The organism is Antarctobacter albus, assembly GCF_900101505.1.
Lineage (GTDB): Bacteria > Pseudomonadota > Alphaproteobacteria > Rhodobacterales > Rhodobacteraceae > Antarctobacter > Antarctobacter albus.
In genome coordinates, this window is record NZ_FMZI01000001.1 from 444,717 (window position 1) to 500,408 (window position 55,692).

General features: G+C 64.1%; 56 protein-coding genes and 1 tRNA gene (2 of these 57 running past the window's edge). 29 read left to right on the forward strand and 28 right to left on the reverse strand.

The window, feature by feature from the left end; genetic code table 11:
- The 5 genes from BLQ71_RS02125 to fabI all read right to left on the reverse strand — a co-directional run.
- On the reverse strand, positions 1–336 hold the 5' portion of the coding sequence (locus BLQ71_RS02125) for a peptidyl-prolyl cis-trans isomerase (RefSeq protein WP_074620542.1). It extends 1,509 nt beyond the left edge of the window; 336 of the gene's 1,845 nt are visible here — the first part of the coding sequence; it begins with the start codon at positions 334–336; its stop codon lies off the left edge, out of view.
- Positions 337–366: 30 nt separating this feature from the next.
- Positions 367–1,563, reverse strand: a complete 1,197-nt coding sequence (locus BLQ71_RS02130) for an aminotransferase (protein WP_074620543.1) — start codon at positions 1,561–1,563, stop codon at positions 367–369.
- Between the two features lie 135 nt (positions 1,564–1,698).
- Positions 1,699–2,217, reverse strand: a complete 519-nt coding sequence (gene gpt / locus BLQ71_RS02135) for a xanthine phosphoribosyltransferase (protein ID WP_043138997.1) — start codon at positions 2,215–2,217, stop codon at positions 1,699–1,701.
- Positions 2,218–2,286: 69 nt separating this feature from the next.
- Entirely contained in the window at positions 2,287–2,889 is a 603-nt protein-coding gene (locus tag BLQ71_RS02140) for a LysE family translocator (RefSeq protein WP_043138994.1), read from the reverse strand.
- 128 nt (positions 2,890–3,017) lie between these two features.
- Positions 3,018–3,824, reverse strand: coding sequence for an enoyl-ACP reductase FabI (gene fabI / locus BLQ71_RS02145; protein WP_074620544.1), 807 nt, complete (start codon positions 3,822–3,824; stop codon positions 3,018–3,020).
- A gap of 159 nt (positions 3,825–3,983) precedes the next feature.
- Between fabI and pdxH the strand changes: the two genes are divergently transcribed.
- The 8 genes from pdxH to BLQ71_RS26260 all read left to right on the forward strand — a co-directional run bounded on the left by pdxH (position 3,984) and on the right by BLQ71_RS26260 (position 13,616).
- A complete protein-coding gene (pdxH, locus tag BLQ71_RS02150; protein WP_069208383.1) occupies positions 3,984–4,589 on the forward strand; it encodes a pyridoxamine 5'-phosphate oxidase in 606 nt (201 codons plus the stop codon).
- Positions 4,590–4,731: 142 nt separating this feature from the next.
- Complete coding sequence (locus BLQ71_RS02155; RefSeq protein WP_074620545.1) at positions 4,732–5,280, forward strand: cold-shock protein; 549 nt, start codon at positions 4,732–4,734, stop codon at positions 5,278–5,280.
- Complete coding sequence (locus tag BLQ71_RS27025; protein ID WP_088702276.1) at positions 5,256–6,080, forward strand: DUF192 domain-containing protein; 825 nt, start codon at positions 5,256–5,258, stop codon at positions 6,078–6,080. Before BLQ71_RS02155 ends, BLQ71_RS27025 begins: the two co-directional genes overlap by 25 nt.
- A gap of 54 nt (positions 6,081–6,134) precedes the next feature.
- A tRNA-Pro gene (locus BLQ71_RS02165) sits at positions 6,135–6,211 on the forward strand.
- A 173-nt stretch (positions 6,212–6,384) separates the two neighbouring features.
- On the forward strand, positions 6,385–8,337 hold the full coding sequence (locus BLQ71_RS02170) for a DUF4214 domain-containing protein (RefSeq protein WP_074620546.1): 1,953 nt from the start codon (positions 6,385–6,387) through the stop codon (positions 8,335–8,337).
- A gap of 588 nt (positions 8,338–8,925) precedes the next feature.
- Positions 8,926–12,585: a vitamin B12-dependent ribonucleotide reductase gene (locus BLQ71_RS02175; protein WP_074620547.1), complete on the forward strand. Its 3,660-nt coding sequence runs from the start codon at positions 8,926–8,928 to the stop codon at positions 12,583–12,585.
- Positions 12,586–12,596: 11 nt separating this feature from the next.
- A complete protein-coding gene (locus BLQ71_RS02180; protein WP_074620548.1) occupies positions 12,597–12,887 on the forward strand; it encodes a hypothetical protein in 291 nt (96 codons plus the stop codon).
- 474 nt (positions 12,888–13,361) lie between these two features.
- A complete protein-coding gene (locus tag BLQ71_RS26260) occupies positions 13,362–13,616 on the forward strand; it encodes a hypothetical protein (protein WP_043138980.1) in 255 nt (84 codons plus the stop codon).
- A gap of 98 nt (positions 13,617–13,714) precedes the next feature.
- Here BLQ71_RS26260 and BLQ71_RS02190 read toward each other — a convergent pair whose 3' ends face one another.
- From BLQ71_RS02190 to BLQ71_RS02220, 7 genes are all read right to left on the reverse strand, one after another.
- Entirely contained in the window at positions 13,715–15,241 is a 1,527-nt protein-coding gene (locus tag BLQ71_RS02190) for a peptidoglycan-binding protein (protein ID WP_074620549.1), read from the reverse strand.
- A 227-nt stretch (positions 15,242–15,468) separates the two neighbouring features.
- The gene (locus tag BLQ71_RS02195; protein ID WP_074620550.1) at positions 15,469–16,089 is read right to left on the reverse strand and encodes a YitT family protein; all 621 of its coding nucleotides are present in this window, start codon (positions 16,087–16,089) and stop codon (positions 15,469–15,471) included.
- Between the two features lie 89 nt (positions 16,090–16,178).
- On the reverse strand, positions 16,179–17,393 hold the full coding sequence (locus BLQ71_RS02200; protein ID WP_074620551.1) for an NADP-dependent isocitrate dehydrogenase: 1,215 nt from the start codon (positions 17,391–17,393) through the stop codon (positions 16,179–16,181).
- A 162-nt stretch (positions 17,394–17,555) separates the two neighbouring features.
- Positions 17,556–18,770, reverse strand: coding sequence for a multidrug effflux MFS transporter (locus BLQ71_RS02205; protein ID WP_074620678.1), 1,215 nt, complete (start codon positions 18,768–18,770; stop codon positions 17,556–17,558).
- A gap of 142 nt (positions 18,771–18,912) precedes the next feature.
- On the reverse strand, positions 18,913–19,263 hold the full coding sequence (locus BLQ71_RS02210; RefSeq protein ID WP_254780687.1) for a potassium channel family protein: 351 nt from the start codon (positions 19,261–19,263) through the stop codon (positions 18,913–18,915).
- 14 nt (positions 19,264–19,277) lie between these two features.
- Positions 19,278–19,922, reverse strand: coding sequence for a DsbA family oxidoreductase (locus tag BLQ71_RS02215; protein ID WP_074620553.1), 645 nt, complete (start codon positions 19,920–19,922; stop codon positions 19,278–19,280).
- 54 nt (positions 19,923–19,976) lie between these two features.
- On the reverse strand, positions 19,977–21,500 hold the full coding sequence (locus BLQ71_RS02220) for a class I adenylate-forming enzyme family protein (protein WP_074620554.1): 1,524 nt from the start codon (positions 21,498–21,500) through the stop codon (positions 19,977–19,979).
- A gap of 82 nt (positions 21,501–21,582) precedes the next feature.
- Here BLQ71_RS02220 and BLQ71_RS02225 point away from each other — a divergent pair, with 82 nt between their 5' ends.
- Complete coding sequence (locus BLQ71_RS02225) at positions 21,583–22,203, forward strand: helix-turn-helix domain-containing protein (RefSeq protein WP_043138964.1); 621 nt, start codon at positions 21,583–21,585, stop codon at positions 22,201–22,203.
- A gap of 6 nt (positions 22,204–22,209) precedes the next feature.
- Here BLQ71_RS02225 and BLQ71_RS02230 read toward each other — a convergent pair whose 3' ends face one another.
- The 9 genes from BLQ71_RS02230 to BLQ71_RS02270 all read right to left on the reverse strand — a co-directional run bounded on the left by BLQ71_RS02230 (position 22,210) and on the right by BLQ71_RS02270 (position 28,992).
- Positions 22,210–22,443, reverse strand: a complete 234-nt coding sequence (locus BLQ71_RS02230) for a hypothetical protein (RefSeq protein ID WP_043138962.1) — start codon at positions 22,441–22,443, stop codon at positions 22,210–22,212.
- Between the two features lie 176 nt (positions 22,444–22,619).
- On the reverse strand, positions 22,620–23,912 hold the full coding sequence (locus tag BLQ71_RS02235; protein ID WP_069208334.1) for a branched-chain amino acid ABC transporter permease: 1,293 nt from the start codon (positions 23,910–23,912) through the stop codon (positions 22,620–22,622).
- Positions 23,909–24,919 (reverse strand): branched-chain amino acid ABC transporter permease, encoded by a 1,011-nt coding sequence (locus BLQ71_RS02240; protein WP_074620555.1) that lies wholly within the window; start codon positions 24,917–24,919, stop codon positions 23,909–23,911. Before BLQ71_RS02240 ends, BLQ71_RS02235 begins: the two co-directional genes overlap by 4 nt.
- Positions 24,920–24,995: 76 nt before the next feature.
- Positions 24,996–25,346: a hypothetical protein gene (locus BLQ71_RS02245; RefSeq protein WP_074620556.1), complete on the reverse strand. Its 351-nt coding sequence runs from the start codon at positions 25,344–25,346 to the stop codon at positions 24,996–24,998.
- Positions 25,343–25,726, reverse strand: a complete 384-nt coding sequence (locus tag BLQ71_RS02250) for a hypothetical protein (RefSeq protein ID WP_074620557.1) — start codon at positions 25,724–25,726, stop codon at positions 25,343–25,345. Before BLQ71_RS02250 ends, BLQ71_RS02245 begins: the two co-directional genes overlap by 4 nt.
- A complete protein-coding gene (locus BLQ71_RS02255) occupies positions 25,726–26,097 on the reverse strand; it encodes a hypothetical protein (RefSeq protein ID WP_074620558.1) in 372 nt (123 codons plus the stop codon). Before BLQ71_RS02255 ends, BLQ71_RS02250 begins: the two co-directional genes overlap by 1 nt.
- Before the next feature lie 4 nt (positions 26,098–26,101).
- A complete protein-coding gene (locus BLQ71_RS02260) occupies positions 26,102–26,929 on the reverse strand; it encodes an ABC transporter ATP-binding protein (protein ID WP_074620559.1) in 828 nt (275 codons plus the stop codon).
- The gene (locus BLQ71_RS02265; protein ID WP_043138946.1) at positions 26,926–27,711 is read right to left on the reverse strand and encodes an ABC transporter ATP-binding protein; all 786 of its coding nucleotides are present in this window, start codon (positions 27,709–27,711) and stop codon (positions 26,926–26,928) included. Before BLQ71_RS02265 ends, BLQ71_RS02260 begins: the two co-directional genes overlap by 4 nt.
- A gap of 96 nt (positions 27,712–27,807) precedes the next feature.
- On the reverse strand, positions 27,808–28,992 hold the full coding sequence (locus tag BLQ71_RS02270; RefSeq protein ID WP_043138944.1) for an ABC transporter substrate-binding protein: 1,185 nt from the start codon (positions 28,990–28,992) through the stop codon (positions 27,808–27,810).
- A 179-nt stretch (positions 28,993–29,171) separates the two neighbouring features.
- Between BLQ71_RS02270 and BLQ71_RS02275 the strand changes: the two genes are divergently transcribed.
- Both BLQ71_RS02275 and BLQ71_RS02280 read left to right on the forward strand, forming a co-directional pair.
- Complete coding sequence (locus BLQ71_RS02275; protein ID WP_074620560.1) at positions 29,172–30,284, forward strand: PQQ-dependent sugar dehydrogenase; 1,113 nt, start codon at positions 29,172–29,174, stop codon at positions 30,282–30,284.
- A 112-nt stretch (positions 30,285–30,396) separates the two neighbouring features.
- On the forward strand, positions 30,397–31,272 hold the full coding sequence (locus BLQ71_RS02280) for a bifunctional helix-turn-helix transcriptional regulator/GNAT family N-acetyltransferase (RefSeq protein ID WP_043139154.1): 876 nt from the start codon (positions 30,397–30,399) through the stop codon (positions 31,270–31,272).
- A gap of 6 nt (positions 31,273–31,278) precedes the next feature.
- On the opposite strand, the gene BLQ71_RS02285 is transcribed toward BLQ71_RS02280, so the two are convergent.
- Entirely contained in the window at positions 31,279–31,773 is a 495-nt protein-coding gene (locus BLQ71_RS02285; RefSeq protein ID WP_074620561.1) for a GNAT family N-acetyltransferase, read from the reverse strand.
- Positions 31,770–32,780 carry a GlxA family transcriptional regulator gene (locus tag BLQ71_RS02290; RefSeq protein WP_043138938.1) on the reverse strand — a complete coding sequence of 337 codons (1,011 nt, stop codon included), beginning with the start codon at positions 32,778–32,780 and terminating at the stop codon, positions 31,770–31,772. Before BLQ71_RS02290 ends, BLQ71_RS02285 begins: the two co-directional genes overlap by 4 nt.
- A 177-nt stretch (positions 32,781–32,957) precedes the next feature.
- Between BLQ71_RS02290 and BLQ71_RS02295 the strand changes: the two genes are divergently transcribed.
- Positions 32,958–34,328, forward strand: coding sequence for a class II 3-deoxy-7-phosphoheptulonate synthase (locus BLQ71_RS02295; RefSeq protein ID WP_069208327.1), 1,371 nt, complete (start codon positions 32,958–32,960; stop codon positions 34,326–34,328).
- A gap of 106 nt (positions 34,329–34,434) precedes the next feature.
- Here BLQ71_RS02295 and BLQ71_RS02300 read toward each other — a convergent pair whose 3' ends face one another.
- Complete coding sequence (locus tag BLQ71_RS02300; RefSeq protein ID WP_074620562.1) at positions 34,435–35,139, reverse strand: PAS domain-containing protein; 705 nt, start codon at positions 35,137–35,139, stop codon at positions 34,435–34,437.
- A 201-nt stretch (positions 35,140–35,340) separates the two neighbouring features.
- Between BLQ71_RS02300 and BLQ71_RS02305 the strand changes: the two genes are divergently transcribed.
- From BLQ71_RS02305 to BLQ71_RS02315, 3 genes are read left to right on the forward strand one after another with little or no spacing between them, the layout of a single operon-like run.
- The gene (locus BLQ71_RS02305) at positions 35,341–36,231 is read left to right on the forward strand and encodes a YicC/YloC family endoribonuclease (RefSeq protein WP_083342122.1); all 891 of its coding nucleotides are present in this window, start codon (positions 35,341–35,343) and stop codon (positions 36,229–36,231) included.
- An 8-nt stretch (positions 36,232–36,239) separates the two neighbouring features.
- Entirely contained in the window at positions 36,240–36,890 is a 651-nt protein-coding gene (gene gmk / locus BLQ71_RS02310) for a guanylate kinase (protein ID WP_373286049.1), read from the forward strand.
- The gene (locus tag BLQ71_RS02315; RefSeq protein WP_043138930.1) at positions 36,887–37,408 is read left to right on the forward strand and encodes a gamma carbonic anhydrase family protein; all 522 of its coding nucleotides are present in this window, start codon (positions 36,887–36,889) and stop codon (positions 37,406–37,408) included. The genes gmk and BLQ71_RS02315 overlap by 4 nt, the downstream gene beginning before the upstream one ends.
- A gap of 7 nt (positions 37,409–37,415) precedes the next feature.
- Here BLQ71_RS02315 and BLQ71_RS02320 read toward each other — a convergent pair whose 3' ends face one another.
- The gene (locus BLQ71_RS02320; RefSeq protein ID WP_069208325.1) at positions 37,416–37,907 is read right to left on the reverse strand and encodes a hypothetical protein; all 492 of its coding nucleotides are present in this window, start codon (positions 37,905–37,907) and stop codon (positions 37,416–37,418) included.
- Between the two features lie 217 nt (positions 37,908–38,124).
- On the opposite strand from BLQ71_RS02320, the gene BLQ71_RS02325 reads away from it, so the two are divergent.
- The 11 genes from BLQ71_RS02325 to tsf all read left to right on the forward strand — a co-directional run bounded on the left by BLQ71_RS02325 (position 38,125) and on the right by tsf (position 49,494).
- The gene (locus tag BLQ71_RS02325) at positions 38,125–39,303 is read left to right on the forward strand and encodes a trans-sulfuration enzyme family protein (RefSeq protein WP_074620563.1); all 1,179 of its coding nucleotides are present in this window, start codon (positions 38,125–38,127) and stop codon (positions 39,301–39,303) included.
- Entirely contained in the window at positions 39,303–40,343 is a 1,041-nt protein-coding gene (locus tag BLQ71_RS02330; protein WP_043138923.1) for an ATP-binding protein, read from the forward strand. Before BLQ71_RS02325 ends, BLQ71_RS02330 begins: the two co-directional genes overlap by 1 nt.
- Positions 40,344–40,645: 302 nt before the next feature.
- Complete coding sequence (locus BLQ71_RS02335) at positions 40,646–41,686, forward strand: substrate-binding domain-containing protein (RefSeq protein ID WP_074620564.1); 1,041 nt, start codon at positions 40,646–40,648, stop codon at positions 41,684–41,686.
- 106 nt (positions 41,687–41,792) lie between these two features.
- Entirely contained in the window at positions 41,793–43,256 is a 1,464-nt protein-coding gene (pstC, locus tag BLQ71_RS02340) for a phosphate ABC transporter permease subunit PstC (protein ID WP_043138919.1), read from the forward strand.
- Positions 43,256–44,587 (forward strand): phosphate ABC transporter permease PstA, encoded by a 1,332-nt coding sequence (gene pstA, locus BLQ71_RS02345; RefSeq protein ID WP_074620565.1) that lies wholly within the window; start codon positions 43,256–43,258, stop codon positions 44,585–44,587. The genes pstC and pstA overlap by 1 nt, the downstream gene beginning before the upstream one ends.
- A gap of 30 nt (positions 44,588–44,617) precedes the next feature.
- On the forward strand, positions 44,618–45,415 hold the full coding sequence (gene pstB, locus BLQ71_RS02350) for a phosphate ABC transporter ATP-binding protein PstB (RefSeq protein WP_043138914.1): 798 nt from the start codon (positions 44,618–44,620) through the stop codon (positions 45,413–45,415).
- Positions 45,415–46,155 (forward strand): phosphate signaling complex protein PhoU, encoded by a 741-nt coding sequence (phoU, locus tag BLQ71_RS02355; RefSeq protein WP_043138912.1) that lies wholly within the window; start codon positions 45,415–45,417, stop codon positions 46,153–46,155. The genes pstB and phoU overlap by 1 nt, the downstream gene beginning before the upstream one ends.
- Positions 46,156–46,159: 4 nt before the next feature.
- Entirely contained in the window at positions 46,160–46,849 is a 690-nt protein-coding gene (phoB, locus tag BLQ71_RS02360; RefSeq protein WP_043138909.1) for a phosphate regulon transcriptional regulator PhoB, read from the forward strand.
- 108 nt (positions 46,850–46,957) lie between these two features.
- A complete protein-coding gene (locus BLQ71_RS02365; RefSeq protein ID WP_074620566.1) occupies positions 46,958–47,530 on the forward strand; it encodes a hypothetical protein in 573 nt (190 codons plus the stop codon).
- A 184-nt stretch (positions 47,531–47,714) separates the two neighbouring features.
- Entirely contained in the window at positions 47,715–48,491 is a 777-nt protein-coding gene (rpsB, locus tag BLQ71_RS02370) for a 30S ribosomal protein S2 (RefSeq protein WP_043138907.1), read from the forward strand.
- A 127-nt stretch (positions 48,492–48,618) separates the two neighbouring features.
- Positions 48,619–49,494, forward strand: coding sequence for a translation elongation factor Ts (gene tsf / locus BLQ71_RS02375; RefSeq protein WP_043138904.1), 876 nt, complete (start codon positions 48,619–48,621; stop codon positions 49,492–49,494).
- Positions 49,495–50,017: 523 nt separating this feature from the next.
- On the opposite strand, the gene BLQ71_RS02380 is transcribed toward tsf, so the two are convergent.
- Together BLQ71_RS02380 and aroQ are read right to left on the reverse strand one after the other, a co-directional pair.
- Positions 50,018–50,782: a helix-turn-helix transcriptional regulator gene (locus tag BLQ71_RS02380; RefSeq protein ID WP_043138900.1), complete on the reverse strand. Its 765-nt coding sequence runs from the start codon at positions 50,780–50,782 to the stop codon at positions 50,018–50,020.
- Entirely contained in the window at positions 50,782–51,222 is a 441-nt protein-coding gene (gene aroQ, locus BLQ71_RS02385; RefSeq protein WP_069208320.1) for a type II 3-dehydroquinate dehydratase, read from the reverse strand. Before aroQ ends, BLQ71_RS02380 begins: the two co-directional genes overlap by 1 nt.
- A gap of 245 nt (positions 51,223–51,467) precedes the next feature.
- Here aroQ and BLQ71_RS02390 point away from each other — a divergent pair, with 245 nt between their 5' ends.
- Positions 51,468–52,820, forward strand: a complete 1,353-nt coding sequence (locus BLQ71_RS02390; RefSeq protein ID WP_069208319.1) for a hypothetical protein — start codon at positions 51,468–51,470, stop codon at positions 52,818–52,820.
- Positions 52,821–52,976: 156 nt separating this feature from the next.
- On the opposite strand, the gene BLQ71_RS02395 is transcribed toward BLQ71_RS02390, so the two are convergent.
- Entirely contained in the window at positions 52,977–54,203 is a 1,227-nt protein-coding gene (locus BLQ71_RS02395) for an acyl-CoA dehydrogenase (RefSeq protein WP_373286045.1), read from the reverse strand.
- Positions 54,204–54,293: 90 nt separating this feature from the next.
- Here BLQ71_RS02395 and BLQ71_RS02400 point away from each other — a divergent pair, with 90 nt between their 5' ends.
- Positions 54,294–55,184, forward strand: a complete 891-nt coding sequence (locus BLQ71_RS02400) for a LysR substrate-binding domain-containing protein (RefSeq protein ID WP_373286046.1) — start codon at positions 54,294–54,296, stop codon at positions 55,182–55,184.
- 50 nt (positions 55,185–55,234) lie between these two features.
- Positions 55,235–55,692: the 5' portion of a PfkB family carbohydrate kinase gene (locus tag BLQ71_RS02405; protein ID WP_074620568.1), read on the forward strand. It continues 433 nt past the right edge of the window; the window shows 458 of its 891 coding nt (coding positions 1–458); its start codon is at positions 55,235–55,237; its stop codon lies off the right edge, out of view.

A 55,692-nucleotide genomic window follows, 5' to 3' on the forward strand; every position in this document is an offset into this window, starting at 1 on the left:
GGCCAGGCGCGTGTCCCCGATGGACAGGCCCAGCGTGTCGGCCTCGTTCTCCAGCGCGGCGGTGACGACCAGCTGGCTCAGAACCTGCTGTGTCAGGCCCAGGCTTTGCGCCTGCTGGAAGGACAGCGCCTGTCCGCTCTGCTGCTGGATGTTGCGGATCTCGTTCTGCAGCGACCTGAAATAGTCATTGGTCGAGATCTCGGCCTCGCCAACCTTGCCGATCGACCGCACTGTGCCCGAGAAGTTGGTGGCGCCGAAACCGCCCAGGCCCAGCAGCAAGAGCCCCAGCAGACCCCAGACCAGGTACTTTGCCACGCCGCTCTTCTTGTCCGCCATCTCGACCTCCCGCTGTCGGTTTGCCCCTGTCTATGCGGCTCCCCCGGGGGCTGCAAGAGGCCCGTCGACCTGCGCCAGCCTGCGCGCGAACTCGGCGATCCCCGCGCGGTCGGTATTGGCAAAGGCAACCCGGAACTGCCGGTCGCCGCTGGGATCGCCCTCGGGGGTGAACATCGTCGCCGGCAGGATCAGAACGCCCACCTCGCGCACCAGCCGGGGTGCCAGCGTGGCAGAGCCTTCGGCAAAGGGATGTTCGATATAGGCAAAATACGCGCCGCAGCCCAGAAGCCGCCAGCCGCGCGCGGCCAGCGGTGCAAAATGTTCCTCGATCGCGGCGCGGCGGTCCAGGATCTCCTCGCGCTGTTCGGCCTTCCACTGGTCCAGGTTCTCCAGCCCCCAGAGCGCGGCACGCTGTCCAAGAGAGGGGGCGCAGATCGCCACCGTGTCCTGGAACTTCTCGATCTGGTGCAGCAACTCCGGCTGGCCGATGACCGCGCCGACGCGATGGCCGGTCAGCCGGTAGGCCTTGGAAAAACTGTAGAGCTGTACCAGTGTCCGGTCCCAGTCCGCGCGGGTCAGCAAGGCATGCGGGGCACCCCTGCGCGAGTCGAAATCGCGATAGGTCTCATCGACAATCAGGCGGATACCGGCCTCGGCGCAGAGGTCATGAAACCCTTCCAGCACCTCCGCCGGGTATTCCACGCCGCAGGGATTGTTGGGGCTGACAAGCACGATGGCCCGGGTATGCGGCGTGATCAGTGCGCGCGCGTCCTCCGGGTCGGGGACGAGGGTCGCACCACAGGTCAGGGGCACCGCGTGCACCCCGGTCATGTCCAGCCACATCTTGTGATTGAAGTACCACGGCACGGGCAGGATCACCTCGTCGCCCTCGCCGCAAGTGGCTGCGATGGTCGCCGCAAAGGCCTGGTTGCAGCCTGCCGTGATGCCGACCTGCGCCGACGCGACCGTGCCGCCATATCGCCGTGCCCAGTCCGCGGCCAGCGCCTCGCGCAGCGCGGGCAGGCCCAGAACCGGACCGTAGAGGTGGCTGGCCGGGTCTTCCAGCATCTCTGCCATCGCTGCGCGCATTGGCGCGGGCGGCGGATCTGCCGGCGCGGCCTGGCTGAGGTTGATCAGGGGCCGGTCCGCCGGAAAATCCACCCCTTTCAGCCAGCGCTGCGCCGCCGGGATGGGCGGAAAAAAGGTTGCCTCAGTGCGCGTGACCATCGGCTTGCTCCAACCAATCGTTTCTTTGGGTTTGAAAATACCTCGGGAGCGCGAGGGCAGCGCCCTCGCCGGGGGTTTGGGGGCCTGCCCCCAAGAGTGAGAGGGCGCCGTCAGGCGCGCCTTTGGATCACGCCGTCAATCGTCGCCGCGATAGGGTTTGACGTATTGCAGTGCCATGTCCCAGGGGAAGAAGATCCAGGTGTCCTGGCTGACCTCGGTGATGAAGGTATCGACCTGCGGGCGGCCCTGCGGCTTGGCATAGACCGTTGCCACATGCGCCTTGGGGTACAGGCTGCGCACCAGTTCCAGCGTCTTGCCGCTGTCGACCAGGTCGTCGATGATCAACACGCCTTCGCCTTCACCCACCAGCGCCGCATCCGGGGATTTCAGAACCTGCGCCTCGCGCCGCTGATCGGCCTTGCCGCCGCCCGAGTGATAGCTCTTGACGCTGATCGTATCGACGGTGCGGATGTCCAGCTCACGCGCCACGATCATCGCGGGCGCCATGCCGCCTCGGGTGATCGCCACAACCGCCTTCCAGTAACCATTGTCCGGCCCCTGTCCCTGGAGCCGCCAGGCCAGTGCCCGCGCATCCCGGTGCAGCTGGTCCCAGCTGACGTGGAAGCCTTTTTCGTGTGGCAGGCGGTCGGTCATGGCAATCTCCTCGGCAAGCGCTGTGGACAGAGCCTATACGTCAGCGGCACAGCACGGGGCAAGCGCTCGTTACCGCGACAGCAAGAGCCGCAGCCCCAGCGCCCCCAGCAGGGCCGCCGCGACCCTGTCGATCACCGGCTTGGCCCGCAGGTAGCCGGCGCGGGCAGGCGCGGTCGACAAGAGGGCGGCAAACAGCCCGTAGACCGTGACTTCGACAAGGAAATGGTTGGCCACGATCAGCGCCTTGACCCCGAGCCCCATGTCGGCGGGAAAGATCACCACCAGCACGGAGGCCGCGAAAAGCACTGATTTCGGGTTCAGCAGGTTCACCAGCAACCCGCCCAGAAAGGCATTGGCGCCGGGGCGTGCGCTGTCGGACACGGGCTTGCGCGCATCGCGCCAAAGGCCCCAGGCAATCCACATGAGATAAAGTGCGCCCGCCAATTTCATGGCGCCATAGGCAAAGGGAAAGAGCGAAAAGATCACCTCCAGCCCCAACAGCGCGGCCCCGGTCCAGCAAGCGGCCATCAGGCCAAGGCCAATGCCGGTGGCAAAGCCTGTGCGGAACCCGCCCGCAATCGACTGGCGCAACGCATAAAGCAGCGCAGGCCCCGGCGCGGCCATCGCGGCCAGAAGGGTCAGGTTGAAGGCAAGCAGATGTGTCCAGGTCATGGTGGCGGCTCCTTCGCGGCACGGGATCAGAACGTCAGAGCACGGTGCCGATGTCAAACGAAGAGGCCCCGGCGCGCAGGCCGGGGCCGGATTTCGTTGCGATCCTGTCCGTCAGACGGGCAGGGCGCTCAGCCCTTGGTGATGTCCGGCGCGTCGACCGCCTTCATGCCGACGACATGATAGCCCGCGTCGACGTGATGCGTCTCTCCGGTCACGCCCGCGCCCAGGTCGGACAGCAGGTAGAGCGCGGAATTGCCCACGTCCTGAATGGTTACGTTGCGGCGCAGGGGCGAGTTGTACTCGTTCCACTTCATGATGTAGCGGAAATCTCCGATGCCGCTGGCGGCCAGCGTCTTGATCGGCCCGGCGCTGATGGCGTTGACGCGGATGCCGTCCTTGCCCAGGTCCTCGGCCAGGTAGCGCACCGACGCCTCCAGCGCGGCCTTGGCCACGCCCATGACATTGTAATGCGGCATGATGCGTTCGGCGCCGTAATAGGTCAGCGTCACGGCGCTGCCGCCCTTGGTCATCATCTTCTCGGCCCGTTGCATCACGCTGGTGAAGCTGTAGACCGAGATGTCCATTGTCATGGTGAAGTTGTCTTTTGACGTGTCGACATACCGACCGCGCAGTTCCGACTTGTCCGAAAAGCCGATCGCGTGAACGATGAAATCGAGACCGCCCCAGCGCTCTTTCAACGCGTCGAACAGCCCGTCGATCGAGGCCTCGTCGCTGACGTCGCAGGGCAGAACGATGTCCGAGCCCAGTTGCCCGGCCAGCGGATCGACACGCTTCTTCAGCGCCTCACCCTGGTAGGAAAAGGCCAGATCTGCGCCGGCGTCGGCGCAGGCCTTGGCGATGCCCCAGGCAATGGATTTGTCATTGGCCAGGCCCATGATCAGACCGCGTTTTCCCGCCATCAACTGGTTTGACATGAGCGCCCTTTCCGCCAGATCGTCGATGGAGCGACCTTTAGGCGATCGGTCCGGGACCATCAAGCCTGCCGTGTGTCCAAAACAGGGCTTGCATCCGGCGCGACACAGGTCACATTCCCGGCGCGTCCGGCCCGAAACGGACAGAAGGAGACCATGACGATGAGCGACCGCAGCGGGATTTTCGCAGGCGACGACCCTTTTCAGATCGCCCGCAACTGGCTGGCAGAGGCCGAGGCCAAGGAGATCAACGATCCCAACGCCATCGCGCTGTCGACTGTCGATGCCGATGGTCTGCCCAATGCGCGCATGGTCCTGCTCAAGGAGATCGAGGCGGATGCCTTCGTCTTCTATACCAACTACGAAAGCGCCAAGGCCGGCGAGATCGACCAGGCGGGCAAAGCGGCCTTCGTCATGCACTGGAAATCCCTGCGCCGCCAGGTCCGTGTCCGTGGCCTTGTCGAAAAGGAAGAGGGGCCGCAGGCGGATGAGTATTATGCCTCGCGCTCGATCAAGAGCCGTCTTGGCGCCTGGGCCAGCCGTCAAAGCCGCCCGCTGGACAGTCGCACGGCGCTGATGGCCGAGGTGGCCCGCGTCACGGCCCGGCATGGCGCCAACCCGCCGCGCCCGCCGTTCTGGGGCGGTTACCGGATTCGGCCCGTGGAGATCGAATTCTGGGCAGATGGCGCATTTCGCCTCCACGACAGGTTTCGTTGGGCGCGAAAGGATATGTCCGCCCCTTGGACTGTTGACCGTCTCAACCCGTGAAGCATACTGAAAACAGGTAGAAAAACAGGCCTGTACACTAGGTTTTCAAGGGGCGCCGTTAGCCTATCTGACACAAAAAAGGTCATTTCCCCGGGCTTGCGCTGTCCGCGGGCTTTGTTTCAAGAGGTCGGATGGGGATAAGATGGTACAATCGGGAACGACGTTGACACGAGAGGACACGGAAAACGAAGCGGTCTCCGGACGGGTGAAATGGTTTGATCCCGTCAAAGGCTTCGGATTTGTCATTTCGGACTCGGGTGGTCCGGATATTTTGTTGCACGCGAATGTTCTGCGGAACTTCGGACAGAGTTCCGTCGCCGATGGTGCGCGCATAGAAATCACGGTCCAACGCACCGACAGGGGTGTTCAGGCGACGCAGGTGCTGAAGGTGGAACCGCCGGAGGCCCCGGAAAGCGCGCCGCTTGCGGATTTCGAACAACTCGCCCCCGAGGTCATGGCCCAGGCAACGCTGGAACCGGCGCGTGTCAAGTGGTTCGACAAGGCCAAGGGTTTCGGGTTTGCAAATGTCTTCGGAAAACCGGAAGATGTGTTCATTCATATCGAGGTCCTGCGCCGGTCGGGCCTCGCGGATCTGCAACCGGGCGAAGCCCTTGCGATCCGCGTGGTCGAGGGCAAGCGCGGACGCATGGCGATGGAAGTGAACGCATGGGAAAGCGCCTTGTCGCGTTGAGTTTGGTTGCCACGTTGGTTGCGTGGCCGGTCTGGAGCCAGGACGAAGGCTCTGTCATTCTGGAACAGGAAACGGCGCCTCCGCCACTGGCGGCCCAGGCACCCGTTGATGCGGCCCCGGACACCGCCCCGGTCGAGGACGGCCCGACCCCGGCAGATCCGGTGGCCGAGGTCCCCGTGCTGGATCCCGGTCCGGATGCTCCGGAGGAAAGCGAACCCGTGGCGCGGGTGACGCCCGATCCCGCGGACCCCGCCGAAGAGGCGCGCGAGCCCGAACCGGCGCAGGAACCGTCTGACGAAAAGCCGCCGTTGATCAATCCGATCCTGCCGATCGGCGACGAACCGCTGGCCGATGCCGCGCCCGAACCGACCAAGGTGAGCGACCCCGACAACCGCGTCGGAGAATGCCGCGAGGACACTCTTTATGTGCGCGGCGGTCATGCCCTGGCCCGTTTCAACGTGGACGTGGCGGACACGCCCGACAGCCGGGCGCAGGGGTTGATGAACGTCAAATCCATGCCGGCAAGCAAGGGCATGCTGTTCATCTACCCGGCGCCGCAGCCGGTGGCGTTCTGGATGAAGAACACTTTTATCCCGCTCGACATCATCTTTGCCGACAGCCAGGGCGTGGTGGTCCACGTCCATGCGAATGCCAAGCCGCATGACGAAACCTCCATCCCCGGAGGCGAGCAGGTTCAGTTCGTGCTCGAGATCAACGGCGGCTATGCCCGGATGCTGGGGATCAAGGAAGGGGCGCAAATGCGCCACCCGGCGATCCGCCGCGCCGCCTGGCCCTGCTGATCTGTCAAAAGGGCTTTTCAAGCCCGTCTCGTGCGGCTAGACCGCACGGACCGTCGGGGCGTAGCGCAGCCTGGTAGCGCGTCTGTTTTGGGTACAGAAGGTCGTGAGTTCGAATCTCGCCGCCCCGACCATTTTCCTGCAAGAGACTGTTTAGAAACACCTTCTTGAAGGTGTTTCGTAGCGCATACCGCCGCCCCTGAAGCGCATGCGGCATGGAGTGGCCTGATTTTTCGGGACCCTTTGAAACTTTCCGATTCCTGAGACGTGGCTACGAGCACGCGACAAGCGACAGGAGGAAGTTTTCATGGCCCATTTGGCCTCTAATTACGATTCATTCGAAACGTTTCTGGACCAGGCAGATGCCTTCTGGACCGTTGATCTGGGCGCGCTGAACAGTTCCGGTGTGCAGGGCACCGCAGTGCTGGCGATGGTCACCGACGACGATGGTTCGACCTATCTGAACGTCGCGATCTCGGCCACCGGGCTGACACCGTCGCAGACGCACGCACAGCACATCCACGGTCTGTTCGACGAGAACGGCACGCCGATTGATTCCGTGGCGCCGACCATTGCCGACGACTTGGACCGCGACGGCATGGTCGAGGTTCTGGAGGGGGTGAGCAAATACGGCGACGTGATCCTGCCGCTGTCGATGGACGGCATGATGCCGATGGCCGACGCCTCGGGGCGGATCTCGTTCGTCCAGAGCTATGACCTTGGCGACAACAGCAATTTCTTCAGCCCGGTCACGATGACCGACTACTTTGCATCCGACCTGATGCCGCTGGAACTGCGCGAGATCGTGCTGCACGGGGTCGAGATTCCCGATGGCATCGGCACGGGCACGGGCGGTGAGGTCGCAGGTGGTGAGAACGGCTATATCGGCATCCTGCCCGCTGCGGCCGGGAGTATCGAGGTTGCCACCCGCGAAGAGGCGTTTGCCGTCCTGGCAGAGCACCGCGAGACGGCAAGCGACACGGTCGTGCTGACCCCGAATCCCGACATGTTCGACGCGGGACCCGGGGATGACATGGTCGACGGGCTTGCGGGCGACGACACGATCACGGGCGGTGCGGACAATGACTCGCTGATGGGTGGCCTGGGGGCCGACATCCTCGAGGGCAACGGCGGCAACGACATGCTGGATTCGGGCCAGATGGACGTCAACGCCCCGAACGCCGCAGATGCGGGCGCCTCGGGTGGCCTGACGCTGGCCCAATATGACGGCGGCATCGCGGGGGGCGCCGGCAACGACATGATCATGGGCGGTGCCGGCGATGAGATCCTGACCGGCGACGACGACAGCCGCACCGCAGCGGCGACCGGCTCGACCTTTGACGCGATGGCCGACGGCATGGACACGATCCACGGTGGCGCGGGCAACGACGAGATCCACACCGGGTCCTGGTCAGACAGCGACCAGGGACTGCCCAATGCCCAGACCGGGATCATGGCCGACGTGGCCTATGGTGACGGCGGCGACGACATCCTGCGTGGGGCCGGGGGCGACGACATGTTGTTCGGCAACATGGGCGCGGACAACATCGGCGGCGGTGGCGGCGATGACATGATCTATGGCGATGGCATGTTCACCGGCGACATCGAGGGGATCACCGGCCAGATCTATCGCCTCTATGTCACCGCGTTCGATCGCGACCCGGACGGTCCGGGCTTTGAATCCTGGGCGACCGGGATCGGTACGGAATCGTTCAACCTGAGTGCAGCGGCAAACGGCTTCGCCAATTCGCCGGAGTTCAACGACGTCTTCGGTGGCGGCACAAACGAGGATTTCGTCCGCGCGATGTACCAGAACACGCTGGATCGCGGGGCCGATCCCGGTGGCCTGGCGCATTGGGTCGGCAAGCTGGATGCCGGTGCGTCCCGGGCCGAGGTCCTGCTGGGTTTCTCGGAAAGCCCCGAGATGCAGATGCGCAGTGCCTCGGACATGCAAGACTGGGTCGATGCCCAGGGCACCAACGACGTGATAGCCGGCAACGGGGGCACGAACACCCTGTCGGGTGGCTATCTGTCCGACACCTTCGTCTTTGGCACCGACACGGGCAGCAGCCATATCGTGACCGACCTTGAATCCTGGGACATGCTGGACTTCACGGCCTTCGGCTATGCCGATGCGGATGCGGCCATCGCGCAGATGATGCAGCAGGGGGACGACGTCGTCTTCATGGATCAGGACGTGACCGTCACGCTGGAAGATACGCAGCTGGGTCAGGTCTCGAGCGAGATGATCCTGGTCTGACCATCGCGCGATCCGATGATCACAAGCGTCCGGGCCCGCGGTCCGGGCGCTTTTTCATGCCCTCTGCCAAAGAATCGGTCACCACACTAGATGTGGTGGGGCAGGGGCGCTTTTCCCCGAATTGGAGGGTTGCGCGTGTTCGAGGTGCAACATCGGCAAGCCTCCGGCAAGTTAACAAAGATTAACCGTTCGGGCCGCCATTCCTGAAGTTATCCACAAGCATCTGTGCATAAACCGCCGTCTCTCTTTGTATTTCCAAGGTTTGCGAGAAAGCTGAAATTATTAACAGATCCGGGATGAATCGGGAGCCTCATACCGCTCCTAGTGGGGTGCCGTTTGGTCAACACAAAATATATGTAGATATCGTAAAAAAACGCGTTGACGACTCTGGTCCGTCGGGGCCATTTTGTGCAGGCCGGTCGGGACAACCACTAGATATAGTGGGCGGCGGCAAGGGACAGACAAGCACAACATACACTCACACGAGGCATGGACCTCGGCCCGCGTGGCAACCGCGGGAGGGTGCTTTTGTCCTTTGCCTTACCGACCGGCACGAAAATAACGGGACACTCTTTAAGGGCAGCTGGGATGAAAATCGAACGCAAATTCACCAAGGCCGGTCAGGACGCTTGCGCCGAAGTCGACTTTGTCACCACCAAGTCGGAAATCCGTAACCCTGACGGCACCACCGTCTTTGCGCTCGACCAGCTGGAAGTGCCCGCAGGGTGGAGCCAGGTGGCCAGCGACGTCATCGCCCAGAAGTACTTTCGCAAGGCCGGCGTGCCGACCGAGCTGAAGCGCGTCGCCGAAGAGGGCGTGCCCGAATTCCTGTGGCGCTCGGTCCCGGCGTCCAAGGACACGCCCCGCACCGGCGAAACCAGCGCACGCCAGGTCTTTGACCGCCTGGCCGGTGCCTGGACCTACTGGGGCTGGAAGGGTGGATACTTTACCACCGAGGAAGACGCCCAGGCCTATTTCGACGAGATGCGTTTCATGCTGGCCACCCAGATGGCCGCGCCGAACAGCCCGCAGTGGTTCAACACCGGCCTGCACTGGGCCTATGGCATCGACGGTCCCAGCCAGGGCCATTTCTACGTCGATTACAAAACCGGCAAGTTGGTGAAGTCGAAATCGGCTTATGAGCATCCGCAGCCGCACGCCTGCTTTATCCAGTCGGTTCAGGACGACCTGGTGAACGAAGGTGGTATCATGGATCTGTGGGTGCGCGAGGCGCGCCTGTTCAAGTACGGTTCTGGCACCGGCACGAACTTCTCCTCCCTGCGTGCCGAGGGCGAGGCGCTGTCAGGCGGAGGCAAGTCCTCCGGCCTGATGGGGTTCCTCAAGATCGGTGACCGCGCCGCGGGCTCGATCAAATCCGGCGGAACGACCCGTCGAGCAGCGAAGATGGTGATTTGCGACGCCGATCACCCCGACATCGAAGAGTTCATCAACTGGAAAGTGCGCGAAGAGCAGAAGGTGGCGAGCATCGTCGCCGGCTCGAAGATGCACGAAAAGATGCTGAACGGGATCTTCGACGCGATCCGCGCGTGGGACGGGGCAGAGGCCGACGCATATGATCCCAAGAGCAACGAGACCCTGAAGGCGGCCATACGCGCGGCCAAGGGCGCCATGATCCCCGAGACCTATATCAAGCGCGTGCTCGACTACGCACGCCAGGGCTATGCCTCGATCGAGTTCCCGACCTATGACACGGATTGGGACTCCGAAGCCTATGCCTCGGTCTCGGGCCAGAATTCCAACAATTCGATCCGCGTCACCGATGCTTTCCTGAAGGCGGTCAAGGATGACACCGACTGGGAACTGATCCGCCGCACCGACGGCAAGGTCGCCAAGACCGTCAAGGCGCGCGACCTCTGGGAACAGGTCGGCCACGCTGCCTGGGCCTGTGCCGATCCGGGCATCCAGTTCCACGACACCGTCAACGCCTGGCACACATGCCCCGAAGACGGCGCGATCCGTGGCTCGAATCCCTGTTCCGAGTACATGTTCCTTGACGACACGGCCTGCAACCTGGCCTCGATGAACCTGCTGACCTTCCTCAAGGACGGCCGTTTCGACGCCGAAAGCTATATCCACGCGACGCGCCTCTGGACGCTGACGCTGGAAATCTCCGTCCTGATGGCACAGTTCCCGTCCAAGGAAATCGCACAGCTGTCGTATGACTTCCGGACGCTGGGCCTGGGCTATGCCAACATCGGCGGTCTGCTGATGAACATGGGTTACGGCTACGACTCGGACGAGGGCCGCGCGCTCTGCGGGGCGCTGACAGCCATCATGACCGGCACGTCCTACGCAACCTCGGCGGAAATCGCCGGTGAGCTGGGGGCCTTCCCGGGCTATGCCCGCAACCGCGATCACATGCTGCGCGTCATCAAGAACCACCGCAACGCCGCCTACGGCGCCTCGGAAGGCTATGACAACCTGGCGGTGAAGCCGGTCCCGCTGGACCTGGTGAATTGCCCGGACGAGGCGCTGGTGCACCTGGCCATGTCGGCCTGGGACGAGGCCTTTAGCCTTGGCGAGAAGCACGGCTATCGGAACGCGCAGGTCTCGGTCATCGCGCCGACCGGCACCATCGGCCTGGTCATGGACTGCGACACCACCGGCATCGAACCCGACTTTGCCCTGGTGAAGTTCAAGAAGCTCGCCGGTGGCGGCTACTTCAAGATCATCAACCGCTCGGTGCCTGGTGCGCTGGACAACCTCGGCTATACTTCCAGCCAGATCGAAGAGATCATCTCTTACGCTGTGGGCCACCAGACGCTGGGCAATGCGCCCGGCATCAACCACACCGCGCTGGTCGGCCACGGGTTCGGCCCGGCACAGATCGAGAAGGTGGAAAGTGCGCTGGCCTCGGCCTTCGACATCCGCTTCGTTTTCAACCAGTGGACGCTGGGCGAGGAGTTCTGCCGCGACGTGCTGGGCATCCCGGCGGAAAAACTGGTCGATCCCAGCTTTGACCTGCTGCGGCACCTGGGCTTCTCCAAGGCCGACATCGACGCGGCGAACGACCACGTCTGCGGGACCATGACCCTGGAAGGGGCGCCGCACCTGAAAGAGGAACACCTCAAGGTCTTCGACTGCGCCAACCCCTGCGGCAAGAAGGGCAAGCGCTTCCTCTCGGTCGACAGCCACATCACCATGATGGCGGCGGCGCAGTCCTTCATCTCGGGCGCGATCTCGAAGACGATCAACATGCCCAACGATGCGACCATCGAGGACTGCCAGAAGGCCTATGAACTCAGCTGGTCGCTGGGGGTGAAGGCCAACGCGCTCTACCGTGACGGTTCGAAACTGTCGCAGCCGCTGGCGGCCGCGCTGGTCGAGGACGACGACGAGGCTGCCGAGATCCTGGAAAGCGGATCGCAGCACGAAAAGGCGCAGGTTCTGGCCGAGAAGATCGTCGAAAAGGTCGTGATCAAGGAAGTGGCCCGCGCCGGCCGCACCAAGATGCCGGAACGCCGCAAGGGTTATACCCAAAAGGCCATCGTCGGCGGGCACAAGGTCTACCTGCGCACCGGTGAATACGAGGACGGCAACCTTGGCGAGATCTTCATCGACATGCACAAGGAAGGCGCCGGCTTCCGTGCGATGATGAACAACTTCGCCATCGCCGTTTCGGTCGGCCTGCAATACGGTGTGCCGCTGGAGGAATTCGTCGATGCCTTCACCTTCACCAAGTTCGAACCGGCGGGCATGGTGCAGGGCAATGATTCGATCAAGAACGCGACCTCGATCCTCGATTACATCTTCCGCGAACTGGCCGTGTCCTACCTGGACCGCACCGACCTGGCCCATGTCAAACCCGAGGGCGCCAGCTTTGACGACCTTGGCCGGGGCGAGGAAGAAGGCGTGTCCAACGTCAAGGAACTGTCGGAAACCGCAGCCAGCCGCAGCCTGGAAGTGCTGAAGCAGATCAGCTCGACCGGCTACCTGCGCAAGCGTCTGCCGCAGGAACTGATTGTCCTGCAAGGCGGTCAGGCGACTGTGGCGCTGGAAGCGGGCACCGACCCCGACCAGGTGCTGCGCAGCCTTGTGCCCGCCACGGCGGCAGGGCCGAAGTCCGGCGGCTCTGCCTCCTCGGCGATGGCCATGACGGCGGTCACCAAGGCCAAGATGCAGGGCTACGAAGGCGAAGCCTGCGGCGAATGCGGCAACTACACGCTGGTGCGCAACGGCACCTGCATGAAGTGCAACACCTGCGGCGCGACGAGCGGGTGTAGCTGAGGAGCAGAACGATGGCGTCCTTCAGGATGGACTGCGTGCTCGAATGGGATGGCATTCTCAGCGATCCCATGACCCTCACGGTCAACGTGATCCCGGACGGTCCGGATCACCGCGGCGCCGGGTCCTTTGCGATGCCGACGCGGTTCATCGGGACGGCAATGCGCAGCGAGGCGCCCGTGAGGGCCATCGCGCATGACGGCAGCGGGTTCGACCTGACGGTCCACCGCTTCGACATGACCACGGGCATCGCCTATTTCCGGACGCTTGGCGCCCTGCCGGTCGAGGATCGGCGGAGCGCCTGAAGAGACACCCCTGGGGGGGTGATGCGGGGACACGTTGCCAGTGACCCCGCGTGGTTAGGGTGGTCAGGGAGTCCCGTCCCGCCATCCGTTCCAGGGGCCGGTGCGCTGGCCCCAGACGCTGACAAGGCCGCAGGCAGAAAAGACACGGGCGGTGAATCAGATGAGCCTTGTACGCGAAACTCGGGGCGTCCCTTCCCCAAAGGGACGCCCCCTTTCTTTTCCCTGAAATCGGCGCGGCAGGTTCCCGCCAATGGCCCCGAAACGTATCCCTCGGCGGTGTCACGCCAGAATGGGCATGCGCCGTTTGCGGGGTCCCGCCCGTGCTTTCGCACTGGCCTAGGTCCGCCTGTGCGAAGCACCGGTTCTGGCAGTTCGCCGCGCGTTTTTGGCGTCCTGACCGCAGGCCCTCGCAGCGACGAAAAATGCGCCCCATGTTTGGCTCACTTCCAACCAACCACTCATGGAGGAAAGACAATGAAAACGCAGATCCTGACCGGCGCCGTCCTGGCCCTGTTCACCCTTCCCGCCTTTGCGCAGGACATGGAGGGCGACATGGCGCTCGACACCGACGGTGACGGCATGGTGTCGCTGGAAGAGGTACAGGTCATGTACCCGGACGTCTCGCAGGACGACTATACCCAGGCAGATGCCGATGGCGATGGTCTGCTGAGCGCCGAAGAGCTGGACACGGCCCGCGCCGACGGGCTGATCCCGGCGGACGACGCCTGATCGGCGTGACACATGCCCCTGTCCCCGGGGCATGACATCGGCGCGCGGCGGCCCCTGGTCGCCGCGCGTTTTTCGTTGCAGGTCAGTGGGTCAGTGGGTCAGCGGAATTCGATCCGGCAGTTCACCAGTTCGCCAAAGACCGTCCGCTGGCAGACCCGCACGCGTTGGCCCTGTGGTTCCGGTGCGGGCGCCGCAGCCGAGGCCGGCGGGTTGAAGACCGGGGCAGGGGCGTTGCGCAGGCGCTCCTGCTCTTCTTCCTCGCGGCGCTGTTCTTCGGCGAAGACGGCATAGAGCGAGTCGCTCTGGCGGTTCAGCATGTCCAGCTGCGCACCATCGAGGAAACCGGTCGGCTCCAGCCCGTTGTTGCGCTGCCATTCGCGCAACGCGTCCCGGGTGCCGGGGCCAAAGATACCGTCCGCGCCACGGGTGTCGAACCCCAGCAGCGTCAGGCGGTTCTGAACTTCTTGCCGGTCGTCGAACAGCAGGCCAAGCGCGGCTTCGGTGCCCAGCGTGGTTGCCGGCAGGTTGCGCACGGGTGACACGATGATCGAGGAACTGGCGTCGGGGGCCGTCATCTTGCGCGCGTCGGCAAGGGTCTGGTTTTCGGGGATCAGTTTCCAGAAATCGCGGAAGGGTACGCCAGTCCAGTCCTGTGGCAGCAGCGCCTTGTGCACCTGGAACAGCGTCGGATTGCCGCCCGAAGTCCAGTCGGGGCTGGTGCGCAGGCGCAGGGCGGCGGCGGTTTGCCCTTCGGCGGGCGGGGCCGTGTTCAGCTCGACCTGGCAGCCCAGCCAGGACGGCACGCCGTCAATGATCGCCTCGACGACGTATGTGGCCTTGCGATGTGCCGTCGCGCCCTGCTCGCGCAGCACGCGATGGTCGTAGACGGATCGCCCCGGGCTGGTCCGATCCGGGTCGAAATCCGGGTTGGTCTGAATGCAGGAGCGCGTGACCATCGTGTCGCTCAGGCTGCTTGGGGCTTCGAACCCTTCGAGTTGCAGGCCCAGGGCGCGGGCCTGGTCGACCCGGTCGACCACCAGCATGTCGCTGTCTGTCAGCGCCAGCACCTGTGCGGCGAAATCGGCGGGCATGTTCAGCTGGTCGAGGCGCGCGGTCAGTTCGCTGGCCGCGCGAAGGGCAGAGCCGTAGACCGCAGACATATCCTGCGCCGCATAGTCCTGTTCCGCCAGCGCATGTGCCGGGCTGCCAAAGGCCAGCGTGGCGTTCAGATGCATCCGCTTGTTCGGCACCGGCCCCGCGTCGCGCGTCAGGCGGCTGCCCCCCAGCAAGACCAGCGCGCAGGCGTTCAGACATTCCGCCCCGTCATCGACAGCGGTGGGAATGCCGCGCTCATGCAGGAAATCGGCGATCTTCAGGCTTTCCCCGAAGGACCCGCCGGAACTGTCGAGGCAGAGCGGACGCTCTCCGTTGCCGAAGCTGCGCAGGTCCATCGCGCGGATCTTGTCGAGGTCGCCTGGCAGGATCTCACCCGAGAGCGTGGCGGCGCAATTGAAATGGGTGCCGGTCTGCGAGGTGATTTCGCCCGCCTGTCCGGCGTTGGGCCCAAGGGCAGCGCAGGCAAGAAGCGCGGGCAGGAGGGAACGGGAAAGAAGAGCAGATTTCATAAGGGTCTCCGGAACCTGTCGCGTGGCAGCACACCAAGACATAGCCCCTTGGGGCGGTTTTTTCCAAGCCGACTATGGGTTTGCCGGGGATTGGTGCAGCAGCGGTGCAACCCTTTTGCCACCCGGTCGTGGCCCGGTGGCCGGTTTCGGGTGGGGGTGCCGGGTGAGGTTCGGGAGGCAACCAATTGAAATGAATTCGTTTTCGAGGGAGCTGGCGATGCCGTGGGTCAGGATCGGGCCACGTATCGGTCGCGTCGGTGATTGATCGTCACCATGAGGTTCAGGATCACTGCACCTGTCAGGGACACAGCCACCGTCAGCCAGTCAAAGATCGCCAGCGCCAGGACAAATACACAGAGATCAAACCCCAGTTGGACGTTTCCCGCAGGAATGCCGCGCGTATCCTGCAGCCACAGCGCCACGATTCCCACGCGGCCCAGCGTCGCTCCGTGCCGGAACAGCACGATCAGCCCCAGTCCCGCCAGAAGGCCAAAGAGCACGGCGCTGACCAACGGATGGATCGGTTCCAGCCGCAGGACAGTGGGCAGAAATTCTGTTTGCAGCGACAACAGGCCGACGGCCGCAAAGGTGCGCAGGGTAAAGCGCCATCCCATCTGACGCACGGCCAGAATGTAGAACGGCAGGTTCAGCACGAAGAAGACGGCACCAAAGGACCAACCTGCCGCGTAGCTGACGATCAGCGACAGGCCCGCGATCTGTCCGGTGATCAGCGCGCTGGATGTCAGGAACATGACCGCCAGCGCCATCATGCATGTGCCCACGACCAACCCCAGCGCATCTTCCCAAAGGCTGTGGCGGTCGGCTGGGGGCTGGGACAGTAGGGTCATGCATGTCCGATGCCCGCCGGCATCGCCTTTGGCAAGTTTGACGGGCGCAGTTCCCCCCGCGCCCGCGCCAATTGCCCATCAATCGGGCATCAGCCCGCCAATGCCTTGTTGAGGTTCTCGTCGATCTTTTCGAGAAAACCCATCGTGGTCAGCCAGCCCTGGTCGGGACCGACCAGCAGAGCCAGGTCCTTGGTCATGTGCCCGGCCTCGACGGTCTCGACGATCACCCGTTCCAACGTCTCGGCAAAGGCCCGCAGGGCGACGTTCTGGTCCAGCTTGGCGCGGTGCTTCAGACCGCCGGTCCAGGCGTAGATCGAGGCGATCGAGTTGGTCGAGGTCGACTGCCCGGCCTGGTGCTGGCGGTAGTGGCGGGTGACGGTGCCATGCGCCGCCTCTGCCTCGACGATCTTGCCGTCGGGCGTCATCAGCTGGCTGGTCATCATGCCCAGGCTGCCAAAGCCCTGGGCCACGGTGTCCGACTGCACGTCGCCGTCGTAGTTCTTGCAGGCCCAGACGAATTCCCCGTTCCATTTCAGGGCACAGGCCACCATGTCGTCGATCAGGCGGTGTTCGTACCAGATGCCCTTTTCCTTGAACTTTTCCTCGAACTCGGCCTCGTAGACCTCCTGGAAGAGATCCTTGAACCGGCCGTCATAGGCCTTGAGGATGGTGTTCTTGGTGGACAGGTAGACCGGCCAGCCCAGGTTCAGGCCGTAGTTCAGCGAGGCGCGGGCAAAGTCGCGGATCGAGGCGTCCTGGTTGTACATGCCCATGTAGACGCCCGCGTCCGGCGCGTCGTAGACCTCGCGCTCGATCACCTCGCCATCGGCGCCTTCCCATTTCATGGTCAGCTTGCCGGCGCCGGGGAAATGGAAATCGGTGGCCTTGTACTGGTCGCCGAAGGCATGACGCCCGACCACGATGGGAGAGGTCCAGCCGGGCACGAGGCGCGGCACGTTGCGGCAGATGATCGGCTGCCGGAACACCACGCCGCCCAGGATGTTTCGGATCGTCCCGTTGGGCGATTTCCACATCTTTTTCAGGCCGAATTCCTCGACGCGCGCCTCGTCCGGGGTGATCGTGGCGCATTTGACGGCCACGCCGACCTCCTTGGTCTTTTCGGCGGCATCGATGGTGATCTGGTCCTCGGTCCGGTCGCGTTCCTCGATCCCCAGATCGTAGTACAGCAGGTCGAGGTCCAGGTAGGGCAGGATCAGCTTCTGCTTGATGAAATCCCACATGATGCGGGTCATCTCATCCCCGTCCATCTCGACGATCGGATTGTCGACCTTGATCTTCGTCATCCTACGATTCCCATGCTGGCTGGCGGCAGTTCCCTGCCTCTCTAGCCGATCACCGCCCGGGGGACCAATGCCCCGAGCGGACGGATAGGGGAATTCGTCAGGTGCGCTTGGGGCGAATCAGGATCGCCGCCCAATCGGGCGGCGATGAGGTGGTGGTGCGGCTCATTCGGCCGGCTGTTGCATCTCTTCGCGGCTGGCCATGCGGGACATGATCCAGAGCGCACCGATCAGAAAGACCAGGATCCCGGCGACCACCGGCAGGGGTGTGCCGTCAAAGACAAGCCCGACCGGCACCGCAAGGATGACCGCCCCGACCGTGCCGAGGGCGCCCATGACAGAGGCGGCCAGCCCGGCGATATGGCCCATCGGTTCCATCCCCAGGGCGTTGAGATTGCCCATCGTCAACCCGACCATGAAGAAGATCGAGGTCTGCCAGAGAACGAAACAGGCAAAGAGCGCGGTCCCCTCGACGCCGCCAAGCAGGACCAGCGTCATCGCTGCGCTCAGAATGACCTCGACCGTCAGGACGATCGTCACCATCTTGCGCATGCCGATCTTCATCACGAGCGCCGCGTTCAACAGGCTTGCCGAGGCCGAAATGATGGCGATCCCGCCGAACCACAGGGGAAAGCTGCCGGCCCGGTCAAAGAAGGCGTCGTAGATCGGCTGGATGTTCGAGATCATCACCACCAGCGCCCCAAAGCACAGCATCTGGGCGATCATGGACTGCCGGACGACCTGGTGGGACACCATCTCACGAAGGGCCTCACTGAGGGCGCCAAAGCGGAAGGGGCGCCGGTCTTCGGGGGCCAGCGTTTCCGGCAGGCGCAGTGCCAGCCAGCCGCTGGACAGCGTGGCAAAGATCGCAAATGCCCAGAACACCGCGTGCCAGCCGCCGACCCAGATCAGGCCGGCCCCCAGCGTCGGGGCAAGCGCGGGAACGATGGTGAAGATGACCATGACAAAAGACATGATCCGCGCCATCGCCCGCCCGGAGTAGAGATCACGCACAATGGCCAGCGCCACAACGCGCGGCCCGGCGGCGCCCAGGCCCTGCATGAAGCGCGCGAACAGCAGCATTTCCAGGCTGTTCGCCAGCAAGGCACCGAGGGCGGACAGGATATAAAGGGCGGCTGTGCCCAGGACCACGGTCTTGCGGCCCAGCGCATCGGACAGCGGGCCGGTAAAGAAAGTGCCCAGTCCCATGCCCAGCATGAAGATCGTCACGATCAGCGGCACCCGGTTCGGATCGTCGGGCGAGAACTGTGCCGTCAGCTCGGGAAAGGCGGGCAGCATGGCGTCGATGGAAAAGGCAATGCTGGCAAAAAGCATCGCAACGATGGCGATGAACTCGCCTCTACTGGGAAGACTTGACATGGAAACCTCGGGACACGGGAAAAAGGGGCCAAAATGCCCTTTCTCGGACATCTTTCTATATCCGAACGGTCACTGATTGAAAGATCAAGTTCGGTGAGCTGACGCACAGATTAGAGGCCGTTCATGCACCCGGAGCGGGAAACTACGGGTTCCTCGACACCTCGTCGTCGCTGTCGGGTGAGTCATCCCGGTTGGCCGGTTCTGCGTCGTCGCCCAGGCGTGCGATCAGCCATTCGGTGTGTTCCTCGCGTTTGCGCATGGCGAAAACGCCGAATTGCTGGATCGCGACGGCAAAGACCCCCAGCCCCAGCAGGATATAGACGGTCGTGCCGATTTTGCCCGCAGGGGTCTGTGGCACCAGTTCGCCATAGCCGACCGTCGATAGCGTCACGACGGAAAAGAAATAGGAATCGAGCCAGGACCAGCCCTCGACCAGGCGGAAAAAAACTGTCCCGGCAGCGATGATCGCCGCCAGCGTCAGAGCAAGCGTCAAAAAGCGCAGCCGCGTCATGTTTCGGGGGCGGCGCCGGTGCGCAGTTCCTCGATCACCCGGGACCACAACTCGGGCGGCTGCGCGCCGGGAACCGCGTGCTGGCCTGCAACGATGAAGGTCGGGACCGAGTTGATGCCCATGCCACGCGCCGCTGCGTCACGTTCCACGATCTCGCGCCGGTCCTCGTCCGAGGCCAGCAGGCGCAGGACCAGGCTGGCGTCCATGCCGTGGCTGTCGGCGACATCGGCCAGCACTTCTGCATCGCCGATGTCGCGGCCCTCGACGAAATAGGCGCGGAACAGGCCAGCCACGATGGGCGTCTGCCGCCCCTCTATGCCCGCCCAGTGGATCAGCCGATGGGCATCAACCGTGTTCGGCGTCTTTTCGATCCGGTCCAGGTGCAGGGTCACGCCGGCCTTGGCCGCGTGTTCCTCGACCGGCAGATAGGCCTGTACGGCGCCCTCCTGTCCGCCGAACTTGCCTTCGAGGTAGGCGCGCCGGTCCATGCCGGCGGCGGGCATCTCGGGGTTCAGCATGAAGGGCAGCCAGCGGACCTGGAACGGATGGTCCGGGTTCGCCTCCAGTGCGCGGTCAAGGTAGGCCTTGCCGATATAGCACCAAGGGCAGATCGGGTCGGAGAAGATGTCGAGCTGGATCATGATAGACTCCCTAAGCTCCTGCATACACGGGTTGTCCGGCGGGGGCGATTGCCCTTAGCCGTTCAGAACGTGATCCTTGAGCGCCTTGCGTTGCAGTTTTCCGTTCGGATTGCGCGGCAGCGCGTCGATGCGGACATAGGTGCGCGGGCATTTGTAGCGCGCCAGTCGTTCGGCGGCCTCGGCTTTCAGCACCGCTTCGTCCAGCTCTGCCTCGGCGGTGTAGAAGGCGGCGACGATGCGCACGTCTTCCTTGACCGCGATATCCGTGACCGCCAGTTCGATCACCCCCGGCAGGCCGGCCAGCGCCGCCTCGACCTCCAGCGGAGACACGCGATAGCCGCCCGCGTTCATCATGTCGTCGTCGCGGCCCAGGTAGGTGATATGCCCGTCGCCGTCCATCGCGCCCCGGTCGCCGGTCAGATACCAGTCACCGCTGAATTTTTCGGCAGTTGCCTCGGGGGCACCGACATAGCGCAGCATCAGGCCGGGATCGTTGCGGTCGATGGCGATGGTGCCTTCGCTGTCCAGGGGGACCGGTGCGCCGTCATCGCCCAGGATCGCGACGCGGCGGCCCACCTGGGGTCGGCCCAGCGTGTCGGGCAGGGCTGGTCGTCCGGGTGCCGACGAGATGAAGGTGGAACATTCCGACATGCCGTAGGCCTCGTAGATCTCGGTTCCCGTGGCCTCGCGCCAGCGGTCCCGCAGCGCCTCGGACAGTTTCTCACCAGCGGCCAGCGTGTGACGCAGGGCGGGTATCTCGGGCACCGGGAATTTCAGGACCTGGCGAAAGACACCCGGCGCGGCGGCAAAAATCGTCGCCTCGAAGCGTTTCATCAGCAACGCCAGTTGCGCCGGATCGGTGCCCGCCGCCGGGATCAGCGCCGTGGCGCCCTTTGTCCAGGGGTCCATCAACCCGGTGCCCAGCGTGTAGGTCCAGTTGAAGGCCCCCGCGTGCAGCAGCCGGTCCTCGGTGCGGAGGCCATACCAGCCGTCCATCATCATCTGCCGCGCCCAGATCGCGCGGTGGGCATGGCCCACGGCACGGGGCGTGCCGGACGTCCCAGAGGTGTAGATGATATAGGCCAGCCGGTCCGGATCCCCCATCTGGTAGTCCGCAGGCGGCAGATCGTGCCAGGCCTCGTAGGTCTCCGGCCCGAGAACCGGCAGATCGGTCTCCGGGCATGGGACGTTTTCGGCGCGAAGAATGGCCTTTGGTGCAAGATGATCGATGATCTTGGTCACTTCCGGCGCGGTCAGCTGCGACGATGTCGGCACCGGCACCACGCCGGCTGCGATCGCACCCAGGTAGGCGATCGGGAAATCCACCGTGTTTCCCAACCGCATCAGCAGGATGTCCCCCGGTTCCAGCCCGGCCTGCAACAGGCCGGTTGCGGTGCCGCGCACGGCAGCGATCAGGCGCCCATAGGACAAGCGCTGTGCGCCCGAGGGTTTGACCACCGACAAGGCTATCTTGTCGGGCGTGGTCTCTCCCGCCGCCAGCACATGCGCGGCCAGGTTAAACGGTGCGGGGCAGGGGGCATAGCGCCCCTCGTCGAAAAGCGAGGCATCCAGGGTCATGCTTCATCGCCTAGACCGCGGCGCGAGGACCTGCAATAGGGGCGCTTGCACATGGAGGGGGCGGGGCCTATAGCAGGACCCCATGTCGCGAGATCCGAAATCCCTCATCAGCATCGCCCGTGACAGTGGCGAGACACCCCAGGCCGAGCCGCTCGACCTGGGCCAGCGCGTGCGCGAATTGCGCAAAGAGCGGAACTGGACGCTGGAGCAGGCGGCGCGGCAGGCCGGGCTGGCACGGTCCACCCTGTCCAAGATCGAGAACGGGCAGATGTCGCCCACCTACGACGCGCTCAAGAAGCTGGCCGTGGGGCTGGAAATCACCGTGCCGCAGCTGTTCACGCCGCCGCAGCAGGACAAGGTCAATGGCCGCATGGTCGTGACGCGTTCGGGCGAGGGGCAGAGCCACGCGACAGCCACCTATGAACACGACCTGCTGGCCGAGACGCTGACCCGGAAAAAGATGCTACCCTACCGTGCCCGCGTCCGCGCACGCAGCATGGAGGAATTCGACGGCTGGGTGCGCCACGACGGAGAGGAGTTCCTCTTTGTCCTGACCGGGGTCGTGACGCTGTACACCGAGTTCTACGAACCCATCGAGATGAAGCGCGGCGACAGCGCCTATTACGACGCCACGATGGGACACAACGTCGTTTCGGTTTCGCCCGAGGATGCGACGATCCTCTGGGTGACCTCGCTGGCCTGAGCGACGTCAGCGGCTTTCGAGTTCGCTCGCCCGCCGGGCCAGATCCTCGCGATCCATGAATTCCTCCAGGGCGTCGCGCGCCTCGTGCAGGGTCAGTTCATGCATGTCCGCGATATGATGGGTCAGCACCCGTCGATCCCGGGGCGCCTCTGACAGGCGGTTCCGGTCGATCGCGGGAAAGCGGCGTTTGAGTTTGCCAAACATGCTGTCCCAATTGGCTGAAAGTTCGTGCCAGTCCATCTTGGTCACTCCTTCGTGTCCGCCAAATATGAAATGTATCTTTTTCGTGACGGTGCGGAAGTGGTCAGGCTGCCGCAGGTCCTACGACTTTAGCATTGGGGCCTTTTGGCGCTGCGGCAAAAGGAAAGGCCCGCGCCAGGCTGGCACGGGCCCTTTTTACCGACGGATAAGGCGCCTCAGCGTTCCGGCAGCAAGCCACGCGGCGAGAAGCGCAGCACCAGCAGCAGGATCACCCCCATCGTCAGCAGGCGCATGTGCTGCACGCTATCCAGCAGGTGTTCCTTGAGGCCGGAGTCGTCCGGCAGCGCGCCGGTGATCCAGGTCATGAAACCGGGGCCCAGCACCTCGACCTGGACCCAGAGGAACCAGATCAGGAAACCGCCCAGAACCGCGCCCAGGTTGTTGCCGGACCCACCGACGATCACCATCACCCAGATCAGGAAGGTATAGCGCAGCGGTTGGTACGAGGTCGGGATCAACTGGCCGTCCAGCGTGGTCATCATGGCGCCGGCGATGCCGCAGATGGCAGACCCGAGGATAAAGACCTGCAGGTGGCGGAAGGTGACATCCTTGCCCATCGCGCGGGCCGAGGTCTCGTTGTCGCGGATCGCCCGCATCATCCGTCCCCAGGGCGAGTTCAGCGCAAGCTGTGCCAGCACCAAAAGGATGATCAGAACGGCCGCGAACATCAGTCCATAGCCGATCTTGATGTAAAGGGTCGAAGCGGCGGTCGGGTCCATCCCTATGCTTGCGGCGCGTTCGACAAAGCCCGGGTCGTTCTGCAGGTCGATGGCATCGGGCACCGGGCGCGGCAGGCCGGTGACGTTCTTGACGCCCCGTGTCAGCCATTCCTCGTTCTTCATGATGGCGATAATGATCTCGGAGATGCCCAGGGTCGCAATCGCCAGGTAGTCCGAGCGCAGGCCCAGGGCCGTTTTGCCGATGATCCAGGCCGCGCCCGCCGCCAGAAGGCCGCCGACCATCCAGCCGATCACCACCGGCAGGCCCAGACCGCCGAGAAAGCCGGTGCCCGCCGGGTTGACCGCCTCGATGGCGTCAACGCCCGGATCGCGCACCATCCGGTACACCACGAAACCTGCGATCAGGATGGCCGCGGTCAGCCAGCGGTTCTTCGTTTTCTTCCAGGCCAGGACGGTGGCGACGATGGTCGCCGCGCCCAGCACCAGAGCCAGGATCGCGCGGGCGCCGCCCGCGGCCCAGGCCTCTTCGACCGGATCGACGGAGGCCAGGACCACCGCCATGCCGCCAAGCGCGACAAAGCCCATGACACCGACGTTGAACAGCCCGGCGATGCCCCATTGCAGGTTCACCCCAAGGGACATGATCGCGCTGACCAGCCCCATGTTCAGGATCACCAGCGCAAGGTCCCAGCCCTGCAGCAGACCCGTACCGATGATCAGCAGGGCGACGAGCGCGAACAGCGCGTATGTGCGGATCGACTGGCTCATACTGATTTCCCCTTGAACAGGCCCGTGGGCTTGAAGAGCAGCACCACCACGAGGATCATGAAGCTGACCGCGAACTTGTACTCCGTGGCCATGAGTTGGACGAGGCCGGAAGGCTCCAGCGCCTCGGGCATCAGGTAGACCAGCACCTTTTTCCAGGCGTAGGTGATCGCCACCTCGGAAAAGGCAATGACGAACCCGCCCGCGATGGCGCCTAGCGGGCTGCCAAGGCCGCCGACGATGGCCGAGGCGAAGATCGGCAGCAGCAGCTGGAAATAGGTGAAGGGCTTGTAAGACTTGTCCAGCCCGTAAAGCGTGCCGGCCACGGTGATCAGTGCCGCCACGATCAGCCATGTCACCATGACGACCCGTTCCGGGTTGATGCCTGACAGCAGCGCCAGGTCCTCGTTGTCGGAATAGGCGCGCATCGACTTGCCGGTGCGGGTGCGATTGAGGAACCAGAACAGCAGCGCCACGACGATCACCGCCGTCACCACGGTCAGACCCTGCGTGGTCTTGATACCCAGCCCCTCTTCAAGCCCGGTCATCTCCTTGAATTCCCGGGCATTGATGATGAACCGCTCGCCATCGGCAAAGCGCTGGTCATCGGCGCCCAGGATAAACCGGGTCAGCCCGTTGTAGATGAACATCACCCCGATCGAGACGATCACGAAAACCACCGGTTTCGCCTTTTGCCCCCGGTAGAAGCGATAGATGCCCCGATCGGTGATCAGGACCAGCGCGGCGGTGCCCGCGATGCCGAAGGGGATGGCCAATAGCGCGGTCGGCAGCGGACCCAGGCTGATGCCCCAGGACTGGAACAGCCAGGTGAAGAGGATCACCACCATCGTGCCAAAGGCCATCGTGTCGCCATGCGCGAAGTTCGAAAATCGCAGGATGCCATAGATCAGCGTGACCCCCAGCGCACCAAGCGCCAGCTGGCTGCCATAGGCCATCGCCGGGATGATCACGAAGTTGGATAGCGCCACGATGGCGTTGAGAAAATCCATCAGTCGTTGCCCTCGTTGGTCGGCCGCGCGGTTGGCCCGGCGGCTCTTGTCATGTTCTTGCGTCTTGTTTGCCGGTTCATCCCGTCACCTCGCAGGTGCCGGTGAACCGCTTGCCCCTGTTGCCGCGGTAGAGAAACGCCTCTCCGGGGCCCAGTTCGATCCGGTGATCTCCGCCCCAGAGGTCGATGCGCCAGACCTCTGCCGCAAGGTCCGCGCGCGTCGCCGGGTAGGGGCCCTGTCCGTTGATCCAGAGCCGCGCGTCGCCCGGGCCTCGGGCCAGGTCGATCCGCAGGGCAGAGGGCGCACACATGTTTAGCGCGTCGCCCCGGCACTGGGTTGTGGCGGTGCAGCGGACGGTGTCCGCCTGTGCCATCAGCGGCAGCAGGATCGCCGCCGCCGCCAGGTATGCCGGGTGCTTGCCGCTCACCCGGTCACCACGCATTCGCCGTGATAGGTGACGACGGTCAGCGGATCGGCGAATTGCACGCTCAGCTTGGCAAGGCCGTCGGGGGTCTGGCTCAGCAGGTAGCTGCCGTTGCCGTCATGCGCAAAGATCACCAGAACGCCGTTCACCACCTGGGCCGTACCCGTCGCCGGGCCTGTGCCCAGAACCAGTTCGGCCTCGCCGGGCATCTGCTTGGGCAGGTCGACGTCATGTCCGAATTGCGCAAAGGTGCAGGCCTCTTCGTCGAGGCATTCCACGGTGTAATTGCAGGACATCAGCGCGGCACCCGGGGTTTCGATGATATCGGCCAGGGCAGCGCCCCCGCAACCTGCCAGCCCGAAGGCCAGTAACAGTTTCTGCATTACCCGATCTCCCTGCATTGCCCTTGCCAGGGGCGGTCCCCGTGATCGCTCATGCGGGCCGTGCCGTCCGGCGCCACCGTCATCAACATGCCCTGCGTCGCGGCCCAGAACCCGTGAGAGCCGTCCTGACCCAGGATCGCCTCGGCCTCGAACTCGGCATCCGCCATACGGACCCGGCTGACGCGCCGGCGTGGAGGATCGGCCGGATCGACTGGCGGCGCAAAGCTCGCCGGGTCGAGGTCGAACCGCAGGCTCATGCGTGCCCCGTCGCGGCTGAGCGCGCAGTCGAAGGTGTCCACCGCCGCGTAGGCCGGTCCGTGGACCGCCGGCAAGGCCAGTGACCACAAGGCCGCCTGGGTGACGGGCCGCATCGCCTCAGCCCCCCAGAAAGCTCTTGCGCACCTCGGGATCGGCCAGCAGTTCCTTGCCCGTCCCGGTATAGGCGTTCCGCCCCTGCACGAGGACATAGCCCTTGTCGGCGATCTCGAGCGCCTGGCGTGCGTTCTGTTCCACCATCAGGATCGAAATGCCGGTGCGGGCCACCTCGATGATCCGGTCGAACAGCTCGTCCATCACGATGGGGCTGACGCCGGCGGTGGGTTCGTCCAGCATCAGCACCTTGGGCTGGGTCATCAGCGCACGGCCCACGGCCACCTGCTGACGCTGACCGCCCGAGAGTTCACCCGCCGGCTGGCGGCGCTTTTCCTTGAGGATCGGGAACAGCTCGTAGACCTGTTCCATCGTGCCCGAGAAATCGTCCAGCCGGATGAAGGCGCCCATCTCCAGGTTTTCCTCGACGGTCATCGAGGTGAAGATGTTCGAGGTCTGCGGCACGAACCCCATGCCCTGCGCCACCCGGTCCTGCGGTGTCAGCTGGGTGATGTCGTGCCCGTCCAGCCGCACCGCGCCCGAGCGGACGTCGAGCATGCCGAAGACCGCCTTCATCGCCGTGGATTTGCCGGCGCCATTGGGGCCGACGATCACCGCGATTTCACCCTTGTCCACGGCGATGGTGCAGTCGTGCAGGATGTCCGGCCCCTTGCCATAGCCGCCGGTCATCGTGTCGCCGATCAGGAAAGGCCCGCCCGGGGCATCGGTCATTGGGCCGGACCGGCGGGTCGGGTCGATCTCGCTACGCTGGCCCGGCTTGGTGATCGAGGCGTCCTTGTTGCCGCGGTCGTTCTGGTATGGGTTGTCGCTCATACGGTTGCCACCTGGTCCTTGTTCTTGAGCCCGGTGCCCAGATAGGCCTCGATGACCTGTTCGTTGGCCTTGATCTCGTCCAGCGTGCCCTCGGCCAGCTTCTTGCCCTCTGCCATGACGATGACAGGGTCGCAGATGCGGCCGATGAAATCCATGTCGTGCTCGATCACGCAGAAGGTGTAATCGCGCTCCTGGTTGAGCCGCACGATGGTGTCCGCGATGGTGTTCAGCAGGGTCCGGTTCACCCCGGCGCCGACCTCGTCGAGGAAGACGATCTTGGCGTCCACCATCATGGTTCGGCCCAGTTCCAGCAGTTTTTTCTGTCCGCCGGACACCGCGCCCGCCGGGTGATCGGCCAGGTGAGAGATGGTCAGGAAGTCGAGCACTTCGTCGGCCTTGGCCCGCAGGGCGCGTTCCTCGTCGGCGATGCGCTTGCGGCCGAACCAGGTGTTCCACAGCGTCTCGCCCGATTGTCCGCCCGGCACCATCATCAGGTTCTCGCGGCAGGTCATCGAGTGGAATTCATGCGCGATCTGGAAGGTGCGCAGCAGGCCCTTGTGGAACAGTTCGTGCGGCGGCAGCCCGGTGATGTCCTCACCGTCCATCGTGACGGTGCCGCTGGTCGGCGGCAGGGCGCCCGCGATCACGTTGAACAGCGTCGTCTTGCCCGCGCCGTTCGGCCCCACCAGCCCGGTGATTGATCCCGTGGCAATCTCTAGCGAGGCGCCGTCAACGGCCCGGAAGGCACCGAAATGACGGTGCAGGTTGTCCACCTTTATCAATTGGATAGCCCCCGAATGGCGGTGCCGCGAACGGCACCCCCGTAAAGCAGGAAGAGCAGCGGGGCCTGGCCCTGCTGCTCTTTTGCATCGTGTCGGTTACTTGAACTCGACGGTTTCCGCCGCGCCATCGGTGATGGTGTAGTGGCGGTAGGTGCCGGCGGCTTCTCCCGGGCCGATCAGTTCCACGCCCGAGGCGCCGACGTAGTCGATGTCGCCGCCGTTTGCGAGGATTTCCAGCGCCTTGGCCAGTTCACCCGGCAGGATCGGCTCGCCGGGGGCGTTGGCCACGTCCATCAGGTTGGCTGCGATGGCGTCGGGGGTGGCAGCGCCGCCCTTCATCATCGCCAGCGCCATCAGCGCCGCGCCGTCATAGGACTCGCGGGTGAACGAGCTGGTGGGATCGACACCAGCGGCGGCGGTGATCGTCTCGAAGGCTTCTGCGCCTGCGCCGGTCGCCCAGGGCACGGTGCCGTAGGAGCCTTCAAGCGCGTCGGAGAGTTCCGAGAACAGGTTGGAGCCGAACATGCCGTCCGCCATCACGTAGGTGTCGAATGCACCGGTGTCGTAGGAGGCCTGGATGATGCCCTTGCCACCCTGGTCGGTGTAGCCGAAGACCATGAGGGCCTGGCCACCGGCCGAGGCCAGCGCGCCGATCTCGGCCGAGTAGTCGGCCTTGCCGTCGTCATGCGGTGCCGACAGGGTCACGGTGCCGTCGAAAGCCGAGGCGAACGCGTCTGCCAGGCCCTTGCCGTAGTCGTTGTTGGTGTAGGTCACCGCGACTTCGGTGATGCCCTTCTCGGCAAGGATTTCCGCGATGACGGCGCCCTGGCGCGCATCCGACGGGGCGGTGCGGAAGAACAGGCCGTTGTCTTCGGCGGTCGACAGCGCCGGCGAGGTCGCCGAGGGCGAAACCATCGGGATGCCGTTCGGCAGGGCCACGTTCGACAGGATCGCGCCGGTCACGCCGGAACAGTCGGCACCCATGATGCCAACGACGCCTTCGGAAACCAGGCGTTCCGCCGCAGCGGTGGCCGCGGCTGCGTCGATGCAGGTCGAGTCCGCACGGGCCGGGGCCAGCGTGACGCCGTCCAGGAACTTGCCCGACTCGTTGATTTCGGAAATCGCCAGTTCGGCGGCATCGGCCATTGCCGGTGTGATGGATTCAATCGGACCAGTGAAACCGAGGATGATACCGATCTTGGCTTCGCTCGCGTGGCTTTCGGCGTAAGCAGCCGAAGCGGTCAGAGCGGCAGCCGTCGTGGCCATCAGCAATTTCTTCATTTGATAACTCCCATGTTGGATCTTGATGTCCTGGCGGAAGCCTAAGCATCGTTTTCCGAAAAGAAAAGGCCCCACGCGCGGAACTCGGGGCGGCGGACGCCAAGTCAGTATGGCAACGCGCTGTCACGGAACCAATTCGTTGTCCGGGTGTTCCCGCCTTGGGGAATAGGAGTAGCGCGATGAGACGGAATTCACTGGTGGCAATCCTGGCAGGTAGCGTGATCGGGCTGGGGGGTGCCCTGCAGGCATCGCCGATCCAGACAGAGGCGGGGCCAATGGACATCCTGCCAGTGGTCGAGGGTCTGGACATCCCCTGGGCCTTCGACTTCCTGCCGGACGGGGGAATCCTCGTGACCGAGCGCGCCGGACGGCTCTTGCTGATCCGCGATGGCGGCTCGGAGGTGGTCGAGGGCACGCCGGACGTGGTGGACAGCGGGCAGGGTGGGCTGCTGGACGTCATGGTGCCGCGTGATTTCGAAACCAGCCGAGAGCTATTCTTTACCTACGCCCGTCAGCAGGGCCGGGGCGCCGGAACCGCCGTGTTCAAGGCGCGCCTGTCCGAGGATGGCACCCGGCTGGAGGATGGCGAAACCATATTCGAGATCGCCGAGGGCACGCGCGGCGGACGGCATTTCGGCTCGCGCCTTGTCGAAGCCGAAGACGGGTATCTCTTTGTCACCGTGGGCGACCGGGGCGATGGACCCAAGGCGCAGGATCTCTCGATGCACAATGGCTCTGTCCTGCGCATCACCCGCGACGGCGCCCCCGCGCCGGGCAATCCCTTTGTCGACGCCGACGGCGCGCAGCCCGAGATCTGGTCCTATGGCCACCGCAACCCGCAGGGCGCCGCGCTGGACGGAACGGGACAGCTCTGGGCCGTGGAACATGGGGCCCGTGGCGGCGACGAGGTGAACCGCATTGCGGCAGGCACGAACTACGGCTGGCCGGTGATCTCTTACGGTGTCAATTACAACGGTAGCACGATCGGCGAGGGCACGCAGAAAGAAGGGATGGCGCAGCCTGTCTACTACTGGGACCCCTCGATCGCGCCTTCTGGCATGACATTCTATGATGGCAGTGTGTCTGATTGGGCCGGCAATGCATTTATCGGGTCGTTGAAATTCAACTACATCTCGCGCCTGTCCGGTGATCCGCTGGCCGAGGTCGAACGGATCGAAAGCGACGAGACCCTGCGGGTCCGTGACCTCGACCAGGGGCCGGACGGCGCATTGTGGTTCCTCAGCGTCGGCAACGGCGCGCTTTACCGGATCGTGCCCTCGCCCGGCGGTTGAGGTCGTTCGGGACAGGGGGTGACGGTCCCGAACAGGCTTTGGGGCCGTTTTCCTGTGGACGTCCGGGATGGTGTCTGACAAAAGTCAGTAAAATAACTCCTCCGAGGCCGGAATGACCATCGACGCCATCGCCCGAACCCGCCGTTTCCATCGCGCCGTCACCTCCGAGGTCGGAGCACTGGATTCCTCTTTCCTGGGCCGTGGACGCCCGCTTGGCCCTGCGCGTGTCCTGCATGCGATCGGCAACGGGGTGTCGGACGTGGCCGAGATCCGGGCGCATCTCAAGTTGGACTCCGGTCTGATGAGCCGCCTCCTGCGGGGGCTTGAGGACGAAGGGCTGGTCACGGTCACGGCATCGGAGAACGATGCGCGCCGCCGAAGCGCCGCCCTGACCCCCGCCGGCGAGGTGGAGTTCGCAGAATACGAGGCGCTCTCGGATCAACAGGCGGGCGCAATCCTGTCCCGCCATCCGCATCCCGAGGCGCTGTTGCAGGCGATGGATCTTGTCGCCACCGCGCTGGGGTTCGACCGCACCGCGATCCAGCGCGTGCCCCCGTCGGACCCGCGCGCGCAGCAATGTCTTGCGACCTACTACGGAGAGTTGGCGCATCGGTTTTCCGGCGGGTTCGACGTAAATCTTTCCGCTGACCCGGAGGCGCGGGACATGGAACCGCCGCGAGGCGCCTTTCTGCTGGCGGTACTGGACGGCATGGCCATCGGCTGCGCCGGGCTGAAGGGCACGGACAAGGGCTATGCCGAGGTCAAACGGGTCTGGGTTGCCCCATCGGCCCGGCGCATGGGGCTGGCGGGTCTCCTGATGCGTGCGATCGAGGATGAGGCGCGCGGGTTGGGAATCGGGACCCTGCGGCTGGACACCAACAGCGCCCTGCCGGAGGCCGTCCGTTTTTACCGCAAGTCCGGCTGGACCGAGATTCCGCGCTTCAATGACGACCCATATCCGGATGTTTTCTTTGAAAAACACCTCTAGGTGAGGTCAGGGCAGGGCGCGTTCGTAGTAGGCGCTGTCGCACCATTCCCAGCCGCCGTAGAGAAAGTTCTTCTCTTCGGTGCGCAGGTGCGTAAATCCCAGTTTCTCCAGCAGCCGGCCAGAGGCCAGGTTGCGCGGGTCGATCTCGGCGGTCAGCTTTGGCAGGTGTGGCCGGTGCCGGGCCAGTTCCGGTAGGATCGCCGACAGCGCCTCAAAGGCCAGCCCTTTGCCCCAGTGATCGGGATGCAGGATATAGCCGAAGTCCGGCGCCCGCCACATTCCCGCCTTGCCGATGCAGCGGCCCTGATGCTCGATCACCAGGTCAAAGCTGTCGGGACGGTCCTCCATGAGACCCTGCAGGTAGCCAAGCGACTGCGTGATGTCGTCATGTGCGGGGTGTGACCAGTAGCGCATGGCCCCCGGGTGCGACAGTACCGCGTGCAGCGGTTCCAGGTCCGTGGGCCGCGCCCGCCGCAACAGCAGGCGCGCGGTCCGGATCACACCGACAGGCGCGAGGATTGGGCCCCGCGTTCCCGGTAGGGCGTGGTCTTGTAATGCGCGCGGTAGCATTTCGAGAAATGCGAGGGCGAGGCAAAGCCACAGGCCAGCGCCACGTTGATCACGCTCATTTCCGTCTGCATCAGCAGGTTGCGCGCCTTTTGCAGACGCAACTCCATGTAATAGCGCTTGGGCGAGCGGTTGAGGTAACGCCGGAACAGACGCTCGAGCTGGCGGGTGGACATGCCCACCTCCTTGGCCAGCACCGCCGGGCTGATCGGTTCCTCGATGTTGCTTTCCATCATCTGGATGACCTGGCTCAGCTTGGGGTGGCGCACGCCGATGCGGGTTGGCACGCTCAGGCGCTGGGTGTCCTGGTCGGTGCGGATCGAGGAATAGATCTGCTGGTCGGCCACTGCCGTGGCGAGTTCCTCGCCGTGGTCATTGGCGATGATCTGCAGGAAAAGGTCGATGGACGAGGTGCCGCCCGCCGTGGTCAGCCGGTTGCCGTCGATGGTAAAGACCGACTTCGTCAGGTCCACCTCGTCGAATTCTTCCGAGAAACTGTCCTGGTTTTCCCAGTGGATCGTCGCCCGCTTGCCATCCAGCAGCCCGGCCTTGGCCAGGCTGTAGGCCGCGGTGCAGAGCCCGCCGATCACCAGCCCCTTGCGCGCCTCGCGGCGCAGCCAGCTGACCAGGCGTTTCGAAGTCGCCTTCTGCACGTCGGACCCGCCGCAGATCACGATGGTGTCCTCGCGGTGCAACTCGTCCAGGTCGCCGTCGAGCTGAAAGACCGTGTCGGTGGAACATCTGGCCGTTACGCCGCCTTCGCCGACGATCCGCCATTCATACAGCTTCTTCTGGGACATGCGGTTGGCCAGTCGCAGGCAATCCAGTGCCGCCGCAAAGGACAGCAGCGTGAAATTGTCGAGAAGGACAAAGACGAAGCGGCGGGGCTTGGCCGGAACGGAGTCGAGTTCGATGACCTGGCGCTGAGGCGGGGGAAACATGAGATGTCACCTTCCTGATCGTGCTGCGGTTGCCGGACCGCAGATGTGTCGAAGCACATGGGCAGATGTGGCCAGCAGCGTCAAGACATGTCGCGAAAAACACGGCTGGTCACGCGAACTGGCGCAGAGTATACAGCCTTTCCGTTAGCGCTCGAAACGATCAACCGGAGAGAACAGATGACCGAGTGGCAGAAATCGAACTGGCGTGCCAAGCCGCGGGTTCAGATGCCCGAGTATACGGACGCCGAGGCCCTGCATGCCGTCGAGGCGCAGCTGGCCAAGTATCCGCCGCTGGTCTTTGCCGGTGAGGCGCGCACGCTCAAGAACCACCTGGCCGCCGCCGGACGCGGTGAGGCCTTCCTGCTGCAGGGCGGCGATTGCGCCGAGAGCTTTGACCAGTTCTCTGCCGATGCGATCCGCGACACCTTCAAGGTGATGCTGCAGATGGCGATGGTGCTGACGTACGGCGCCAAGGTGCCGGTGGTGAAGGTGGGCCGCATGGCGGGCCAGTTCGCCAAGCCGCGCTCTGCGCCCACCGAGGTGAAGGATGGCGTCGAGCTGCCCAGCTACCGTGGCGACATCATCAACGAGCTGGCCTTCACCCCCGAGTCGCGCATTCCGGACCCGTCGAAGATGCTGCGCGCCTACACCCAGGCAGCCGCCACGCTGAACCTGCTGCGGGCCTTTTCGACCGGGGGCTATGCCGACGTACACCAGGTGCACCAGTGGACGCTGGGCTTTACCGAGGGTGAGAAGGCGTCGAAGTACCGCGAGATGGCCGGCCGGATTTCCGACACGCTGGACTTCATCAAGGCGGCTGGCGTGACCGGCGCCCAGGCGCACAGCCTGTCGACGGTGGAGTTCTACACCTCGCACGAGGCGCTGTTGCTGGAATACGAAGAGGCGCTGTGCCGCCGGGATTCGACCTCTGGCAACTGGCTGGCGGGGTCGGGTCACATGATCTGGATCGGCGACCGTACGCGGCAGCCGGACGGCGCGCATGTGGAATTCGCGCGGGGTGTGCTGAACCCCGTGGGGCTCAAGTGCGGGCCGACGACCACGGCCGAGGACCTCAAGGTGCTGATGCAGCGTCTGAACCCGAAGAACGAGGAAGGCAAGCTGACCCTGATCGCGCGGTTCGGCGCCGGTAAGGTGGGCGAGAACCTGCCGCGTCTCATCAAGGCCGTTCAGGAAGAAGGCGCCAACGTGACCTGGGTCTGCGACCCGATGCACGGCAATGTCATCAAGTCGGCCACCGGCTACAAGACGCGTCCCTTCGACTCGATCCTGCGCGAAGTGCGCGAGTTCTTCTCGATCCACGAGGCCGAGGGCACGACCCCGGGCGGCGTGCATTTCGAGATGACCGGCCTCGACGTGACGGAATGCACCGGCGGCGTGCGCGAAGTGACCGAAGAGGATCTGTCCGATCGCTACCACACCGCCTGCGATCCGCGCCTCAACGCGTCGCAGTCGCTTGAACTGGCCTTCCTCGTGGCCGAGGAACTGGTGGCGCGCCGCGAGAAGGCAAAGGAAGCTGCCAGCGCGTGAGGCGGCTGACAGCCCCGAAATGAGGAACGCCCCCGCAGGAGACTGCGGGGGCGTTTCCTTTGGAGCGGTTCGCTTTTTGGCGCCCGACGGGTTTTGAGGGAAGGTCTCAGTCGTTGCTGACGATCAGCTTGAGGTGGCCGCGTTCCGTGATCGGCGCGCGCAGGCTGTCGGCAGGCGCACTGGTGCGGGGGGCAAAGCGTGCCGGGTCCTCGCGCAACGCCGGGGCCATGTCCTCGGGGCGATCCGCCGGGACGATGTCCTGTCCCGTCAGGGCTGGTGTCACCTCGACATTGCGCATTACGAAGCGACGCGGCGTGCGGCCGATCCGTCCGTGGCTGACCAGGGCGCCCAGCGCACGGGTCTGGTCGCCGAAATCCGAGCGCAGCGGCAGGAGGACCATGTTGGCCTCCATGTCCGGCTTGCCGAAACCGCCCTCGGCGGTCAGGTCTATGCGGACGATGCAGGGGCCGGCGAATAGCTCTGCCACCGCCTGGCCAAACCGCTCGCGGTCGGCGGGTGCGATCAGGCTGGACAGGGGCATCCCGGCGATCTGCATGCCCATCAGGTCGTTGAGATGCGAGCCCGCTACGCGGATCTTAGCCATCGTCGGCGCGATGCGTTCCATGAGAAAGGCGTTTTCCAGCGCGTCTTCCATGCCGCGCGGATCGATCTGGCTGCGTAGCGGCACGGCATCCCGGGCGCATAGGCCATGCCAATACGCCTCGACCTGCCGCAGCGGCGCCAGCCGCCGCATCTTTTCCCGATCCGTCATCGAAACGACGTCCTCGCCGCTACCGCCTTTGCCCAACATGCCAATGCTCCTGTCGTCCGGTGCAGCATGGCGGGGCCCCCTGCCACCAAGCCTGCTTAATCAAGGTTACGAAAACATTACTATCAGAGGTTCGCTTCAAATTCGTCCCAATTCTGAACCGAAGGTTAACGAACGGGCAGGGTGCTTGCGCCCGGACGCGTCTGCCGATACCCCCTTTGTCAACACGAGGGGAGAGGCGAGATGCGGCAATCCATGACGGGGTTCGCCAGCCAGAACGGCCAGGGTCTTGGCCGCAGCTGGACCTGGGAATTGCGCGGGGTCAACGGCAAGGGGCTGGACCTGCGCCTGCGCATGCCGGATGGGATCGACGGGCTGGAAGCGGGTGTTCGGTCGCGCTGTGCCGAGCGCCTGAAGCGCGGGAACGTGCAGATCTCGCTGAAGCTGGCGGCGGAAGAGACAGCGGGCGGTCTGCGGATCGACGAGGCGCAGCTGGCCGCCGTTCTGGCCGCGATGCAACGGATCGAAAGCGACGCGATGGACAAGGGCCTGTCGCTGGCGCCCTCGACCGCGGCCGAGATCGTGGCCCTGCGCGGTGTTCTGACCGCCGAGGTACCGGAGGCCGATCCCAAGGCGCTGTGCACCGCGCTTCTGGCGGATTTCGACATGGCCCTGAACAGCTTTGTCGCCATGCGCCGGTCCGAAGGCACCGCACTCGCCCGTATCCTGACCCAGCAACTGGACGAGATCACCGGCCTCGTGGACGAGGCCGAGGCCGCCGTGGCCGAGCGACAACCGCATCAGGCCGAGCGCCTGCGCGACCAGTTGCGCCGAGTGACCGAGAATGCCGACGGTGTCGACGAGGCGCGACTGGCGCAGGAACTGGCGCTGATCGCGGTGAAATCCGACATCACCGAGGAAATCGACCGGCTGCGCGCCCATATCGCCGCCGCGCACGAGCTGCTGGAGGTCAAGGGCGCGGTGGGCCGCAAGTTCGATTTCCTGATGCAGGAGTTCAACCGCGAGGCCAACACGCTCTGTTCGAAATCCGGCGACACGCGCCTGACTCGCGCGGGCCTGGCGCTGAAAACCGTGATCGACCAGATGCGCGAGCAGGTCCAGAACGTGGAGTGAGCCTGACCATGACGCCCGACATGACCCGCCGCGGGTTGCTCATCATCCTGTCCTCACCCTCGGGCGCGGGCAAATCCACCCTGTCGCGGCGCCTGCTGGACTGGGACCCGTCCTTGCGCTTTTCGGTCTCGGCCACGACTCGCAAGCCGCGCCCGGGCGAGGTGGACGGCGAGCATTACCACTTCATGACCGAGGAAAGCTTCAAGCGGTCGGTTGCCGAGCAGGGGATGCTGGAACACGCGCATGTGTTCGGCAATTTCTACGGCAGTCCGCGCGCGCCGGTCGAAGAGGCCATCGGACAGGGCTGTGACGTGCTCTTCGACATCGACTGGCAGGGCGCGCAGCAGATCCGCAACTCCGCGCTTGGGCAGCATACGCTGTCAGTCTTCATCCTGCCGCCGTCGATCGAGGAACTGCACCGCCGGCTGGTCAGCCGGGGACAGGATGCGCCCGAGGTGATCGCCAAGCGGATGCAGAAAAGCTGGGACGAGATCAGCCATTGGGATGGCTATGATTTCGTTCTGGTCAACGATGACCTGGACGCCACCTTTGAGCGGCTGAAGACCATCGTCACCGCAACCCGCCTGCGGCGATCGCAACAGCCCGCGCTGGTCGAACACGTCCGGCACCTGCAAACCGAATTCGAGGAACTGTCATGACCCTGTATGCACTGGACGGGATCGCCCCGGAACTGGCCGCGGATGCCTGGGTGGCGCCGGATGCCAACCTGATCGGCAAGGTGGTGATGGAGGCGAAATCCTCGGTCTGGTTCGGCTGCACCCTGCGCGGCGACAACGAGGAAATCCGTGTCGGCGAAGGCTCGAACCTGCAGGAGAACACGGTCTGCCACACCGACATGGGATATCCGCTGGTTATCGGCAAGGGCTGTACCATCGGCCACAAAGTCATGCTGCACGGTTGTACCATCGGGGACAACACGCTGATCGGCATGGGGGCGACGATCCTCAACGGGGCCAGGATCGGCAAGAACTGCCTGATCGGTGCCGGCGCGCTGGTGACCGAGGGCAAGGAAATCCCGGACGGCAGCCTGGTCATGGGGATGCCGGGCAAGGTCGTGCGCCAGCTGGACGAGGCAGCCATAGAAGGCCTGAAGAAATCCGCCCTTGGCTACCAGGCCAACGCGGCCCGTTTCGCCGCAGGCATGAAACCGGTCTGAGCCGGTTTCAGCGCGAAAGCGGCTTGAGCCGTTCGGCGTGGATCGTGGGCAGCGTTGTATCGCGCTGTTCAGAATAAAGCCCGTTCGACCGCCAGTTGCCGTCCGCCTCCTGCCGCATCATCATAAAGGCGCGATAAGCGGGCATGGCAAAGGCCGACCCGCGCAGGATATAGGTTTCATGCAGGCCGATGATGCGGGTGCGTGCTTCATCGGTGAACCGGGCCGCCCGGCCCAGCCTGTGATATTCCGTGGCGCCGATCTGGGCAAAAGTCTCGCGCGCGGCCTTTGCGGTGACGATCCATTCATCCAGCGTGGCAAAGACGCGTTCCGTGTCCGGGGCGCCAATCCGGTTTGGCACAGCGATACAATCGGCCAGCTGGTCCCAGTCGCGCGCCCAGAACAGGTTGGTGATGCGGTCCAGTCCGGCCTGGTAGATCGCTTCGGCCTGCGGGTCCGTGGTCGAGACGAGTTCGGCTGCGTCTGGCTTGGGTGTCCACATGACCTGATCCCTGGTTACTAACTCCCCCGCACCTGGAGGCCAACGGTTCTGATACAGCCTTCGACGTACCCGTCAATTCTGCTTTGGGATAGGGGGAACGAATTTTGGAATATGTCCTGGCGGACGGGCCGCGGAGGGCGATGGCGTTCCGGGGCTATCGACGGCGCCGGGGCGATGGGCTAAGCATCGCCGGCGCAGACAGAAGGAACCATCAGACATGAAGAAAACCCTGCAACGTCCAGCCGGTTGGCCCGCATCGCTGTCCACGCCTGTGGTTTCTCCGATTGCGCCATCGGTGGTCTATGCCTCGACCTCGCCGGACGAACTGGATTCGCAGTACGAGGGCCGAGAGACCGGCTATACCTACGCCCGTGAAGGGCATCCTAACGCCGATGTCCTGGCGCAGCGTATCGACGCGCTGGAAGGCGCCACCGGCGGGCTGGTGGTGGGGTCCGGCATGGCGGCGGTGAGCGCGGTCCTGTTGGGGCTGTGCAAGACCGGCGATCACGTCATCGGCGCCGACCAGCTGTACGGTCGGTCGCTGCGCATGATGGCCGAGGATCTGCCACGCCTGGGGATCGCGACCTCTTTGGTGGATGCCACGGACGCGACCGCAGTGGCCGAGGCGATCCGCCCTGAAACCCGACTGGTGCTGATCGAGGTGGTCTCGAACCCAACCATCCGCATTGCCGATCTGGACGCCGTGGCAGAGGTCTGCGCAGAGCGTGGCGTGCTGCTGGTGGTGGACAACACCTTTACCACGCCGCTGGGCATCCGGCCCTTCGAACACGGGGCCGACATCGTTCTCCACTCGGTGACCAAGCTGCTGGCTGGCCATTCCGACGCCACCCTTGGTTGGGTCGCTGCCAAGGATCCGGCGCTGGCCGAGCGGATGCGCATCTTTGCCGTCACCACGGGCATGACACCCAGTCCCTTTGATTGCTGGCTGGCCGAACGGGGCCTTGCGACCTTTGCGCTGCGCTACGCGCGCGCGCAGGACACGTCGCAACGGCTGGCGGACTACCTTTCGGGCGCCGAGGGGGTGAAGCGCGTGCTGTATCCCACACGGCCCGATCACCCCGAGGCGGCGCGCGCGCAATCGCTGCTGAAGGGGCAGGGCGGCCACATGGTCAGCTTTGAAATCGAGGGCGGGCGCGCGGCGGCCAATGCCTTTGCCGAGGCCGCGAGCGGCATCGCCTTTGCGCCCACCCTGGGTGACGTGGGCACCACGCTGTCGCATCCCGCCTCGTCCTCGCACCGGGCCCTGACGCCCGAAGCGCGGGCAAGGATGGGTGTGTCCGAGGGGTTCTTCCGCGTCTCGGTAGGCCTTGAAGACCCCGAGGCGCTGATCGCCTGTTTCGCCGACGGGCTTGCCGCCGCAAGAGGCACCGCCTGATGTCCGACTTCGTCGCCGGTTTCGTCGACGCGGTGCCGATGCCCGCCCTGGTGATCCGCAGCGACGAGAGGATCGAGGCGGCAAACGAACCGGCCCGCGCCCTGTTGGGGGCGGGTATCGGGGGGCGGCATTTCCTGACCGCGCTGCGGCAGCCGCAATTGCTGGACGCGATCGAGAACTGCCTGCGCGACCGGGCGCCGCGCGCGACCGAGTACCTTGGCAACGACGGTCGTCAGGACACCACCTTTCGCGTGTCCGTCCGGCCAGTGGATCTGCCCACAGGTGGCAGTGTCCTGGTCTCGTTCGAGGACGTGACCCATGCGCATCAGCTGGTGCAGATGCGGCGCGACTTCGTCGCCAATGTCAGCCATGAACTGCGCACGCCGCTGACCGCCCTGATCGGTTTCATAGAAACCCTGAGGGGGCCCGCCCGGAACGACCCTGCCGGGCAACAGAGGTTTCTGGGCATCATGGAGGCCGAGGCCCACAGGATGAACCGCCTTGTCGGCGATCTTCTGTCTCTGAGCCGGGTCGAGGCCGAAGAGCGCGTGCGCCCGACCTCGCGGCTGGACCTTGCAGAACTGGTGTTGTCGACGATCCAGGGCCTGACACCGATGGCGGCGGACAACAGCGTGACCCTGGCCCATGATCTGCCAGAAGGGCGCCGCGTGATGGTGCCCGGTGACGAGGACCAGTTGCGCCAGGTCCTGACCAACCTGATCGAGAACGGCATCAAGTACAGCGGTGAGGGCACCACGGTCACGGTGCGCCTGACGGCCCCGGACTATGTCCCGCGCCTGCAAGGCCAGGGGGTGACGCTGGTCGTCGAGGACAGCGGCGCGGGGATCGACCCGATCCACCTGCCGCGCCTGACCGAACGGTTCTACCGGGTCGACAACCACCGCTCGCGCGAGATGGGCGGCACGGGTCTGGGCCTGGCGATCGTCAAGCATATAGTGAACCGCCATCGCGGACGTCTGCGGATCGAGAGCGAAAAGGGGATGGGCACCCGATTCACGATCATCCTGCCCGTGGGCTGACCCGGTCCGACAGAAGCTCCCCAACGGCCCTCCGTTCGATTCGGGGGGCTTTTTCATGCCCCGAATGTAACAGGGCCTTGCGGCGCTTGGTCCTTGCTGACGTCGGGTCCGGCCTGTTGCCTTCGGTCACGATCCGCCGGGTGAGTTTGATTCGTCAGCCCTGACAGGAGGTTGATCGGCCCTAAATGGCTGGTGTCATAAAACTGTTACCCAAGCGTCACAAAACCATAGCGCGGGGCCTTTAGCGGTCCGGGCCAAGGTCATCGTGGGGATGACTGATTCCTAAGTTCAGGGAGCTATCCATGAAATTCGCTAAACTGACCGCCTCGACCCTGGCGATCGCAGCCGTTTCGGCCACCGCAGCCGTTGCCCGTGACAACATCCAGGTTGCCGGTTCCTCGACCGTTCTGCCCTATGCCTCGATCGTTGCAGAAGCGTTCGGTGCCAACACCGACTTCCCGACGCCGGTCGTTGAATCGGGCGGCTCCTCCGCTGGCCTCAAGCGTTTCTGCGAAGGCGTGGGCGAGAACACCATCGACGTCGCCAACGCATCGCGCGCCATCCGCGAAAAAGAGATCAAGGCCTGTGCCGAAAACGGCGTGACCGACATCATCGAAGTCCGCATCGGCTATGACGGCATCGTCTTCGCCTCGCAGGCAGATGGCCCGGCCTACACCGCCTTCACGCCCTCCGACATCTTCAACGCCCTGGCGCCGAAGGTCGTGGTCGACGGCGAGCTGGTCGACAACCCCTACTCCAAGTGGAACGAGTTCAACGCCGACCTGCCGGACGCCGAGATCCTCGCCTTCATCCCGGGCACCAAGCACGGCACCCGTGAAGTGTTCGAAGAAAAAGTGATCGCGGCCGGCTGTGAAGCCACCGGCGCCCACGACGCGATGATCGCTGCCGGCATGTCCGAGGACGACGCCGAGGACGCCTGCCTGATGGTCCGCACCGACGGTCGTTCGGTCGACATCGACGGCGACTACACCGAGACCCTGGCCTCGATCGACGCCAACGCGCACGGCATCGGCGTGTTCGGCCTGGCGTTCTACGAGAACAACACCGACAAGCTGAAGGTCGCCACCATGTCGGGCGTCATGCCCTCGACCGAGAGCATCGCCTCGGGTGAATACCCGGTGTCGCGTCCGCTGTTCTTCTACGTCAAGAAAGCCCACATCGGCGTGATCCCCGGCCTGAAAGAGTACGCCCAGTTCTTCGTCGCCGACGAGCTGGCAGGCCCCTCCGGCCCGCTCGCCAACTACGGCCTGGTGTCCGACCCCGAGCTGGCCAAGACCCAGCAGATGGTCGCCGACGAAGTCGTGATGGGCGAAGGCATGTAATCCATCCCTCCGGGGGTGTTTGCACCTGACGCCTGTGGGGGCGGCATATTCCGCCGCCCCCCTTCCTTTTAGGACCTTTACCACCATTCCTGACTTCGGGGGGCACATGCCTGTTATCTGGCTCATCGTGATCGTGCTCGCGCTGGCGGCCGCCGGGTTTATTCTCGGCCGGACCCGCGCGATGCAAAGCGCCGGGGGCGACAGCCGGCACCTGCACTCGCTTCCGACCTATTACGGGTCGAACGTGGCGCTGAAGGCGGTCGTTCCGGCCATGTTGCTGATGGTCGTCTGGCTCGTGGCCCAGCCGTTCTACGTGAACGGCGTCGTTTCCGGCATGATCCCCGATAGTGCGATTGCCGACGGGTCCAGCCGCGGCCTTGTGCTGGCTGAGGTGCGCCGCGCGGCAGACGGGCTGGACAACGCGGTTGCCCAAGGGGCGATCTCCGAAGAGTTCGCCCGCAACGCCCGCGCCGATTTCACCGATGTGACCACCCGCCTCAAGGAGGCCGGCCAGATCGTGACCACCCAGATCACCCAGCCGGTGCTGCGCGCGGCGCAGGAATACCGGGTGATCAACGCCACCGGCAACATGATCATGTCGGGCGTGGTCATCCTGGTCGCGCTGCTGGGGGTCTTCTGGGGCCTGCGCGAAACCAATAAGGACTTTCGCGCCCGCAACGTCGTCGAAAAAAGCGTGATGGCGCTGCTGATCGCGGCGGCCTCCATCGCCGTGCTGACCACGGTCGGGATCGTCCTGTCGCTGATCTTCAACACCATCGAGTTCTTCCGCCTTTACCCGGCCTCCGAGTTCTTTGGATCGCTGACCTGGGCGCCTTCCTTTGGCGGCGGGTCCGAGCTGGGTGTCCTGCCGCTGCTCTGGGGGACGTTCTACATCTCGCTGGTGGCGCTGATCGTGGCGGTGCCGATTGGTCTCTTCGCCGCCGTCTACCTGTCGGAATATGCCTCCAAGCCGGTGCGCAGCTTTGCCAAGCCGATGCTCGAGGTGCTGGCCGGTATCCCGACCATTGTCTACGGTCTCTTCGCGCTGCTGACCATCGGCCCGATGCTGCTGAGCGTCTTCGGCCCCGACGGAACCGGCTGGATGGGTGGCCAGCGTGCGGTCATCACCGCGGGTCTGGCAATGGGCATCATGCTGATCCCCTTCGTCAGCTCGCTGTCAGATGACATCATCAACGCGGTGCCCCAGGCGATGCGCGACGGCTCTTACGGGCTGGGCGCGACCAAGTCCGAGACCATCAAGCAGGTGATCCTGCCCGCCGCCCTGCCGGGCATCGTCGGCGCCGTCCTTCTGGCGACCTCGCGCGCCATCGGCGAAACCATGATCGTGGTGCTGGGGGCAGGGGCCGCCGCCCGGCTCAGCCTCAATCCCTTCGAGGCCATGACCACCGTGACCGCCAAGATCGTCAGCCAACTGACCGGCGACAGCGACTTTGCCTCGCCAGAGGCGCTGGTGGCCTTCGCCCTGGGCATGACCCTCTTCATCATGACGCTGGGGCTGAACGTCTTCGCCCTCTACATCGTGCGCAAATACCGGGAGCAGTACGACTAATGACCGACGCAAGCATGGATACGCCCCGGCCGCGCCGGGCAAAGACCTCGCTGGTGAGCGAAGATGCGCGGACGAAAAAGCGCAACGCGGCGGAAAAACGGTTCCAGGCCTACGGGATCGCCGCCATTGCCACCGGCCTGTTCTTTCTGGCTGTCCTGGCCTTCTCGATTGTCCGTTCGGGCCTGCCGGCCTTCACCACCACCGTGGTCGACGTCAACTTTACCCTGACGCAGGAACAGTTCGACGAGGCCGAGGGCCAGCTGTTCAAGACCAAGGCCTATTCCGGCTACTTCATCACCGCCCTGCAGAAAAAGCTGGAGGCCGAGAATGTCCAGGTGGCCTTTGACGAGGCGGCCATCGAACGGATCATGGGCAAGATCGGCGGCACACTGCGGGAATACTACACCGCCAACCCCGATCAGTTGGGCCAGGAGGTTGCTTTCAAGCTGAACGCCTCCTCGCGCGTGGACGGTTATTTCAAGGGCCGCGTTCAGCGAGAGACCCTCCAGGACAGCCGCTTTCTCACATTGGCGGACCTGGACCTTGTCGATGCCCTGGCCGAGGCCGGGATCGTGCATTCGGCCTTTGATTGGGGGTTCATCACCGGGGCGGACTCGGGCGTGGACAACCCGGGTGGTGCCGGTATCGGTGCCTCTGTCGTGGGGTCGTTCTTCATGATGCTGGTGGTGCTGTTCCTGTCGCTGCCCATCGGTGTCGCGGCCTCGATCTACCTCGAGGAATTCGCGCCGCAGAACCGCTGGACCGACATGATCGAGGTGAACATCTCGAACCTTGCCGCCGTGCCCTCGATCGTCTTCGGTATCCTGGGCCTTGCCGTCTTCATCCAGTTCATGCACCTGCCGCAATCCGCGCCTCTGGTCGGTGGCCTGGTGCTGACGCTGATGACGCTTCCGACGATCATCATCTCGACCCGTGCATCGCTCAAGGCGGTGCCGCCCTCGATCCGCGATGCGGCGCTGGGGGTTGGCGCCTCCAAGATGCAGTCGGTGTTCCACCACGTCCTGCCGCTGGCCATGCCCGGCATCCTGACCGGCACGATCATCGGCCTGGCGCAGGCGCTGGGGGAAACCGCGCCGCTCTTGCTGATCGGCATGGTCGGCTTCGTCGCGCGTGGTTATCCGGACGGGTTCATCAGCGGCTTTACCGACCCGAACTCGGCCATGCCTGCCCAGATCTACACCTGGGCCGCGCGCGCAGATCAGGCGTTTTACGAAAAGGCCTGGGGCGGTATCATCATCCTGCTCATCTTCCTGCTGACCATGAACATCATCGCAATCATTCTGCGCCGCCGTTTCGAGCGCCGCTGGTAAGGCCCGGGCAGCGGATCTAGGAGAGTAACAATGTACGACGCACCGCATACGGAGAGAGACGTGGACCAGCAGGACATCAAGATCAGCGCCCGCAAGGTGCAGGTCTATTATGGCACCACACACGCGATCAAGGACGTGGACTGTGACATCGAGGACAAGACCGTCACGGCCTTTATCGGTCCGTCGGGCTGTGGCAAGTCGACCTTCCTGCGCTGCCTGAACCGGATGAACGACACCATCGACGTCTGCCGCGTCGAGGGCGACATCTCGATTGATGGCGAGGACATCTATGACAAGCGGGTCGACCCGGTGCAGCTGCGCGCCAAGGTCGGCATGGTTTTCCAGAAGCCCAACCCGTTCCCCAAGTCGATCTATGACAACATCGCCTATGGCCCGCGCATCCACGGGTTGGCCAAGTCCAAGGCGGACCTGGACGAGATCGTCGAAAAGAGCCTGCGCCGCGGCGCCATCTGGGACGAGGTAAAGGACCGGCTGGACGCGCCGGGCACCGGCCTGTCGGGCGGACAGCAGCAGCGCCTGTGCATTGCGCGCGCCATCGCCACAGAACCCGAGGTGTTGTTGATGGACGAACCCTGTTCGGCGCTGGACCCGATTGCGACCAGCCAGGTCGAGGAACTGATCGACGAATTGCGGCAGGACTACTCGGTCGTGATCGTGACCCACTCGATGCAACAGGCCGCGCGGGTCAGCCAGAAAACCGCCTTCTTCCATCTGGGCAACCTCGTGGAATTCGGCGACACCGGCAAGATTTTCACCAACCCGGTGGACAGCCGGACGGAAAGCTACATCACGGGACGGATCGGCTAATGTCTGAACTCAAACAACATATCGCCAGCGCCTTCGACCGCGACCTGGAAGGTATCCAGGCCCAGATCATGAAGATGGGCGGGCTTGTCGAAGCCGCCATCATGCAATCGGCCAAATCGCTGGAAACCCGCGACGAGGAACTGGCCGAACTGGTGCGCCGCAACGACGCCGCCATCGACGCGCTGGAGGAAAGCCTGAACGAAGAGGCGGCCCGGGTGATCGCGCTGCGTGCGCCGACCGCGTCGGACCTGCGCATCGTCCTGTCGGTCATGCGCATGTCGGCCAACCTGGAACGCATGGGCGACCTCAGCAAGAACATCGCCAAGCGGACCGGCGTGCTGGTCCAGATGCAGGCCATCGGCGGCACGGCACCCTCGTTGCGCCGCATGGCCCGCGAGGTCGAACTGATGCTCAAGGACGCGCTGGATGCCTATATCCAGCGCGACGAGGCCCTGGCCGAGGACGTAATCGAGCGCGACCGGGACGTGGACCAGATGTACAACACGCTGTTCCGCGAATTCCTGACCTTCATGCTGGAAGATCCGCGCAACATCACCGCCTGCATGCACCTGCATTTCATCGCCAAGAACATCGAACGCATGGGTGACCACGTGACCTCGATCGCCGAGCAGGTGGTGTTCCTGACCACCGGCCGCAAGCCGGATGAACCGCGTGAAAAGGCGGATCGCACCTCGACGGATGCCGACCTGGCACCGGATATGGACAAGGACGGGGATTAAGCACATGGCCGCAGACCAGCCCACTGTTCTGGTGGTCGAGGACGAAGCCGCGCAGCGGGAAGTTCTGACCTACAACCTCGAAGCCGAGGGGTTCCGCGTCACGCGGGCCGAGAATGGCGAAGAGGCGCTGGTGCTTATCGACGAGGAAAGCCCGGACATTATCGTGCTGGACTGGATGTTGCCCAATGTCTCGGGGATCGAGGTCTGTCGCCAGATCAAGACCCGCCCCGAGACGCGCAGCGTGCCGATCATCATGCTGTCGGCCCGCTCGGAAGAGGTGGACCGGGTGCGCGGGCTTGAAACCGGGGCGGATGACTATGTGGTCAAACCCTACTCGGTGATCGAGCTAATGGCCCGGGTGCGCGCGCAACTGCGCCGCGCGCGTCCCGCCGCCGCTGGGCTGCGCCTGGAATACGAGGATATCGTTCTCGACAGCGAGACGCACCGCGTGACCCGGAACAGCAAGGCGCTGAAACTGGGGCCGACGGAATTCCGACTGTTGACGACCTTCATGGAAAAGCCCGGCCGGGTCTGGTCACGCGAACAATTGCTGGACCGGGTCTGGGGGCGCGACATCTATGTCGATACCCGCACCGTGGATGTCCACATCGGGCGCCTGCGCAAGGCGCTGTGCCAGCATGGCGGAAACGATCCGCTGCGCACGGTGCGCGGCGCGGGCTACGCGCTGGGCTGAAGCAAAAGGGCAGGGCGGTGCCCTTTTCACCGCCCTTGCCACTGACCGCTTGATCTGCGGCAGGAACGCGTCATCTTGTCTGCCGTGCAGCAGGTGAGGACGCTTCCAGTGATACGCGGTTTTCTGACAGTTCTGGTCCTTCTGGTCCCGTTTGGGGCGGTACAGGCGCATGAGGTGCGTCCGGCAATCGCCGATCTGACGACACCGGATGGACATGTATCTCTGGTTCTGCGCATGAGCATGGAACCGGTGCTGGCCGGGATCGACCTGGAAGGTGTCGAGGACACCAATGAGACCGATCGCTCGGACGCCGTCGACAAGTTGCGCGCGCTGTCCGCCGATGCGTTCAAGTCACGCATCGAGGCGGAAACCGCGGATGTGCTGGACAGGGTCACGATCCGGGTGGGCGGCACAGATGTGCCGCTGCGCGTGACAGAGATCCAGGTGGACGAGATCCCCGATGTCTCGCTCCCTCGCGAATCCCGGCTGTTCCTGGTCGGCACCTTGCCAGATGGAGCACAGGCCCTGAGCGTTGGTTGGCCATCCGAATATGGCACCTTGATCCTGCGCCAGATGGATGTGGACGACGGGTTCACCGGCTACCTGACAGGCGGATATTCCGATCCCATAGCCATCGAGGACAGCAGCGGTTGGGGCTTCCTGGGCGGGATCTTTCGTTAACCCCAGCGTGGCCTGGCCCTTTGCCCCTTGCGCCTCTTGTGAAACCGCTGTAATGCGCGCGGCACGAACCCCGCAGGCGGGGGCGGGCCTATTGGACAGACATCCCCAAAGGTCCACCGGTTGCCCCGGACTTGATCCGGGGTGATTCCCCCGCCGAGGATATAAACCGGAAAGGATAGAAGGCATGGCTCTTCCCGAGTTCACCATGCGTCAGCTGCTGGAAGCTGGCGTTCACTTTGGCCACCAGACGCAGCGCTGGAACCCCCGCATGGGCGAGTTCATCTACGGTGCGCGCAACGGCATCCACATCATGGACCTGACGCAGACTGTCCCGATGCTGGACGCTGCCCTGAACGCCATCCGCGAATGCGTGGCCAAGAACGGCCGCGTCCTGTTCGTCGGCACCAAGCGTCAGGCTGCCCAGCCGATCGCCGAAGCCGCTGAGAAATGCGCGCAGTACTACATGAACCACCGCTGGCTGGGCGGCACGCTGACCAACTGGCAGACCGTGTCGCAGTCGATCAACCGCCTGCGCGAAATCGACGAGCAGATGGAAGGCGGCGCCGAAGGCCTCACCAAGAAAGAGCGCCTCAACATGGAGCGTGACCAGGCCAAGCTGCAGGCGTCGCTGGGCGGGATCCGTGAAATGGGCGGCGTGCCGGACATGCTGTTCGTCATCGACGTCAAGAAAGAACAGCTGGCCGTTGCCGAAGCCAACAAGCTGGGCATCCCGGTTGTGGCCGTGGTCGACACCAACTGCTCGCCCGAGGGCGTTGACTACATCATCCCCGGCAACGACGACGCGGCCCGCGCAATCGCGCTGTACTGCGATCTGGTCAGCCGCGCGGCGCTGGACGGCATGACCGGCCAGATGGAAGCGGCAGGCGTCGACCTGGGCGCGCTCGAAGACGCACCGGCCGAGGAACTGCTGGCCGACGCGGGCGAGAACGCCGAGGGCTGATCCCCGGGACCCGTGTCGCAAAAACGATACAGGTCCGTGACATGAGGGGTGGCCAAGGCCCGGGAGGTAGTCCCGGCGGCCGGGGCCACCCGACCTCCTGCAAAAAGATGATGAGGAGAGCCAAGACATGGCGATCACTGCAAAACAGGTGAAAGAACTGCGCGAAATGACCGGCGCAGGCATGATGGACGCCAAGAAGGCGCTGACCGAAACCGACGGCGACTTCGACGCGGCCATCGACTGGCTCCGCACCAAGGGCCTGGCCAAGGCGGCCAAGAAATCCGGCCGTACCGCGGCAGAAGGCCTGGTTGCCGTCAAGGTCGACGGTGGCAAGGGCGTGGCCGTCGAGGTCAACTCGGAAACCGACTTCGTCGCCAAGAACGCTGAGTTCCAGCAGATGGTTGCCGGCATCGCCGAAACCGCGCTGACCGTGGCTGACGTCGAGGCGCTGAAAGCGGCTGACATGGGCGGCAAGCCCGTCGAAGAGCGCATCACCGACGCCGTTGCCAAGATCGGCGAGAACATGTCGCTGCGCCGCATGGCTGCTGTCGAAGGTGACGTCGTGGCGGCCTACGTCCACAACGCCGCCGCTGACGGCATGGGCCAGATCGGCGTGCTGGTCGCCATGAAGGGCGGTTCGGAAGAGTTCGGCAAGCAGGTCGGCATGCACATCGCTGCCATGAACCCCGCAGCCCTGAACGAAGCCTCGCTGGATCCGGCCGTGGTCGAGAAGGAAAAGCAGGTCCAGATCGACATCGCCAAGGAATCGGGCAAGCCGGACGCCGTGATCGAGAAGATGATCGTCGGCCGCATGAAGAAGTTCATGGCCGAAGTCACGCTGCTGGGTCAGGCCTTTGCCCTGGACACCGACAAGACCGTCGAGCAGGCCGCCAAGGACGCCGGCGCCGAGATCGTCGGCTTTGTCCGCCTGCAGGTCGGCGAAGGCATCGAGAAGAAGGAAGAGGATTTCGCAGCCGAGGTGGCCAAGGCCGCCCAGGGCTAAGACTGTCCTGAAAGGGCAGGGGGAATCTCTGCCCGTTGCGAATCGCTAAAGGCGCCGGACAGATGTCCGGCGCCTTTTTCATTGGCCTTTTGCAGGGAATGCAGCGCGGATGGGCGGGGCCTTGCCGGTGCTCGATAAAGGACGGCACCTTTGCTTGCGCCAGCCGATTATCCCGCATAGGTTGCAATTTGAATGGAAATTCGGGGCCCCCGGTTGAGACATTGGGGATGAGATCCAGGGACCCCGAAAGGATGCTGGCCGACGGAAGGCGATAATTGCCCCCGTCGTACCAGCGCCCGGTTTGCACCGGAGGTTCCGCAGGGCCCGGTAATACGCGGGTTGCGGCCCCTTCGTTCCATGGCCAAAGCCACCACTCACGGAACGCTTGAACATTCGCAATTTACCCGAGGTTAAGGAAGTACGGATTTCCTGACCAAAGGGTAAAAGGGAAAAATTCACGCGGGAGTCACGCAGAGAGAAGACACTAACGCCTTTCCACTACATGGTTTCCCGAGGTGCGCTGTTACTGTGCTTCGAGGATGTACATCTGGTTGTGAAACGCGGCCTTTGCGACGGCCTGCGCCGTTGTTTCCACGTTCAGGGTCTCACGCGCCAGGCGCAGGTGCTTTTCCACCGTGGCCTGCGTCAGCCCCATGATCTGGGCAATGTCCTGCATGGTCTTGCCGTCGCCAACCCATTCCAAGGCCTCGCGCTGGCGCGGTGTCAGGTTTTGTCCGGCAAGGGGCAGGGGCAGGGTGAGGATCTTGAGGTGCACGAGGTTGTTCAGCAGCACGATGTCCTGACCGTGTTCCGCCCAGACCGCATCCGCCTCGTCCTGGTTCATCTCGGGACGCGTGGTCAGCGAGATCGCGCCCTTGGCCCGGTGCGAGACCGACTGGAAGCTGATCGTGTAGCCGGCGTGCACCTTGTGCTGGAGGTTGAAGGCCACGACCTTGGCGGCCTTGTCGTCCAGCGTCCCCTTGTTGATCTGATCGGCCATTACGCGCCAGCTGCAGTGACCCTCGTTCTCGAGCGCCCAGCGAACCATCGGGGCATGGCGGTAAAGGCCATCCTCGACAAACCCCTTGCGATAGGCGGGCGTGTGGTTGGTCAGTACGATGAAATCGTTCGGGTCGCCAAAGCTGGTCGCCGTCAGGAACCGCGTGAACCCGTAGATCAGCCTGTCAAAACCGTAACTGTCCATCTTGGCGCAGTGCTTTTCCCAGAGGTCCTGGACCTCTTCGGCATTCGTGACCTCGATCAGGTAATCTCTCAGTTCAGGTGTCATCACCGGGTCTCCAGAAAGCCGAGCAGTGCGTCTATTGCCAGTTTATACCCGTTTGCGCCGAAACCTGCTATCACTCCGATTGCGACAGGCGCGATAAAGGACTTGTGGCGGAATTCCTCACGCGCGTGGACATTCGACAGGTGCAGTTCGACGGTCGGCATCTCGGCGCCTTTGATCGCGTCCATCATGGCAATCGAGGTGTGGGTATAGGCGCCCGCGTTCAGCACGATCCCGGCATGTGTGCCGCGGGCGTCCTGGATGTGGGTCACAAGCGCGCCCTCGTGGTTGGACTGGGCGCAGACCACATCGACCCCGCGCGCCTTGCCGTGTTCGATGCTCATCGCCTCGACATCGGCCAACGTCGTATGGCCGTAGATTTCGGGCTGACGGGTGCCCAGCAGGTTCAGGTTAGGTCCGTTCAGGACGAGGATAGATGTCATTGCGGTCTCCGGGCTTTGCTCCGGTGGTAAGAGCATGCCGGTCGACCTGTCCAGTCGCCTGACAGGACCGAACCGCCAAAGCCGGGGCGCAGTTGCGAAACCGCCTCAGACCAAACAATCCCTGATTGCGGTCGCGTGTGAGAGGATCTCGCTGTCAGTGTATCCGAATGCGCGTCTTGAAAAGCTTGTCAGCCTTTCAAACACCAGTCTAGGCTGAAAACTCAACTTATAGGGAAGGGGGTATTATGCGTTTCTTGTTTACCAAAGTTTTTGCAGACGATCCGGAAACCTATGTTTCGGCCAAGCTTGCGGCAATCCACAAGGAGGCCGACGCACAGTCCGTCCTTACGCCCAGTACTCGGGCCGCGCTTGCACACCAGGATCATCCGGACTTGGCGCTGATGTCCGAAAGTGAGCTGCCGGAAATACCCAAAGATCAGGCCGCGGATTTCGAGACTGCGATGCGATGCGCGCGTTTCGAGGCTTCGGCGGAAATTCCGAGACTGCCAGGAGAAACCATCCAGAGCGAACGGTTCACCTACCTGACAGCACCACTGGGCGACATTGCCGCCGGCACCGGGGCTCTGGTGCGGACAACAAACCAAGCCGAGTTGACCATTCTGTTCCCCGAAGTCCGGATTATCGACGGCAGGCTGGTCCGGGATGAGCAGTATTTTCAGAAAGACAGCCTCGACACCGGCGCCGTCGTCAGCCCCATGATCGCCGGTATCGACGACCTTGCTCTCGAAGCGGCGAGCGCAATCGCCTCCAAGATCGCGGCGAAGATTGGCGAAAAGATCGGTGACAAGATATACGAGTCGATCTTTGGACCCGAGGACGTGCCGTCCTATTTCAGCGAGGTCTACAAGAAGCTTCACGACATGTTCAAACAGGAGATCGACGCATCGGTGATCAGCCAGATCAACGGCCATGTAAACGGATTCCGGGGATGGCTGGAGGATGAATTCATCCCGATGCGGAACAGCGGCCGTGACCGCGAAACTCTTCTGGGTCTCCTGGACGATTGGCAGGAAAAGTTCGCCGCGGACGTCATTGGCCCGCTCGAGGAAAAGCGGTTCCGCAAGGCCGGTTTGCCGGTCTACCAGCTGGCCGGGAGCACGGTTTTGCTGATCGACACGATCCAGGCCGAGGTCGACGTGGGTGAGGATGGCGACGTCCTGAAATCCAGCTACACCGTGTCCCGCAAAAGCCATGCCGAGCGTTTCGCGGATCATGTGACCAAGACGTACAACGATATGCTGAGCGATATCGAGGACTCGGTCGAGGTCCTCGATCACACGATCTACAATCAGGGATCTGACGTCTGCACGCCAAACGGTTGCCACACGGCCAAGGGCACAACGACCCCGCAGTACGAGGTCTTTGATCACTGGACGGGCTACAAGAGCGGCGACTACTGGGACAAGAAGAATGGCGATCCCTGGACCCGGGCCAAGGCGGAGCGGGACGGGATCGTCAAGAAACGTCGAACAGAGGCGAAGAAGGCGATCGGAGGGTTTGATCCCAAGAACCCGGCATCGACCGAAGGGCCGATCGTCGGAGATTGGCGCAAGATCGCGGGCTACAAGGACGAATGAAGCTGGAAAACCGGATGCGGGGCTGTTTCGCCCCGCATTCAATATTTACATAATACTGATTATCGGAAATATGCCCGCCTAGCGTGCCTGCTCCAGACCTCGTGCCCCCGGTAGTGACAAGAACCGGATGGACCGTCCGGTTCTTGTCGTTTCGGATCAGAAAAACGCCTGCAACCCGGTCTGTGCGCGGCCCAGGATCAGCGCATGCACATCATGGGTGCCCTCGTAGGTGTTCACCGTCTCAAGGTTCAGCATGTGGCGGATCACCTGGAACTCTGCCGAGATCCCGTTGCCGCCGTGCATGTCACGGGCCATGCGCGCAATCTCCAGCGCCTTGCCGCAGTTGTTGCGCTTGAGGATCGAGATCATCTCGGGCGCGCCCTGCGCCTCGTCCATCAGCCGCCCGACCCGCAGGCAACCCTGCAGCCCCAGCGCGATCTCGGTCTGCATGTCGGCCAGTTTCTTTTGAAATAGCTGCGTTTGTGCGATGGGTTTGCCGAACTGCTTGCGGTCCAGCCCGTACTGCCGTGCTGCGTGCCAGCAGAACTCGGCGGCGCCAAGCGCGCCCCAGGCGATGCCGTAGCGCGCGCGATTCAAACATCCAAAAGGACCTTTAAGCCCCTGAACATGTGGCAACAAAGCCTCTTCGCCCACCTCGACGCCTTCCAGCACGACCTCACCTGTCACGCTGGCGCGCAGGCTCAACTTGTTGGCCACCTTGGGTGCCGACAAGCCTTTGGTGCCCTTGTCCAGGACAAAGCCGCGGATCTTGCCATCATGGGCGTCGGACTTGGCCCAGATGACAAAGACATCCGCCACCGGTGCGTTGGAAATCCACATCTTCGAGCCGGTCAAGCGATAGCCGCCGTCGATCTTTTCCGCCCGCGTCTTCATGCTGCCCGGATCGCTGCCCGCGTCCGGCTCGGTCAGGCCGAAACAGCCGATCCATTCACCGCTGGCGAGTTTCGGCAGGTATTTCTTGCGCTGTTCCTCGGATCCATAGGCGTAGATAGGGTACATCACGAGGCTGGACTGCACCGACATCATCGACCGATACCCCGAGTCGACGCGCTCGATCTCGCGCGCGACAAGGCCGTAAGAGACATAGGAACTGCCAAGGCCGCCATATTCCTCGGGCACCGTGATGCCCAGCAGGCCCATCTCACCCATCTCGGCAAAGATCGCCGGTTCCACGGTTTCTTCCTCGAAGGCCTCGACGATGCGCGGCGCCAGTTTCTCCTGTGCAAAGCTGCGCGCACCCTCGGCCAGCATACGTTCCTCCTCGCTCAACTGGTCGGCAAGGCGGAACGGGTCGTCCCAGGTGAACCCACCCAGGTCCGGGGCGTCCTTGGCTTTCAGATGCGGTTTGGTCATCTCGTTCATGGCGGGCTCCTGTCCTCGATTTGGCGCAGTATAGCTTGCAGCCGTCGCATGGAAAAACGACAATATCGCAGGTATTCATGAGGAATGGGAATGCATCTGCCACCCCTGCCCGCACTGCGTGCGCTCGAGGCGCTGGATCGTCTGAGCAGCGCCACCGCCGTGGCACAGGAACTGAACCTGACGCAAAGCGCCGTCTCGCGCCAGCTCAAAACCCTTGAGGATCAACTTGGCGTCACGCTTTTCCTGCGTGGAAACAGGGCTTTGCGCCTCACTCCTCAGGCGCGCAGTTTTGCCGGAACGGTGCGCGAAACGCTGGATCGGCTGACCGAGGCGGCAATGGCGCTGCGGCTTGATCCCTCGGGCGGTGCGCTGAACCTAGCGATCCTGCCCAGTTTCGGGATGCGTTGGCTGGTGCCGCGGCTGCCGGATTTCACGCGTCGTCATCCAGAGGTGACGGTGAACCTGACGACCCGGCTGCGTCCGTTCAGCTTTGCCGCGGAACCCCTTGATGCAGCGCTGCATTTCGGCGCACCGGACTGGCCGGACACGCATCACCTGCGGTTGATGACAGAGACTGTGCAGCCGCTCGCCGCGCCGTCTCTCCTGCCTGATGGGCCGTTGCCGCTCGAGGCTCTGCGTCGCCTGCCGCTCTTGCATATCCAGACCCGGCCGAATGCCTGGGCGGACTGGTTCACGACAGAGGGCCTGTCGCCGGGACCCTTGCCCGGACCAACCTTCGACCAGTTCACGGCGATCCTGCAGGCGGCGTTGCACGGGCTGGGCGTGGCGCTCTTGCCCGATTATCTCAGCACGCCCGAACGTGCGGCGGGCACGTTGCGACCGGCGCATGAGGCCGCGCCCGTCAGTCTTGGCGCCTATTACCTCGTCTGGCCCGCCGACCGCCCGGCGCCGCCCGCGCTCATTGCCTTTCGCGACTGGCTGGCCCTTTGCGCCGACGAAGAGGACATGCTGCCGAGGTAAGGCACGGATGCGGCTTGCGCCGCCCTGCCCTTCGCGCCACAAACGCGGCAATGACAACACACGCCCCGGATATCCTCTGCATCGGCTCCGTCCTCTGGGACATGATCGGCCGTTGTGACCAGACCATGCAGGCCGGCAATGACAAGCCGGGCCGCATCCGGCTGATCCCCGGTGGCGTGGCACTGAACATCGCCATGACCTTGGCGGGTTTGGGGATGCGCCCGGCGCTGATTTCGGTCGTCGGACAGGATGCCGAAGGCACGGCACTTGCGGCGGAATGCAGGCGGTTGGGGCTGGATACCACCCACCTGACCCGCGCGCCGGATCTGCCCACGGATCGCTACATGGCGATCGAGACACCGGACGGGCTGCTGGCCGCGATCGCCGATGCGCATTCCCTGGAACAGGCTGGCGCGCGCATCCTGTCGCCGCTGATCGAAGGGCCGCTGGGAACGCCGCAAGCGCCCTACGCGGGCCGTATCGCGCTGGACGGCAACCTGACAGAGGC

What these genes read in the sequence shown, in the direction of transcription:
- BLQ71_RS02290 (WP_043138938.1), bottom strand. Translation starts at nt 32,780, where the DNA reads ATGTTTCCCCCGCCTCAGCGCCAGGTCATCGAACTCGACTCCGTTCCG.
- phoU (WP_043138912.1), top strand. Translation starts at nt 45,415, where the DNA reads ATGTCTGAACTCAAACAACATATCGCCAGCGCCTTCGACCGCGACCTG.
- BLQ71_RS27025 (WP_088702276.1), top strand. Translation starts at nt 5,256, where the DNA reads ATGGGAAAGCGCCTTGTCGCGTTGAGTTTGGTTGCCACGTTGGTTGCG.
- BLQ71_RS02330 (WP_043138923.1), top strand. Translation starts at nt 39,303, where the DNA reads ATGTCCGACTTCGTCGCCGGTTTCGTCGACGCGGTGCCGATGCCCGCC.
- BLQ71_RS02235 (WP_069208334.1), bottom strand. Translation starts at nt 23,912, where the DNA reads ATGAGCCAGTCGATCCGCACATACGCGCTGTTCGCGCTCGTCGCCCTG.
- phoB (WP_043138909.1), top strand. Translation starts at nt 46,160, where the DNA reads ATGGCCGCAGACCAGCCCACTGTTCTGGTGGTCGAGGACGAAGCCGCG.
- BLQ71_RS02170 (WP_074620546.1), top strand. Translation starts at nt 6,385, where the DNA reads ATGGCCCATTTGGCCTCTAATTACGATTCATTCGAAACGTTTCTGGAC.
- pstB (WP_043138914.1), top strand. Translation starts at nt 44,618, where the DNA reads ATGTACGACGCACCGCATACGGAGAGAGACGTGGACCAGCAGGACATC.
- BLQ71_RS02225 (WP_043138964.1), top strand. Translation starts at nt 21,583, where the DNA reads ATGTCGCGAGATCCGAAATCCCTCATCAGCATCGCCCGTGACAGTGGC.
- BLQ71_RS02380 (WP_043138900.1), bottom strand. Translation starts at nt 50,782, where the DNA reads ATGACACCTGAACTGAGAGATTACCTGATCGAGGTCACGAATGCCGAA.
- BLQ71_RS02240 (WP_074620555.1), bottom strand. Translation starts at nt 24,919, where the DNA reads ATGGATTTTCTCAACGCCATCGTGGCGCTATCCAACTTCGTGATCATC.
- pstA (WP_074620565.1), top strand. Translation starts at nt 43,256, where the DNA reads ATGACCGACGCAAGCATGGATACGCCCCGGCCGCGCCGGGCAAAGACC.
- BLQ71_RS02195 (WP_074620550.1), bottom strand. Translation starts at nt 16,089, where the DNA reads ATGACCCTACTGTCCCAGCCCCCAGCCGACCGCCACAGCCTTTGGGAA.
- BLQ71_RS02300 (WP_074620562.1), bottom strand. Translation starts at nt 35,139, where the DNA reads ATGTTGGGCAAAGGCGGTAGCGGCGAGGACGTCGTTTCGATGACGGAT.
- BLQ71_RS02315 (WP_043138930.1), top strand. Translation starts at nt 36,887, where the DNA reads ATGACCCTGTATGCACTGGACGGGATCGCCCCGGAACTGGCCGCGGAT.
- BLQ71_RS02190 (WP_074620549.1), bottom strand. Translation starts at nt 15,241, where the DNA reads ATGAAATCTGCTCTTCTTTCCCGTTCCCTCCTGCCCGCGCTTCTTGCC.
- BLQ71_RS02305 (WP_083342122.1), top strand. Translation starts at nt 35,341, where the DNA reads ATGCGGCAATCCATGACGGGGTTCGCCAGCCAGAACGGCCAGGGTCTT.
- rpsB (WP_043138907.1), top strand. Translation starts at nt 47,715, where the DNA reads ATGGCTCTTCCCGAGTTCACCATGCGTCAGCTGCTGGAAGCTGGCGTT.
- BLQ71_RS02280 (WP_043139154.1), top strand. Translation starts at nt 30,397, where the DNA reads ATGACCATCGACGCCATCGCCCGAACCCGCCGTTTCCATCGCGCCGTC.
- BLQ71_RS02335 (WP_074620564.1), top strand. Translation starts at nt 40,646, where the DNA reads ATGAAATTCGCTAAACTGACCGCCTCGACCCTGGCGATCGCAGCCGTT.
- BLQ71_RS02220 (WP_074620554.1), bottom strand. Translation starts at nt 21,500, where the DNA reads ATGACCCTGGATGCCTCGCTTTTCGACGAGGGGCGCTATGCCCCCTGC.
- BLQ71_RS26260 (WP_043138980.1), top strand. Translation starts at nt 13,362, where the DNA reads ATGAAAACGCAGATCCTGACCGGCGCCGTCCTGGCCCTGTTCACCCTT.
- BLQ71_RS02140 (WP_043138994.1), bottom strand. Translation starts at nt 2,889, where the DNA reads ATGACCTGGACACATCTGCTTGCCTTCAACCTGACCCTTCTGGCCGCG.
- BLQ71_RS02275 (WP_074620560.1), top strand. Translation starts at nt 29,172, where the DNA reads ATGAGACGGAATTCACTGGTGGCAATCCTGGCAGGTAGCGTGATCGGG.
- BLQ71_RS02260 (WP_074620559.1), bottom strand. Translation starts at nt 26,929, where the DNA reads ATGAGCGACAACCCATACCAGAACGACCGCGGCAACAAGGACGCCTCG.
- BLQ71_RS02395 (WP_373286045.1), bottom strand. Translation starts at nt 54,203, where the DNA reads ATGAACGAGATGACCAAACCGCATCTGAAAGCCAAGGACGCCCCGGAC.
- BLQ71_RS02255 (WP_074620558.1), bottom strand. Translation starts at nt 26,097, where the DNA reads ATGCGGCCCGTCACCCAGGCGGCCTTGTGGTCACTGGCCTTGCCGGCG.
- BLQ71_RS02320 (WP_069208325.1), bottom strand. Translation starts at nt 37,907, where the DNA reads ATGTGGACACCCAAGCCAGACGCAGCCGAACTCGTCTCGACCACGGAC.
- aroQ (WP_069208320.1), bottom strand. Translation starts at nt 51,222, where the DNA reads ATGACATCTATCCTCGTCCTGAACGGACCTAACCTGAACCTGCTGGGC.
- BLQ71_RS02175 (WP_074620547.1), top strand. Translation starts at nt 8,926, where the DNA reads ATGAAAATCGAACGCAAATTCACCAAGGCCGGTCAGGACGCTTGCGCC.
- pstC (WP_043138919.1), top strand. Translation starts at nt 41,793, where the DNA reads ATGCCTGTTATCTGGCTCATCGTGATCGTGCTCGCGCTGGCGGCCGCC.
- BLQ71_RS02230 (WP_043138962.1), bottom strand. Translation starts at nt 22,443, where the DNA reads ATGGACTGGCACGAACTTTCAGCCAATTGGGACAGCATGTTTGGCAAA.
- BLQ71_RS02390 (WP_069208319.1), top strand. Translation starts at nt 51,468, where the DNA reads ATGCGTTTCTTGTTTACCAAAGTTTTTGCAGACGATCCGGAAACCTAT.
- fabI (WP_074620544.1), bottom strand. Translation starts at nt 3,824, where the DNA reads ATGTCAAACCAGTTGATGGCGGGAAAACGCGGTCTGATCATGGGCCTG.
- gpt (WP_043138997.1), bottom strand. Translation starts at nt 2,217, where the DNA reads ATGACCGACCGCCTGCCACACGAAAAAGGCTTCCACGTCAGCTGGGAC.
- BLQ71_RS02295 (WP_069208327.1), top strand. Translation starts at nt 32,958, where the DNA reads ATGACCGAGTGGCAGAAATCGAACTGGCGTGCCAAGCCGCGGGTTCAG.
- BLQ71_RS02155 (WP_074620545.1), top strand. Translation starts at nt 4,732, where the DNA reads ATGGTACAATCGGGAACGACGTTGACACGAGAGGACACGGAAAACGAA.
- BLQ71_RS02215 (WP_074620553.1), bottom strand. Translation starts at nt 19,922, where the DNA reads ATGATCCAGCTCGACATCTTCTCCGACCCGATCTGCCCTTGGTGCTAT.
- gmk (WP_373286049.1), top strand. Translation starts at nt 36,240, where the DNA reads ATGACGCCCGACATGACCCGCCGCGGGTTGCTCATCATCCTGTCCTCA.
- tsf (WP_043138904.1), top strand. Translation starts at nt 48,619, where the DNA reads ATGGCGATCACTGCAAAACAGGTGAAAGAACTGCGCGAAATGACCGGC.
- BLQ71_RS02400 (WP_373286046.1), top strand. Translation starts at nt 54,294, where the DNA reads ATGCATCTGCCACCCCTGCCCGCACTGCGTGCGCTCGAGGCGCTGGAT.
- BLQ71_RS02180 (WP_074620548.1), top strand. Translation starts at nt 12,597, where the DNA reads ATGGCGTCCTTCAGGATGGACTGCGTGCTCGAATGGGATGGCATTCTC.
- BLQ71_RS02205 (WP_074620678.1), bottom strand. Translation starts at nt 18,770, where the DNA reads ATGTCAAGTCTTCCCAGTAGAGGCGAGTTCATCGCCATCGTTGCGATG.
- BLQ71_RS02250 (WP_074620557.1), bottom strand. Translation starts at nt 25,726, where the DNA reads ATGCAGAAACTGTTACTGGCCTTCGGGCTGGCAGGTTGCGGGGGCGCT.
- BLQ71_RS02130 (WP_074620543.1), bottom strand. Translation starts at nt 1,563, where the DNA reads ATGGTCACGCGCACTGAGGCAACCTTTTTTCCGCCCATCCCGGCGGCG.
- BLQ71_RS02200 (WP_074620551.1), bottom strand. Translation starts at nt 17,393, where the DNA reads ATGACGAAGATCAAGGTCGACAATCCGATCGTCGAGATGGACGGGGAT.
- pdxH (WP_069208383.1), top strand. Translation starts at nt 3,984, where the DNA reads ATGAGCGACCGCAGCGGGATTTTCGCAGGCGACGACCCTTTTCAGATC.
- BLQ71_RS02325 (WP_074620563.1), top strand. Translation starts at nt 38,125, where the DNA reads ATGAAGAAAACCCTGCAACGTCCAGCCGGTTGGCCCGCATCGCTGTCC.
- BLQ71_RS02270 (WP_043138944.1), bottom strand. Translation starts at nt 28,992, where the DNA reads ATGAAGAAATTGCTGATGGCCACGACGGCTGCCGCTCTGACCGCTTCG.